50 protein-coding genes, 1 riboswitch and 1 other annotated feature (1 of these 52 cut by a window edge) are annotated in these 53,592 nt (G+C 39.6%); of the genes, 35 read left to right on the top strand and 15 right to left on the bottom strand.

Going from position 1 to position 53,592, the window contains the following annotated elements; translation table 11 throughout:
• Positions 1-181 precede the first annotated feature (181 nt).
• The 3 genes from J2S05_RS14955 (at position 182) to J2S05_RS14945 (ending at position 2,798) form a co-directional block, all read left to right on the top strand.
• Positions 182-1,213 carry a class F sortase gene (locus J2S05_RS14955; RefSeq protein WP_306984147.1) on the top strand — a complete coding sequence of 344 codons (1,032 nt, stop codon included), beginning with the start codon at positions 182-184 and terminating at the stop codon, positions 1,211-1,213.
• Positions 1,214-1,413: 200 nt separating this feature from the next.
• The gene (locus J2S05_RS14950) at positions 1,414-1,989 is read left to right on the top strand and encodes a GNAT family N-acetyltransferase (RefSeq protein WP_306984145.1); all 576 of its coding nucleotides are present in this window, start codon (positions 1,414-1,416) and stop codon (positions 1,987-1,989) included.
• A 26-nt stretch (positions 1,990-2,015) separates the two neighbouring features.
• On the top strand, positions 2,016-2,798 hold the full coding sequence (locus J2S05_RS14945) for a class I SAM-dependent methyltransferase (RefSeq protein WP_306984143.1): 783 nt from the start codon (positions 2,016-2,018) through the stop codon (positions 2,796-2,798).
• A gap of 35 nt (positions 2,799-2,833) precedes the next feature.
• Here the strand turns inward: J2S05_RS14945 and J2S05_RS14940 are convergent, their stop codons facing one another.
• The gene (locus tag J2S05_RS14940; protein WP_306984141.1) at positions 2,834-2,992 is read right to left on the bottom strand and encodes a Fur-regulated basic protein FbpA; all 159 of its coding nucleotides are present in this window, start codon (positions 2,990-2,992) and stop codon (positions 2,834-2,836) included.
• Positions 2,993-3,174: 182 nt separating this feature from the next.
• Here J2S05_RS14940 and J2S05_RS14935 point away from each other — a divergent pair, with 182 nt between their 5' ends.
• The gene (locus tag J2S05_RS14935; protein WP_306984140.1) at positions 3,175-4,356 is read left to right on the top strand and encodes a M20 metallopeptidase family protein; all 1,182 of its coding nucleotides are present in this window, start codon (positions 3,175-3,177) and stop codon (positions 4,354-4,356) included.
• Between the two features lie 59 nt (positions 4,357-4,415).
• On the opposite strand, the gene J2S05_RS14930 is transcribed toward J2S05_RS14935, so the two are convergent.
• Complete coding sequence (locus tag J2S05_RS14930) at positions 4,416-5,060, bottom strand: class I SAM-dependent DNA methyltransferase (protein ID WP_306984138.1); 645 nt, start codon at positions 5,058-5,060, stop codon at positions 4,416-4,418.
• 114 nt (positions 5,061-5,174) lie between these two features.
• Here J2S05_RS14930 and J2S05_RS14925 point away from each other — a divergent pair, with 114 nt between their 5' ends.
• The 12 genes from J2S05_RS14925 to J2S05_RS14870 all read left to right on the top strand — a co-directional run bounded on the left by J2S05_RS14925 (position 5,175) and on the right by J2S05_RS14870 (position 17,846).
• Positions 5,175-6,110, top strand: a complete 936-nt coding sequence (locus J2S05_RS14925; RefSeq protein WP_306984182.1) for a PLP-dependent cysteine synthase family protein — start codon at positions 5,175-5,177, stop codon at positions 6,108-6,110.
• Positions 6,094-7,227: a bifunctional cystathionine gamma-lyase/homocysteine desulfhydrase gene (locus J2S05_RS14920; protein WP_306984136.1), complete on the top strand. Its 1,134-nt coding sequence runs from the start codon at positions 6,094-6,096 to the stop codon at positions 7,225-7,227. The genes J2S05_RS14925 and J2S05_RS14920 overlap by 17 nt, the downstream gene beginning before the upstream one ends.
• A gap of 126 nt (positions 7,228-7,353) precedes the next feature.
• Positions 7,354-8,328 carry a 2-hydroxyacid dehydrogenase gene (locus J2S05_RS14915; protein ID WP_306984134.1) on the top strand — a complete coding sequence of 325 codons (975 nt, stop codon included), beginning with the start codon at positions 7,354-7,356 and terminating at the stop codon, positions 8,326-8,328.
• Positions 8,329-8,641: 313 nt separating this feature from the next.
• Positions 8,642-9,583, top strand: coding sequence for a heme o synthase (gene cyoE / locus J2S05_RS14910; RefSeq protein ID WP_306984132.1), 942 nt, complete (start codon positions 8,642-8,644; stop codon positions 9,581-9,583).
• 111 nt (positions 9,584-9,694) lie between these two features.
• On the top strand, positions 9,695-10,210 hold the full coding sequence (locus J2S05_RS14905) for a CcdC family protein (protein WP_306984180.1): 516 nt from the start codon (positions 9,695-9,697) through the stop codon (positions 10,208-10,210).
• An 85-nt stretch (positions 10,211-10,295) separates the two neighbouring features.
• Positions 10,296-10,679: a DUF1516 family protein gene (locus J2S05_RS14900; protein ID WP_306984131.1), complete on the top strand. Its 384-nt coding sequence runs from the start codon at positions 10,296-10,298 to the stop codon at positions 10,677-10,679.
• 186 nt (positions 10,680-10,865) lie between these two features.
• Positions 10,866-12,473: a DcuS/MalK family sensor histidine kinase gene (gene dcuS, locus J2S05_RS14895; RefSeq protein ID WP_306984129.1), complete on the top strand. Its 1,608-nt coding sequence runs from the start codon at positions 10,866-10,868 to the stop codon at positions 12,471-12,473.
• Complete coding sequence (locus J2S05_RS14890; RefSeq protein ID WP_306984126.1) at positions 12,473-13,180, top strand: response regulator; 708 nt, start codon at positions 12,473-12,475, stop codon at positions 13,178-13,180. Before dcuS ends, J2S05_RS14890 begins: the two co-directional genes overlap by 1 nt.
• Positions 13,181-13,208: 28 nt before the next feature.
• On the top strand, positions 13,209-13,937 hold the full coding sequence (pxpB, locus tag J2S05_RS14885) for a 5-oxoprolinase subunit PxpB (protein WP_306984125.1): 729 nt from the start codon (positions 13,209-13,211) through the stop codon (positions 13,935-13,937).
• Complete coding sequence (locus J2S05_RS14880) at positions 13,938-14,936, top strand: 5-oxoprolinase subunit C family protein (protein WP_306984123.1); 999 nt, start codon at positions 13,938-13,940, stop codon at positions 14,934-14,936.
• A gap of 16 nt (positions 14,937-14,952) precedes the next feature.
• Positions 14,953-15,711 (top strand): 5-oxoprolinase subunit PxpA, encoded by a 759-nt coding sequence (locus tag J2S05_RS14875; RefSeq protein ID WP_306984120.1) that lies wholly within the window; start codon positions 14,953-14,955, stop codon positions 15,709-15,711.
• Positions 15,712-16,502: 791 nt separating this feature from the next.
• A complete protein-coding gene (locus J2S05_RS14870) occupies positions 16,503-17,846 on the top strand; it encodes a 2-hydroxycarboxylate transporter family protein (RefSeq protein WP_370873651.1) in 1,344 nt (447 codons plus the stop codon).
• Between the two features lie 47 nt (positions 17,847-17,893).
• Here the strand turns inward: J2S05_RS14870 and J2S05_RS14865 are convergent, their stop codons facing one another.
• Together J2S05_RS14865 and J2S05_RS14860 are read right to left on the bottom strand one after the other, a co-directional pair.
• On the bottom strand, positions 17,894-18,058 hold the full coding sequence (locus tag J2S05_RS14865) for a Fur-regulated basic protein FbpA (protein WP_306984119.1): 165 nt from the start codon (positions 18,056-18,058) through the stop codon (positions 17,894-17,896).
• Between the two features lie 3 nt (positions 18,059-18,061).
• Positions 18,062-19,624, bottom strand: a complete 1,563-nt coding sequence (locus J2S05_RS14860) for a glycerophosphodiester phosphodiesterase (protein ID WP_306984118.1) — start codon at positions 19,622-19,624, stop codon at positions 18,062-18,064.
• A gap of 158 nt (positions 19,625-19,782) precedes the next feature.
• Between J2S05_RS14860 and J2S05_RS14855 the strand changes: the two genes are divergently transcribed.
• On the top strand, positions 19,783-20,433 hold the full coding sequence (locus J2S05_RS14855) for a phosphatase PAP2 family protein (RefSeq protein ID WP_306984116.1): 651 nt from the start codon (positions 19,783-19,785) through the stop codon (positions 20,431-20,433).
• A gap of 273 nt (positions 20,434-20,706) precedes the next feature.
• Here J2S05_RS14855 and J2S05_RS14850 read toward each other — a convergent pair whose 3' ends face one another.
• Positions 20,707-21,255, bottom strand: a complete 549-nt coding sequence (locus J2S05_RS14850) for a GbsR/MarR family transcriptional regulator (protein WP_306984114.1) — start codon at positions 21,253-21,255, stop codon at positions 20,707-20,709.
• Between the two features lie 253 nt (positions 21,256-21,508).
• Between J2S05_RS14850 and J2S05_RS14845 the strand changes: the two genes are divergently transcribed.
• From J2S05_RS14845 to J2S05_RS14830, 4 genes are all read left to right on the top strand, one after another.
• A complete protein-coding gene (locus tag J2S05_RS14845; protein WP_306984112.1) occupies positions 21,509-22,726 on the top strand; it encodes a quaternary amine ABC transporter ATP-binding protein in 1,218 nt (405 codons plus the stop codon).
• Positions 22,695-23,549, top strand: coding sequence for an ABC transporter permease (locus J2S05_RS14840; protein ID WP_306984110.1), 855 nt, complete (start codon positions 22,695-22,697; stop codon positions 23,547-23,549). The genes J2S05_RS14845 and J2S05_RS14840 overlap by 32 nt, the downstream gene beginning before the upstream one ends.
• Before the next feature lie 55 nt (positions 23,550-23,604).
• Complete coding sequence (locus J2S05_RS14835; RefSeq protein WP_306984108.1) at positions 23,605-24,501, top strand: glycine betaine ABC transporter substrate-binding protein; 897 nt, start codon at positions 23,605-23,607, stop codon at positions 24,499-24,501.
• A 66-nt stretch (positions 24,502-24,567) separates the two neighbouring features.
• Positions 24,568-25,185 carry a restriction endonuclease gene (locus tag J2S05_RS14830; protein WP_306984106.1) on the top strand — a complete coding sequence of 206 codons (618 nt, stop codon included), beginning with the start codon at positions 24,568-24,570 and terminating at the stop codon, positions 25,183-25,185.
• A 339-nt stretch (positions 25,186-25,524) separates the two neighbouring features.
• On the opposite strand, the gene J2S05_RS14825 is transcribed toward J2S05_RS14830, so the two are convergent.
• The 4 genes from J2S05_RS14825 to J2S05_RS14810 form a co-directional block, all read right to left on the bottom strand.
• Complete coding sequence (locus J2S05_RS14825) at positions 25,525-26,193, bottom strand: deoxynucleoside kinase (protein ID WP_306984104.1); 669 nt, start codon at positions 26,191-26,193, stop codon at positions 25,525-25,527.
• 16 nt (positions 26,194-26,209) lie between these two features.
• A complete protein-coding gene (locus J2S05_RS14820; protein WP_306984102.1) occupies positions 26,210-26,830 on the bottom strand; it encodes a deoxynucleoside kinase in 621 nt (206 codons plus the stop codon).
• A gap of 31 nt (positions 26,831-26,861) precedes the next feature.
• A complete protein-coding gene (locus tag J2S05_RS14815; RefSeq protein ID WP_306984100.1) occupies positions 26,862-28,415 on the bottom strand; it encodes an ABC-F family ATP-binding cassette domain-containing protein in 1,554 nt (517 codons plus the stop codon).
• 116 nt (positions 28,416-28,531) lie between these two features.
• Positions 28,532-29,977: a phospholipase D-like domain-containing protein gene (locus J2S05_RS14810; RefSeq protein WP_306984098.1), complete on the bottom strand. Its 1,446-nt coding sequence runs from the start codon at positions 29,975-29,977 to the stop codon at positions 28,532-28,534.
• 232 nt (positions 29,978-30,209) lie between these two features.
• Between J2S05_RS14810 and J2S05_RS14805 the strand changes: the two genes are divergently transcribed.
• From J2S05_RS14805 to J2S05_RS14775, 7 genes are all read left to right on the top strand, one after another.
• The gene (locus J2S05_RS14805) at positions 30,210-31,388 is read left to right on the top strand and encodes a MalY/PatB family protein (RefSeq protein ID WP_306984096.1); all 1,179 of its coding nucleotides are present in this window, start codon (positions 30,210-30,212) and stop codon (positions 31,386-31,388) included.
• Between the two features lie 29 nt (positions 31,389-31,417).
• Complete coding sequence (locus tag J2S05_RS14800; RefSeq protein WP_306984094.1) at positions 31,418-31,573, top strand: sporulation histidine kinase inhibitor Sda; 156 nt, start codon at positions 31,418-31,420, stop codon at positions 31,571-31,573.
• A gap of 166 nt (positions 31,574-31,739) precedes the next feature.
• Positions 31,740-31,886 carry a hypothetical protein gene (locus J2S05_RS14795; RefSeq protein WP_306984092.1) on the top strand — a complete coding sequence of 49 codons (147 nt, stop codon included), beginning with the start codon at positions 31,740-31,742 and terminating at the stop codon, positions 31,884-31,886.
• 134 nt (positions 31,887-32,020) lie between these two features.
• The gene (locus J2S05_RS14790; protein ID WP_306984090.1) at positions 32,021-32,512 is read left to right on the top strand and encodes a YwpF-like family protein; all 492 of its coding nucleotides are present in this window, start codon (positions 32,021-32,023) and stop codon (positions 32,510-32,512) included.
• A 125-nt stretch (positions 32,513-32,637) separates the two neighbouring features.
• A complete protein-coding gene (locus tag J2S05_RS14785) occupies positions 32,638-33,849 on the top strand; it encodes an MFS transporter (protein WP_306984087.1) in 1,212 nt (403 codons plus the stop codon).
• Between the two features lie 59 nt (positions 33,850-33,908).
• Positions 33,909-34,376 carry an RNA deprotection pyrophosphohydrolase gene (gene ytkD / locus J2S05_RS14780; RefSeq protein WP_306984085.1) on the top strand — a complete coding sequence of 156 codons (468 nt, stop codon included), beginning with the start codon at positions 33,909-33,911 and terminating at the stop codon, positions 34,374-34,376.
• Positions 34,377-34,392: 16 nt separating this feature from the next.
• Positions 34,393-35,175: an alpha/beta hydrolase family protein gene (locus J2S05_RS14775; protein ID WP_306984083.1), complete on the top strand. Its 783-nt coding sequence runs from the start codon at positions 34,393-34,395 to the stop codon at positions 35,173-35,175.
• Positions 35,176-35,245: 70 nt separating this feature from the next.
• Here J2S05_RS14775 and pckA read toward each other — a convergent pair whose 3' ends face one another.
• Complete coding sequence (gene pckA, locus J2S05_RS14770) at positions 35,246-36,826, bottom strand: phosphoenolpyruvate carboxykinase (ATP) (protein ID WP_306984081.1); 1,581 nt, start codon at positions 36,824-36,826, stop codon at positions 35,246-35,248.
• A gap of 178 nt (positions 36,827-37,004) precedes the next feature.
• A riboswitch (SAM riboswitch) is annotated at positions 37,005-37,112 on the top strand.
• A 132-nt stretch (positions 37,113-37,244) separates the two neighbouring features.
• Between pckA and metK the strand changes: the two genes are divergently transcribed.
• Entirely contained in the window at positions 37,245-38,459 is a 1,215-nt protein-coding gene (metK, locus tag J2S05_RS14765; RefSeq protein WP_306984079.1) for a methionine adenosyltransferase, read from the top strand.
• A gap of 50 nt (positions 38,460-38,509) precedes the next feature.
• Here the strand turns inward: metK and J2S05_RS14760 are convergent, their stop codons facing one another.
• Positions 38,510-39,028, bottom strand: a complete 519-nt coding sequence (locus J2S05_RS14760; protein WP_306984078.1) for a gamma carbonic anhydrase — start codon at positions 39,026-39,028, stop codon at positions 38,510-38,512.
• A gap of 111 nt (positions 39,029-39,139) precedes the next feature.
• On the opposite strand from J2S05_RS14760, the gene J2S05_RS14755 reads away from it, so the two are divergent.
• Positions 39,140-39,922: an alpha/beta hydrolase gene (locus J2S05_RS14755; RefSeq protein WP_306984074.1), complete on the top strand. Its 783-nt coding sequence runs from the start codon at positions 39,140-39,142 to the stop codon at positions 39,920-39,922.
• Between the two features lie 1,087 nt (positions 39,923-41,009).
• On the opposite strand, the gene J2S05_RS14750 is transcribed toward J2S05_RS14755, so the two are convergent.
• The 3 genes from J2S05_RS14750 to J2S05_RS14740 are packed head-to-tail and all read right to left on the bottom strand — an operon-like array spanning position 41,010 to position 43,135.
• On the bottom strand, positions 41,010-41,576 hold the full coding sequence (locus tag J2S05_RS14750) for a beta-class carbonic anhydrase (protein WP_306984176.1): 567 nt from the start codon (positions 41,574-41,576) through the stop codon (positions 41,010-41,012).
• 24 nt (positions 41,577-41,600) lie between these two features.
• Positions 41,601-42,173, bottom strand: a complete 573-nt coding sequence (locus tag J2S05_RS14745; RefSeq protein ID WP_306984072.1) for a class I SAM-dependent methyltransferase — start codon at positions 42,171-42,173, stop codon at positions 41,601-41,603.
• Complete coding sequence (locus J2S05_RS14740; RefSeq protein WP_306984069.1) at positions 42,170-43,135, bottom strand: TIGR01212 family radical SAM protein; 966 nt, start codon at positions 43,133-43,135, stop codon at positions 42,170-42,172. The genes J2S05_RS14745 and J2S05_RS14740 overlap by 4 nt, the downstream gene beginning before the upstream one ends.
• 206 nt (positions 43,136-43,341) lie before the next feature.
• Between J2S05_RS14740 and J2S05_RS14735 the strand changes: the two genes are divergently transcribed.
• Together J2S05_RS14735 and leuS are read left to right on the top strand one after the other, a co-directional pair.
• A complete protein-coding gene (locus J2S05_RS14735) occupies positions 43,342-44,532 on the top strand; it encodes an MDR family MFS transporter (protein ID WP_306984067.1) in 1,191 nt (396 codons plus the stop codon).
• Positions 44,533-44,603: 71 nt separating this feature from the next.
• Positions 44,604-44,835 (top strand) — a binding site (T-box leader).
• A 94-nt stretch (positions 44,836-44,929) separates the two neighbouring features.
• Positions 44,930-47,350 carry a leucine--tRNA ligase gene (leuS, locus tag J2S05_RS14730; protein WP_306984065.1) on the top strand — a complete coding sequence of 807 codons (2,421 nt, stop codon included), beginning with the start codon at positions 44,930-44,932 and terminating at the stop codon, positions 47,348-47,350.
• A gap of 159 nt (positions 47,351-47,509) precedes the next feature.
• On the opposite strand, the gene J2S05_RS14725 is transcribed toward leuS, so the two are convergent.
• Positions 47,510-48,775, bottom strand: a complete 1,266-nt coding sequence (locus tag J2S05_RS14725) for a BaiN/RdsA family NAD(P)/FAD-dependent oxidoreductase (RefSeq protein WP_306984064.1) — start codon at positions 48,773-48,775, stop codon at positions 47,510-47,512.
• 213 nt (positions 48,776-48,988) lie between these two features.
• On the opposite strand from J2S05_RS14725, the gene J2S05_RS14720 reads away from it, so the two are divergent.
• The 3 genes from J2S05_RS14720 to J2S05_RS14710 all read left to right on the top strand — a co-directional run.
• Entirely contained in the window at positions 48,989-50,710 is a 1,722-nt protein-coding gene (locus tag J2S05_RS14720; protein WP_306984061.1) for a sensor histidine kinase, read from the top strand.
• Positions 50,711-50,716: 6 nt separating this feature from the next.
• Complete coding sequence (locus J2S05_RS14715; RefSeq protein WP_306984060.1) at positions 50,717-52,315, top strand: response regulator; 1,599 nt, start codon at positions 50,717-50,719, stop codon at positions 52,313-52,315.
• A 100-nt stretch (positions 52,316-52,415) separates the two neighbouring features.
• A protein-coding gene (locus J2S05_RS14710) for an ABC transporter substrate-binding protein (protein ID WP_306984058.1) crosses the window boundary here: on the top strand, positions 52,416-53,592 show its 5' portion. 140 nt of this gene lie beyond the right edge of the window; the window shows 1,177 of its 1,317 coding nt (coding positions 1-1,177); the start codon lies at positions 52,416-52,418; the stop codon falls past the right edge of the window.

Below are 53,592 nucleotides of genomic sequence, written 5' to 3'. Positions count from 1 at the left end.
TCTATGCCAGAAGAAATGCCTCAAACAGGATTTGGTGGCGCAAGTAACGATTCTTCCATGATGGTTTGGTTAAGCGGATTGGCAGCAGCTGCACTAGCTGGACTGTTTGTATTCCGTCGTAAAACGAATCAAGATCAAGCATAACGTTTAAAATAGATTCTGGTAAAGTGAGTTGATTGAGATGAAGTGGTTATCTACTTTTCTAACAATAGCTATTCTGCTTACAGGGCTTGTAGCCTTTAGTACGGCATCGACACCTAGCCCGGGTCAAGGCACAAATATGCCAGAAGTTGCTCATCAGGATGAGTCTGAACAAACAGGTTCAGAGGACTCTAGTGAGCAAGCTGATCAAGAGACTGATGTTGAGCAGGCATTAAATATTCCTGGAGAAGGTGATTCAGAATTCACCTTTGTAGATACGGCTATTTTAGAAGAAGTAGAAGCCATTCAATCTCAGATTAAAGATCACGAGCAAGAAAAGAATCAAGGAGTGGACCCAGTAGAAATACGTATACCCTCAATTAACGTAGAAGCAACGATAGAAGACGTAGGGATACTAGATAATGGGCAAATGGGAGTACCAGAGGATGTCGATGGTGTTGGGTGGTTTGAGCCTGGTACCAATCCAGGGGCGATTGGTAATTCGGTCATGGCTGGACACGTGGATAGTAAAACAGGTCCAGCTGTATTCTTTGAACTTGAAGATCTAGTTGAAGGTGACGAGATTATTGTTTTAGACAGTGATGGAAATGAGCTTACATTTGAAGTGAAAAGCAAAGAGAGCTACGATCGCAATGATGCGCCGATGAATGATATTTTTGGAGCAACCGATACTCGAAGTCTTAATTTGATTACTTGTTCTGGAACATTTAATCGTGAAGCAGGAACGCACGATGAACGATTGGTTGTCTACACAGAACTTGTAGAAGAAGATTTTGAATTAGATGTAGATGTTCCTCAAGCACCAGACAATGTAAAGGTTCAAGGGGCTTTCCTGACATGGCATGCTGTGAGAGACGATCTTATTGCTGGATACCGTATCTACCAAGAAACGGATACAGATCAATTTGAGCATATTGAAAGTCTTTCTGCACATGAAAGAAAAAGCTTCACATTGCCTGAGGATCAGAGAGAAAACGGATATTATATCACGTCTGTAGATCTATATGGTCAAGAATCAGAGCGATCAGAACTAGTGAATACAGATGAATAAAAGTAAAGATCAAGCCTTAGAGATCATATAGGGCTTGGTCTTTTTTTTCATTCTCCTCATATAGTAAGGGGAAATAGTAGTCAAGACCTTTGATTTTTCATATAATAACTGAAATGCCTCTGTGGCTTTTGAGACAGAAAACGTACTCAAGTTTTGCCAGAGGCACAATAGTACACATTAAATCACTATGGAGGCTCATCATGATACGGTTCGCAACCGAGAATGAGAACGAAGAAGATATACGACAGATTAATGAATTGACCTATTCTATTCTGGAAACACTTGATCTTAAAACTATTCGTGAAACACCAAAAGAGAGCTACCTAGACTTCCTTGCACATCTATTTGCAAATGAAGGGAATCGCTTCAGTTATCATAACTTCTTGATAAGTGAGCTGGAGGGACGAATTGCTGCTATAGCCATTGTGTATCATCACGATGATGCACATTATTATGACAAGAAACTAAGTCAAGAGATGGGAGAATATTTCTCTGTTTCACCCCCATCTATTCAACCTGAAACAAAAAACGATGAATATTATATTGACTCCATTGCTGTGGCTGAAGATTTCCGAAATCAAAGAATTGGTTCGATGCTACTGGAAGCGATTGAAGAAGAAGCCTATGATAAAGGATACACATATCTTTCGCTCAATGTAGATGAATCGAATGAACATGCCATGCGTTTGTACAAGCGATTTGATTTTACCGTGCATGAAACGTTTGAATTATATGGTCACCCATATTATCATATGATAAAAAACTTAATCGGCTAAATGAGTCGATAGATTAGGTGGACATTTTGAACCAGGAACGTTTTACATCAACTGAGAACAAAAATGCTTGGAATGAGCAATCCTATCAAGCTTGGATTACTCGCTTTGGTCCTCCTGAGGAAGCGGCTGCGAAAATAGTGGACCAACCGAAGAAACCACTGCTCACCTTGTTAGATCATTTTGGAGACGTGAAGACTAAAAAAATCATGAATCTTATGGGGTCGAACGGAACAAAGGCTGTTCCCCTAGCCTTATTAGGAGCAGACGTGACTGTGGCTGATTTCTCTGAAGGAAATCAACGCTATGCACTAGAGCTTGCTCAAGCGGCAGATGTTACGATTACTTATCTCCTTTGCGATGTTTTGGATCTTCCAGATAAGGATCTTGATTGCTTTGATATCGTATTTGCCGAGATGGGAATTCTTCATTACTTTAATGATCTTGTGCCATTTTTTAAGATGATTCATTCCATACTTACGAAGCGTGGAAAGTGTATCATTCGGGACTTTCATCCGGTCTCAACAAAGCTTATTACGTCAAAAGGAAGTACGGCAAAAGTTCGTAAACATAAGGTGACAGGAGATTACTTTGAAACCGCCTTAATCGAGCAAGATGTTTCTTTTTCAAAGTATGATTCAAAAGAAGCCTCCTCCGTCATGCTTAGACAATGGACTCTTGGTGAAATTGTTACGGCAGCAGCCAGTGCTGGGTTGGTGATTAGCCGATTGCAAGAAGAGCCTAATTTATCAAGTGATGTGTATGACAAAGGCATTCCAAAGACATTTGTGTTAGAAGCACATAAACCATAAGAAAAGCGAGGTGGCTAATGCCAACCTCGCTTTTTTTATGAAGACTTTCTATATAATGCGGAATGGACTCTTTCAATCTCAGAAAGAGTTAATTCATACAGTTGCTGACCATCTTTCTTATAGATGTGATGCTTAAGTAACTTATGAATCAACTGTTGTTTTCGTATTTCTACAGCATCTTCAAGTCTCCCCACTTAGCACCCTCCTTTTCTTATATATTATTCCTTTCGGTTGTCCGGTAAGTTTGGTATACTCACTATAAACAATCTATTCCTATCAGTCAAGTGCGAATTAAAATATGTGGACTTTTCTGGGTGAATTACGTAACCTAGAAAGAATCAATGGGAGAGAGTTTAGAGGAGAAGGAGAGATACATATGTCGACATTGTTAGTGAAAAAGCTTGAGGATGAGAAAGAACAGGTTATTAGCTGGAGAAGGTTTTTACATCAAAATCCGGAGCTTTCCTTTCAAGAAACCAAAACCGCGGCTTATATTGCTGAGACGTTAAGGAGTTTTGATCTTGAGGTGAAAACAAATGTTGGCGGTAATGGAATCCTTGCCTATGTTAAAGGAGATCAAGAAGGACCAACTATTGCATTGCGTGCTGATTTTGATGCCTTGCCGATCCATGAACTTAACGACGTTCCTTATCGTTCAACTGTGGATGGAGTGATGCATGCTTGCGGACATGACGGGCATACATCTGCATTACTTGGAGTGGCAAAAGTTCTTGCATCTGAAAAAAAGCGATTAAAAGGTACGGTTGTCCTAATCTTTCAACATGCTGAAGAATTGTTACCAGGTGGAGCTAAATCAATGATTGAAGCAGGAGCGCTTCAAGGCGTAGATAAAGTATTTGGTGCTCATGTCTCCTCTGATATTCCTTTGGGGAAAGTAGCGATAAGAGAAGGGGCGGTTATGGCTGCTGCCGATTCTTTTTCCATTACGATTCAAGGAAAAGGTGGGCATGGAGCAAAGCCTCATACAACAGTTGATTCAATTGTAGTCGGAAGCCAGCTCGTCAATTACCTGCAACAAATTGTCAGCAGACGTGTCAATCCAATTGATCCAGCTGTGGTCACAGTTGGTGTGTTTCAAGCGGGCACGGCATTTAATGTCATTGCTGATACGGCAAAAATCGAAGGAACTGTACGCACATATAACCCAGATACAAGAGTGTTTATTGAACAAGAAATGAATGATATAGTCAGCGGATTATGCCAAGCATCGCACGCAGAATACACAATGAATTATACAAAAGGGTATCCTGCGGTTGTGAATGATGCAGCAGAAACAGCAACCGTTCGTGAAATCGCAAGCACACATCTTGGAGCTGATGTACCAATCATTGTGAACCCGTCACTTGGTGGCGAGGACTTTGCTTACTATTTAGAGCAGAGACCCGGTGTGTTTTTCCATGTTGGCGGAAGAACAGAGGATAGTAGTACCCAATTCCCTCACCACCATCCGCGTTTTGATTTTAATGAAGAAGCTCTTCATAACATAGGAAAAATGTTTTTGGCGATCGTTGATGAGTATGTTGGTTTTACAGAATAAAAAGAATGAGAAGTTCCAAAGCTATATGGCTTTGGAGCTTCTTTTGTACTATTCCCCCTCTATTCTAATCCCTTCACTGCAACAAACAACCAAACATAAGCATTAAGCGGTTTAACTGTAACGGAGAAACCAGCTTCTTCCGCCATCGCTCGAATTGTAGGCAATGTCGTATAAAATTCACTACGTAAATCAGCGGCTAGCCGGTCATAGCCTTTTTCTTCTGCAGTATCAATTTTTTTCTGCTTTGCTTCTTCTGATTCAAAGATTGTATCAGCAAATACAATACGACCTTTCTCTGATAAGAGAGCCGCATAACGCTTAAAAGCAATGGCTTTTTCTGTGTCGGTTAAATGATGAAAAGCATACGTGCTAACAATACTGTCTATTTGATGTGCTAAAGGAGGAAAGTTTAGAAAATCTCCTTCAAGTAATGAAAGTGTAGGTAGTTTGTTAGTTGCCTCCTCTCGCATCTTACTAGAGGGTTCAATTCCAGTTAGTTTACATCCTTTTTCAAGTAGCTTCTTACTTAAGTTTCCTGTTCCGACTCCAAATTCAAGAATATGTCCTTTCGCCTCTCCTACAACTGCATCAAGTATTGCCGCGTACCCTTGAAAGACCTCTTCGTATTGAGTGTCTGATCCTGCAACGGTTTGATCATATGAAGGTGCCCATTGATTAAATAGCTCAGTAAAATCAGTTCCCACTTTATGTTCACACCCATCTCTAAAGTTGATATTGATAACGTATGTATAAAACAAAAAAAGGGAACAAAACCGATTGGAATGTATATATATGTGAAGTAAAGGGGGGCGTTTCAACTGGTTCATAAAAGTGTTCATACATTGATTGGTTGGACTCCTATAGTTGAGATTAGGTATGTCCCGTTACCAAATCGAGTGAGGGTACTTGCAAAGCTTGAATATTTAAATCCAGGCGGGAGTGTGAAAGACCGTTTGGGCGCCTACTTACTTAAGCATGCACTAAACGAAAAGCACATCTCTCCGAAAGGAAATATCATTGAGCCAACTGCAGGCAACACAGGGATTGGGTTAGCTCTTGCAGCTGTAGGTACGGATATTACTGTGTATTGTATTGTTCCGGAAGGCTTTAGTCTCGAAAAGCAACAAATGATGAGGGCATTGGGTGCCAAAGTGATTCAGACACCACGGTCTTTAGGGATGCAAGGAGCCATTGATTATGCACATTCATTATCACAAAAGCTTCCGGATAGTTATTGTCCCGAGCAGTTTAGCAATACAGCCAATCCACTAACGTATTATGAAACGTTAGCGCCAGAGCTTTGGAGTCAAGTAGATGGAGAAATCGATATTTTTGTTGCTGGGGCAGGAACTGGAGGAACATTTACAGGCACAGCTAAGTATCTGAAGGAAAAAAATGCCGCCATTCGAACTGTGATTGTGGAGCCTGAGGGATCGATATTAAATGGCGGGAAACCTGGACCTCACAGGACAGAAGGTATTGGTATGGATCGAGTTTCACCGATTATTCAGACAGATTTGTTTGATGGAATTCACACCATTCAAGATAAAGACGCATTCCAAATTGTGCGTGAGTTAGCTCGGAAAGAAGGTCTGTTAGTAGGTAGCTCATCTGGAGCAGCCTTTCAAGCTGCTGTACGCGAGGCGAAATCCGCTCCGGAAGGAACAACGGTGGTAACGATTTTTCCTGATGGGAGTGAACGTTATTTAAGTACAGGTATTTATGAGGAGGAGAAAGATGAGAAAGAAAACTAAGTTAATTCATGGCGGGATTCCTCAAGATGAGCAGACAGGTGGAGTCAGTTTTCCTATACATTTATCTAGTACATTTAAACAAGAGAAAGTTGGCCAATTTTCCTATGAGTATGCGAGAACAGCTAACCCAACAAGGACAGCTCTAGAGCAACTTATTGCTGATTTGGAAGAAGGAAAGGCGGGGTTTGCGTTTGCTTCTGGCATGGCTGCGATTACTACAGTCCTCAAGCTGTTTTCTAGTGGAGATCATCTTCTTTTATCAGAAGATGTGTATGGTGGAACATATCGACTAATCGTGAAGGTCTTATCTAGAGAAGGTATTACTGCGGATTTTATTGATACCACTGATTTAGACAAGGTCGCTTCAGCTATTCAGCCAAAAACAAAAGCTATCTTTCTAGAAACACCGACAAATCCTTTATTGTCTATTACAGACATAAAGAAAATTAGCCAGCTAGCAAAAGATAAAGGATTACTAACCATTGTGGATAATACCTTTTCGACTCCTTATTGGCAAAATCCACTTACACTTGGCGCAGATATAGTCCTTCATAGTGCAACTAAGTATCTTGGAGGACACAGTGATGTGTTAGCAGGGCTAGTCGTGACGAATTCAAAGGAACTGGCTGAGGAATTAGCATATCTCCAAAATGCCATTGGGGCAGTATTAGGTGCTCAAGACAGCTGGTTGTTAATTAGAGGCATCCGAACATTAGGGATACGCATGGAGGAAATTGAAAAGAGCGCCAATGAAATTGCTCGTTTTCTAGAGGCACACTCAACTGTTTCAAAGGTATATTATCCGGGGCTCCTTTCGCATCAAGGTCATTCTCTCCACAAAAGTCAAGCGGGAGGATTTAGTGGCATTCTTTCATTTGAGACTGGAAGTGAGCAGCGAGCCGAAAAATTGATAGGAGCAACCACATTTTTTACTTTAGCAGAAAGTCTTGGAGCAATTGAAAGTCTAATCTCACTACCGGCTAGAATGACTCATGCTTCAATCCCAGCTGATCGTCGTAAAAAGTTAGGAATCACAGACGGCTTAGTTCGCTTATCAATCGGATTAGAAGACACAGCTGATTTATTAGAAGACTTAGATCACTCTCTAAAACAATAGATAAAAGGTGGAGGGAGTGGTTCTATAGAAAAAAGACTCCCTCCATTTAAAAAAAGGCGCAAATTCCTTTGCCTGATCTCAGGCTCTGTTATACTAGAGATAAAGAAGAATTTTGGAGGGATTTGCGTGTTACCAAAAGTTATTGTTTACAGTCGTATACCTGAAGATGTACTTGCTCGTATTCAGGAGAGTTGTGAAGTTACATATTATGAAAAGTTAAATGAAGAAAATCATTCTTCATTTATGAAAGAGCTTACAAATGCGGAAGCGGTTCTTGGATCTGGTTTGAAAGTGGATAAAGACCTTTTAGCCAAAGCTCCTAAATTATCTGTAGTGAGCAATATTACAGTGGGCTATGATAATCTCAACATTGATGATTTAACAGAGCGTGGCGTATTGGCTACCAACACACCTACTGTTCTAGATGATACAGTGGCTGACACAATGATGTCACTTATCTTGGCGACCAGAAGAAGGATTGTTGAATTAGATCAGCTTGTGAAAAGTGGGAACTGGAAAGCAAATATCTCAAAAGAGCATTTCGGTCTTGATGTTCACCATAAAAAGCTAGGTATTATTGGGATGGGACGAGTAGGACAAACTGTGGCCAAACGTGCAGAAGCCGGCTTTGATATGGAGATTATATATCATAATCGTTCGAGAAACGAATGGGCAGAACAAAATCATCATGCAACCTATTGTTCGTTAGAAGAATTATTAAAGGAATCAGATGTGGTATGTCTTTTAACACCTTTAACCAAAGAAACGTATGAATTAATGGGCAAAGAAGAATTTCAGCTTATGAAAAAAACGGCTGTGTTTATTAATGGCTCTAGAGGAGCAACAGTAGATGAAGATGCACTAGTCCAAGCGCTTGAGACAGGGGAGATTTATGCAGCTGGCCTAGATGTTTTTAAAGAAGAGCCTGTTCCGGTTGATCATCCTTTATTAACAATGAAAAATGTTGTAACTCTTCCTCATATTGGTTCTGCTACTCATGAAACTCGCCACAAGATGGCCGAGCTTGCTGCAGATAATATGCTTGCTGCGCTTGGAGGCGCCTGTCCACCAACCCCAATTAATGGGGAGGTCCGTTCATAATTCGCTCCTTATAGTTAGGAAAACGAAACTCTTGCAATCAATAAAAAAGAGCGTATAATACACTTGGCAAGTGAATCTTTTCACAACTTCTGGATAGCATCTTGTCAAAAAGTATTCACAAAGGTTTGACAGGTTTTTGGAATGTCTAATGTGAATCTAGCAATTGTGAAGGATTATGATAGACTAAATAAGTGAGCCAAACGGTTTTAAAAAGTGTCATTTAGCCAAGAACAAGAAAGACTCTTTTTTGAATAAATCAGTGGCTTGACTTTGCTGTGGCGGGCAAGTCTTTATACTGAGAGAGGAGTCCCAAATGAAAAGTGTGAAGTTAGAGAAAACAGTTGAACAAACAACTTCAGTTTCAAATATATCCTATTATGCGGGTATTCTCTTTGAAACCATAAAAACAGGAATCATAAAATCAAATGTACTTGCTATGTTTGCGGGACTTTGCTTAGCATTGTTTATCCATGGTGGTTCTTTGTTTGATCATATGGGTTCAATTATATTAGCGTTACTTGGTAGCTCCTTAGTGATTGGTGCTGCGGGTACATTTAACAATTTATATGACCGTGATATCGATGCAAAAATGGAACGGACCAAAAAACGTCCAACTGTGACCGGATCCGTCTCCACTAAAAACGGCCTTATACTTGGTATTTCATTTGCAGTAGTGGGTATGATTTTGCTAGCATTTGCAAGTCCATTAGCTGCTTTATTAGGTTTCTTGGGATTGTTTTTATACACCGTCCCCTATACGATTTGGACTAAACGAAGTACGATTTATAATACAGAGGTAGGAAGCTTGTCTGGTGCGGTGCCTCCACTAATTGGTTGGGCTGCTGTATCATCTGATATCTATCATCCCGCATCAATCGGTCTATTTGTCCTTATGTTAATTTGGCAAATGCCGCATTTCTATGCCATTGCCATTCGCAAGCTTGATGATTATCGGGCAGCAGGTGTACCTATGCTTCCAGTTGTAAAAGGAATTCGTCGGACAAAAATTCAAACACTGGTTTATCTTGTCGTTTTACTGGCATCATCTGTGTTATTTCTTCCCTTTAGTAAAACAATTGCAATCACTTCTTTTGTGCTGACACTTGGATGGATGATTCTAGGTATTGCTGGTTACAAAAAAATGAGTGATTACAAATGGGCAACAGCTATGTTTATCTACTCTTTAAATCACATTACGATTCTTTTTGCATTAATTATTGGTTATTCGCTTATCCTAATGTATATAAATGGCTAATGTGAGCATTCCTGTTCTGCAGACAATTTTGTTTGCGGGACAGGCTTTTATGTTTCACTACACTTCATTTAAGTGAATTTAAATTGAAAAGGGGACGCCAAGTTGGATAATATGTTACTCCTCATTCCAATTGTTCTTGCTATCGTGATGGGTGGAATAGCGCTTCTTGTTCGAATGAAAGCGTCTAAAAAACCAGCCTCACTAAAAAAAATTATTCTTCCTCCAATCTTTATGTCTACTGGATTTTTGATGTTTTTGTATGAACCAACAAGACCTGCTTCTTTACAAATTGCGGAAGCGCTTGCAGTTGGAATGATTTTTTCTATTTTTCTAATTGCCACCTCGAAGTTTGAAATAAGAGATGGTCAGATTTTTCTACAACGCTCAAAAGCATTTATGTTTATATTGATGGGTCTATTAATTATTCGTGTCGCCTTTCGTGCCTTTCTTGGTAAAGACATTAACCCAGAGGAATTATCAGGTATGTTTTTCCTTTTAGCATATGGCATGATTTTACCTTGGAGAATTTCCATGTATTTTTCCTATCGTAAAATTGAAAAGCAATTGCACAATTCAGGTGGACCAACGGTTATCTCAACGAATCGTGAACCTGCACCGTACAAATAAGATCGGATCTTTCTTTAGGGTGTAGTTTAATAAAAAAACCTCTATAATAAGAAGAGGATTAAATTAATAAAAGGAGGTGGACTAAATGGATACATTGTTAAATATCTTCTATCAGTCGCATGCGGGTTCGTGGGCTTTTCTGATTCTATTTTTTCTAGTTGCGTATTTCTTATATCGCTGGGGTAAACCTAAAGCCTCAAAAATTGTTTATATGATCGTACGTTTATTCTACATAATTATGCTTGCTTCTGGTATAGGTATGCTTGTCATTTATCTAAACCTTAGCCCAAGTCTAGGTAGCTTTGTGAGTGCTTACATTCTTTATCTTGTTAAAGGCTTACTTGCTATTATGCTAATCGGAATGATGGAAGTGATCATGGGCAGAACCAAAAGAAAAGATACTACCGGTTCGTTCTGGATTATCTTGATTATTCTTATCGTTACTGTTGTTACATTAGGATTCATTTAATGACAAAAAGTGCTGCGGAGAGTGAATTTCCGCAGTACTTTTTTTATTGTTGTGGAGAAGGTATGATCTAGTAGAACAGATAGATGTTGAAATAGCAGATTACGAATATCTATTTGTTGGCGTAAACTCTGAGTGGTATACTTATTTTCATGAAAAAAGCCCATGTGTAATAGGAAGAGGAATGAAATGAAAAGAAAATGGACATTACAGCGACGACTTGCAATTTTTGTCACATTAATTGTGTTAGTTTCACTGGCTGTTACATTTTATATGATAAGCTTGGAAACCACTCAAACCATTCAAGAGCAAGAAGAAGAAATTGCACTGAATACAGCACGTATGGTTGCAGGTACAAGCATGGTGCATGACGCATTAGAGCAAGAACTAGAGCTGAACGAAGAACTACAAAACTATACAAATTACGTAATTGAGGCAACAAATACTGATTTTGTTGTTGTGCTTGATCGCGAGGGCATAAGGCGCTCTCATCCTAATCCTGATTTAGTGGGGCTTCCTTTTGAGGGTGGAGACGAGAAAAAAACATTAGAGCGACAGGAAGAATATGTATCGACAGCTAGAGGAACGTTAGGTGAATCCTTACGAGCCTTTAGTCCTGTCTATAATGCTGATGGTGATTTCATAGGGGCTGTTGCTGTTGGGATCACCTTAAATCAGATTGAGGATATTATTGGAACGATGCTACGTCCGCTTTATATGGGAATGATCTTAAGTATAATAGTTGGGGTAATCGGAGCGGTTCTTCTCGCTAGACGGGTAAAGAAGCTAATGTACAACCTTGAACCTGAGGAAATCGCTACTCTTCTTGAAGAAAGAAGTGCTATGCTTGAATCGACAAAAGAAGGTATTGTTGCGATTGATAAAAATGGATTAGTACGACTAACAAATGCAGAGGCAAATGAAGTCTTTAGGAAGATGGGGTTAAACAAAAACCTCATTGGACAAGACGTAGAGCAAGTATTGCCTGGAACAAAGTTAAAGGATGTCTTAAACACAAACACACCAATTCTCGATCGGAAAATTAAGATGGAAGGCTTTGAACTGTTAATTAATGAAGTACCCGTGCGCATCAAAAATCAGACGGTTGGAGCCATTGCAACGTTTAAGGATAAAACGGATGTAGCCATGCTTGCTGAACAGCTGACTGGAGTTAAGCTTTATGCCAATGCATTAAGGGCTCAAACCCATGAATTTATGAATACAGTCCATGTCCTCCAAGGCTTGATTCACCTTAAACAATTCGATCAGGCAGCTCATTATTTAGCTCGATTTACAGAAGTAAGTGGGCATGAAACCGAACAAATTATGGGAAATGTAAAAGATACAGTTTTGGCAGGCTTCTTAATAGGGAAACAAAGTTATATACGGGAACAAGGCGTAGACTTCAACCTAGAAATTCAGGAAAGTATTCCTAAATATCGAGATCCCGATGTCGTTTATGAACTCGTCACAATCATCGGAAATTTATTAACGAATGCTGTAGAGGCTGTAAGCCGTTCGGACGAAAAATTGGTAGAACTTTCGCTTAAAGTGAAGCAAGGTCAATTGAGGATTGAAGTGAGTGACTCAGGACAAGGAATGAATCAAGAGCAACAGGAGAAAGTATTTAAAAAAGGGTATTCAACTAAAGGAGAGGACCGTGGATTTGGATTAGCACTAATTGAACAAAGTGTGACGAATCTAAAGGGGGATCTCCTCATGACTAGTGATGTAGGTATAGGAACAATTTTCACGATTTATATACCATTCAAAGAGCAAGGAGACAGCGAAGAATAATGATACATGTATTAATTGTAGAAGATGACCCAATGGTAGCAGATCTGAATAAAAGGTACATTGAAATGAGCGAGGGATTTTCATTGGTTGGAATCGCACCCGGTGTTGAAAAAGCATGGGATGTCATTGAGGCTGAGAAAGTAGATTTAGTTCTTTTAGATATCTACATGCCAGGAAAAAACGGAATCGATCTTTTGAAACGAATTAGGAGGAAAGATCTAGCTGTTGATGTCATGATGATTTCTGCAGCTTCAGAATCTGATACGATTTCAAAAGTGCTACGTCATGGGGCAGTCGATTATTTAATAAAACCCTTTACCTTTGACCGATTCCAACATGCTTTGCACATGTATAAAAGTCGTATGAGCAGAACATCACAATCAGAAGTATTGAGCCAGCAAGAATTAGATAAGTTAATGCAGAATACGTCTACACATATTGAAAAGCCAACATTACCTAAAGGATTAACTCGCTCTACTTTACATGTTGTATGGAAAGCCATTCAGAACAGAGGAGATTCGGCTTTTTCAACTGAAGACATCGCAAACGATACAAATATATCTCAGGTCTCTATTAGAAAATACCTAAAACTACTCGAGGATTCGGAAGTACTGCTTGTGAACATGGTGTATGGATCTGTAGGCCGACCGGTTTTTCGTTATACATGTAGTTCTCGCTGTGATGAGTTGATCGAACCTTATCTTTAAGATTTACTAAATAAAGGGGGAGTACAAAATGGGAGAGACGTCTTTTCCACTTATTTATTCATTAAATGAAACAACAATGGTTGTTCAATTTGATAACAAAATTGATTCAGACACACACAAAAACATCCTTGCGCTGATTGATCTCCTTGAAGCATCTCCCTTTCCAGGTTTTGTTGAGTGTTTACCAAGTTATACAGGTGTAGCTGTTTTTTATAATCCTGCCCTTGTATTATCAGCAAACCCGGCTTCCTTGCTTAGTCCGAGTGATACAGTACGCCAATTACTGGACGAGTTTATTGAGACTAGTAAAGATACTTACACAAATAAAGATTCAGAAACTGTTGAAATTCCAGTCTGCTATGATTCATCTTTAGGTCCTGACCTTGAAGAAGTAGCTGCTCATAATCAGCTAACAGTGGAGGAAGTGATCTCCATTCATTCTAGTGGCAGTTACCAGGTGTATATGATTGGTTTCGCGCCAGGCTTCCCGTTTTTGGGAGGCATGTCAGAATCCATTGCTACCCCCCGTAAGCAACAGCCACGATTAGAAATTCCGGCTGGTTCAGTTGGGATCGCTGGTAAACAAACCGGTGTATATCCAATGGTTACACCTGGAGGCTGGCAGTTGATTGGTCGGACACCAATAAATATGTTTGACTTAACCAGAGATGAACCAAGCTTGTTAAAGCCAGGTCATACTGTCATGTTTAAACCAATCTCCTTAGAGGAATATCATAGCTTAAAGGAGCGTGTCTAAATGAATATACAAGTTGTGAAACCTGGGTTGCAAACAACTATTCAAGATTTAGGACGTATCGGATATATGAGCCAAGGTGTATCTGTAACTGGAGCAATGGATACTCGGTCTTTACGAATTGCGAATATGCTTGTTGGTAATGCAGAACATGAGGCCGTCCTCGAAATGACAATGACGGGACCTTCTTTAAAGTTTGATGAAGAGCAACTTATTGCCGTAACAGGTGGAGGCATGCTTCCGGTTATGAATGGAAAGAGGCTTCATCTAAATACACCTCTATTCATCCCAGCAGGGTCACTTCTTCATTTTGAACCATTAAAAAAAGGTTGTCGTGCTTATCTTTCAATTGCAGGAGGATACGATGTGCCCGTTGTCATGGGAAGCAAAAGCACCTATTTACGTGCAGGAATAGGTGGATATAAGGGTAGAGCCTTAAAAAAAGGTGATACATTAACGGTCCATCCGATGTCAAAGGATGCAAAGCAATATATGAACCAGTTATCAAATCAGCAATTATTTCCTAAATGGCGTGTGTCTAATTCATTTGTTCCAAATCGTGAACAAACCACTATTCGCGTATTAAAAGGAACACATTTTGATCGATTTACAGAAGAGAGTCAAAATACGTTTTTTGACACAGCCTTTCAAATTTCTTCTCAATCCGATCGAATGGGGTATCGACTCGATACAGATCAACACATTGAATTGTCTGAACCATTTGAATTATTATCGGAAGCTGTAACCTTAGGAACTGTTCAACTTCCACCAGGTGGGAAGCCCATAATACTGCTTGCTGATCGACAGTCCACAGGAGGCTATCCACGGATTGCTCAGGTCATGATTGTTGATATTCCAAAGCTCGCCCAACTAAAGCCAGGTGAGTCCGTGCTTTTTGAAGAGGTATCTCTTCAGGAGGCAGAACAGATATATATTCAAGCTGAACGAGACATTGCAGAGATTAAAGCGGCGATTTCATTAAAAGGTGTAAAAGTAGGTTAATGTAGGGGGAACGAATATGACACAAATTGATTTAAACTGTGATTTAGGTGAGAGCTATGGTGTATTTAAAGTGGGTAATGACGAAGAGATTCTACCACTTGTTACTTCGGTAAATGTGGCTTGCGGATACCACGCTGGTGACCATAATACAATGGCCAAAACGGTGTTATCAGCTAAGGAACATGGAGCAAGAATTGGCGCACACCCTGGTTTTAGTGACTTATTTGGGTTTGGAAGAAGACCCATTCAAACAACACCTGAAGACATTTATAACTTTGTTTTTTATCAGATTAGTGCTCTTGAAGGCTTTTGTCGTCTAAATGAGCAAACGATGCAACATGTTAAACCACATGGAGCTTTATTTAATATGGCGGTTGTTGATCCAATTATGTCTGAGGCAATTGCCAAGGCAGTAAAAGATGCTAACCCGGATCTAGTTTTGTTTGGTTTATCGGGAAGTGAACTGATAAAAGCCGGTCAAAAACATGGATTAAAGGTAGCGAATGAGGTATTTGCCGATCGAACGTATCAACCGGACGGCACGTTAACACCACGAACCTCTGAGAATGCATTAATTACCGATCACGAACAAGCTGTCAAACAAGTATTACAGATGGTCACGACATCAACAGTCACAGCCGTAGATGGAAGTATCATCCCAATGAAAGCTGACACAGTGTGTGTTCACGGTGACGGCGAGCATGCCTTGTTATTTGTAAAAGAACTCAGAAACCACTTAACCAAACAAGGCATCGAAATTACCTCCATACTCTAATTAATATCCATAATACCTAAGCCCTTCTCACATCGAGAAGGGCTTAACTGCGGTGAAAGAGATTTTAGGATAAGAGGACAATCAATAACTAGTGTTCAGAATCCGCTACCGGGATTGGGGCACGCTTTCCGCAGGCGGGCGTGGAACTAACCGGCTACGCCGGTGGATTTCCACCTGCCCTCTCCTCCTGCAGGAGTCGGCCTCCCATCCCGTCCGCTAGGATAGAGTACAATACATGCAAATTTATAGTGCATAGTAAATGAATCTCAAAGAGCAGTGAAGAAACTTTTCGATGACTTATTTATAAATGTACTCGTGTACCGAATTGAAGTTAATGAATGTAATTCGCTAATAAATTCCTCTGTCTAGTTTAAGCTACAAAAGAATCATCAAATGAAGTTAAATTCATGGTTAACTACACTTTTTTTATGTACTTATTTTTAATAGCAATTTTAATTATTAATAAACTTCTTCCCTCTTATTTAGCGGACGGGACGGGTGGCCGACTCCGAAGGGAGAAAAAGGGCAGGGTTGAAATACACTGGCATAGCCAGGTTAGTTCAACGCCCTCCCTCGGAAAGCGTGCCGCCCGTCCCGAGAGCGACTTATATCCACCCAAAAGTTTCTTATTAATTTTAAGCCTTTCTCCAAGTGAGAAGGGCTTTTGGTTAATTTTAACTGTCGAATTCTTAATTAAATTATTTATTAAAAGGTTAAAATACTAAGAAAAAACGACAAACTAACTGGTGGCGCTTACACTGAAACTATATTAACCGGAGGTGTTTAGTAACATGGCTATGCCGAGTGAAAACGTGAGTAATATGAACAACCAAGATCCTAACAACAACGGCATCTGGGCAAAAATTATGGAGATTAAGGTAGGAGTTCTACCATTACCTTTGTATATTTTTATTGCTGCAGCCGTATTTTTAGCTGCTTATTTTAATGAGCTTCCAAGCGATATGATTGGTGGATTCGCCGTCATTATGGTTATTGGAATGCTGCTTGGAGATATAGGACTAAAAACGCCTATTCTTAAAGATATCGGTGGACCGGCTATCTTATCCTTACTATTGCCTTCAGTCGCAGTATTTTTAGGATGGTTTAACGCACCTGCTATTGATGCAGTTGATACATTAATGAGTACATCCAACTTCTTATATGCCTACATTGCTGTTCTTGTAGTAGGTAGTATCTTAGGTATGAGTCGTGTGGTTCTTCTTCAAGGCTTTGCCAGAATGTTTATTCCACTTGTAGCAGGTACACTTAGTGCAATTGCTGCCGGACTTATTGTAGGTTCACTATTTGGATATGAGTTATATCATACATTCTTCTTTATTATTGTACCCATCATTTCAGGTGGAATTGGCGAAGGAATTCTTCCGCTTTCTATCTCATATGCAACGATGATTGATCAACCTTCAACAGAACTTCTTGCTCAATTAGTGCCAGCAGCTATTATTGGGAACATTGTTGCGATCATTTGTGCAGGAATGATGAAAAAGCTTGGGGAAAAACGCCCTGACCTTAATGGTAATGGCGTACTAGTTCGTGCAAAAGGTGCGAATGATGTCTTTACAGAAAAACAAAAAGAGGCTCCTGTAGATTTCCGTCTGATGGGTGCCGGTGTGCTAGTAGCATGTACATTCTTTATCTTTGGTGGGGTTCTTGAAGGCTGGGTAGGAATCTCTGGTGCTGTTCTTATGATTGTATTGGCCGCACTTGTAAAAGTCCTTAACATTATGCCAGCTCAAATGGAGCTTGGTTCACATCAGCTTTATAAGTTCGTTTCATCATCATTTACTTGGCCATTAATGGTTGGACTAGGAATTATGTTTATTCCATTGGAAAGTGTAGCAGCTGTATTCTCTATTTCTTACGTTATTATCTGTGCGTCCGTTGTCCTTGCAATGGTTGGTTGTGGTTTCTTTGTAGGTAAGCTTATGAACATGTACCCAATTGAAGCCGCTATTGTAACGGGTTGTCACAGTGGTTTAGGTGGAACTGGTGATGTTGCCATTCTTTCAGCATCAAATCGCATGGGTCTTATGCCATTTGCTCAAATCTCAACACGTCTTGGTGGAGCTGCAACCGTTATTGGTGCCACACTCCTTATGAGATTTTTTGTAGGATAAGTATGAAAAGAAAAAAGAGATCAATGACATTGTCATTGATCTCTTTTTTAGGTTTGTTGTTTCTTATCATTCATTAAACTGTGATATAAGTGATCAATCTCAGCCATACTTAGTTCAAACAGATGGCGATTTTTTAATTTGAAGACACCTAATTCAATGATTCGAGAGATTAGGTGATCTCTGCGATCTGGTTCAGAAGAAAACTTGTTCATAAGTCACCTCTCTATTTTATTTTTGTCATGTATTGTGGTCAGATCTGATAGAATACTTCGTTTTTTTCCGTTAAAGTTAAACTGGTGAATGCAACATACATCCACACTTTCCTGTTGTTTAAACTCATCCGTAAGATTAATCAATTGATTCTCATACTGAACCAACCAGCTGACTTCTACCAATCTTTTTGATCCGTCTGCATAGCAAGCAACTGCTTGATTGGGCAAGTGTAGTGGATTCTTGTTCAGTATCGGCAAATCCTGAGCCTCAAGTTCTAGTGGAACGTTTTTAATATGCTGAATGCAATCCGTAATTAAGCCAGAAAAACCTAAGGACCAATACATGTATAGCTCTTTCTTGGTGGTTAAAGTCCAGGTAAACATTCGCAAATGAACACTTGAGTCATTCATGTTAAGGCGTCTTGGTACTCTGCGCATTTTTACATTCAAGGAGGCTTGTGTGTGTTTCAGGGTTTGTTTTACTTTAGCCTGGGATAACTGATTCTTAGACCATTTATTGTGTGTATAAAGTAGGCTAATACCGATGGATCGATTCAAGGTTTGAACGTTTGTTAGAGATACTGGATCAAAGCTTTGTATATGTACTCGTTGCTCCATTTGTAGAGATTCAACCATTCGCACAATTGGCAGTACGGTGTGTCTTTCTTTAATCTCAATCAACAAAAGCTGCGGTGAGTGTTGATAGTGCTTAAGAAAGGTCTCTAACTCAACAACAGGATGAATATCCTTTAACTGATTAAGTGTATAGGATGACACGAATCCTTTTTTTGAGGTGGTTCGGTTAATATCTGGGTCATGAAAAAGGATCAGCTTCTTATCCTTGGTTTCACGTATGTCGGTTTCTAAAACGTCTGCCCCAAGTTCCACCGCTTTCTCGAAAGCAGCTAACGTATTTTCTGCATCAAGCTGAGGGGCCCCACGATGTGCTACAAAAACCGGTCGTTCCAGTAGATGAAGACGTTGGTAGGCATCAAACAATTGAGCACTATCATGTTCAATTGGACATGTGATAGCATCAACACCTGCAACATGTAACCGGTGCATATCTCGAGCATTCTCTCCATGGCTCCACACAGAAATAGCATGTTTGTGTAATCGTTTCGAGAGCGCTACAGCATGATCTGGTTGAAGCCACACCGTTCGAATACCTTCAACGTTTACATAGGCAATGAATTCATTTGTATTCCAACTATATTCATTTATTTGTAGGATAGGCTCGCACAAAGGGAGTTGGTTACGTGCTTCTCTTAAGATCAAGCGATCGGATGAAATAATGGCTATTTTAGAGTATTGATGAGAAATCAAGCTTTCATGGATGAACCGAAAGCGTTCTTCATTCTCTATATGAAAGACAATGGTGCAAGTAGTAGTCATCAATTGGTGTATATGTTCAAGAGTTAATTCTTGAACTATATCCCAAGACAGTAAGATTCCTGAGGACAGAGCTTTTGTGGATGGAAGTTTCTCAATTTCATTGAGTTGAATAATGGGGCGTGGCTTATTTTCTTCAAAACGCGAGATTTTTGCCCTCTTCTTCTGAAACATTTTTATTACCCCAGCTTCCGTTGATGTTCATACTTCACTTATTATTACCCTAATTATTTGTATAAGAAACATAATTAATTTTACTAATAAAAAGGTTTGTCAAACGCGGTCAAACTATGTAGAATTAGCTCATTGTATTGAATGAAGAGGGGATAAGAATGAATCACAAAAGAAACTGGTTATGGCTAAGTTTAAGTACATTTTGTCTTTTTATATTTCTTTCTTTTACATATAATTCGTATTACTTACAAGCGATTGATGTATATGTTGTTGAGGGGGTTCCGTCTCTTCGAAATGATTGGATGACAGAGTTTATGCTTTTATTAGCCTGGGTCGGTGGAACTCGTGTCATGGCTGTTCTCACATTGTGTCTGATGCTCTTTTTAGTGTACAAAGAAAAAAGGATAAAGGCTGCGCTTTTACCCGCTTTAGTTATGGGAGGCACAGCTATTTTAAATGTTGTGGCTAAACAACTCATTAACAGATCAAGGCCTGATATAAACTATCTATTAGATCAACCAGGGTTCAGCTTTCCAAGTGGCCACACGATGGCTGCTGTCTCTCTATGTGGCTTATGTATCTATTTACTTTGCAAAAATATGAGAGCAGGTGCAGCACGTTTGAGTCTGATAGTCGCTGCAAGTATCTTAGTGATCCTGATGGGTATTAGCAGAATGTATTTAGGGGTACACTTCTTTACAGATATCGTCGGTGGAGTATTGTTCAGTTTTACCTGGGTAGTGGTTGCAATCGTAATAAATGATAAAATATTGGGTCAAATGAATAAGGGAGAGACAGGTTCTACTTAATCTTTTGTTTATAGATAAAATTTCCAATTAACTAAACGTATCTACCTAATCATTTATTCATTTACTGAGTGTCGACATGTTGATAACGGATAGGCTATCAGTAGAGGGTATCTCGGAGGTACATCAACGGTTAGATCATTTAGTAAGATTCCTATATTCAAAAAAAACAACGCGATTTCGACAAATTTGAAATCGTGTTGTTTATTTTTTTTGTGAGAGGGTATATTAACTGAGTAATTTGACTCATGTTGTAGAACGTTCTTATGTCTTAGGTTATTTCTTTGGAATTAAGTCAAAGATTTTGCCGCTCTCGAATATTTCAGTGACCTCAGCTAACCAATTATAGTAGTTCTCGGCATGTTGAAGTTTTTCTAAATCTCCTGCTAGTGTATCCAAGCTATCTTGGTCTTCTGATTCATTCACTTGTTCTATTTCATGAAGAGCAGCCCTCATCTGATGCACGGCTTGAAGATTATTCTCTACAGATGTTTTCCATCTCTTCACAAACACAGTTGAGAATGATTTGTACCAATCATCAACCGGTTGATAAAGGTCTTTACGAACGCCCTTTTGCCATGCTTTATCTACCATATTTGCTTCCATAAGTACTCTGATTCCAGTGCTCATGCTGGTTTTGCTCATACCAAGCGACTGGCTCATTTCATCTAATGTCATTGGATGATCAGCAAACAAGACTGTACCATATAAACGGCCGATGGATTCAGATATACCGTATAGGTGCATGTTCTGTGAAAGCTCATGGATGAAATTCTCACGTGTTTGTTTAATCTGATCACATGTTTCTGACGGACGTTTTACCATGTTTCGTGCCCCCCTTATCTTACTCATACTAAAGTGTAGCAGATAATATGAGGCGGAAGAACTGATTAATGTAAGACGATAACAGAGGAATAAGGAGGATATGAAAGGATTACCAACTTTTATTGCGTACAGTTTAAACTGTACATAAAATACAATCAATACGTCCAATATATCAAAATTGCTCTATATAAATTAAAAATGTATAGTTAGAGAGTTGAATATTACAGGACGATGACAAAGAGGTGAATAGTCTGTGGCGAAGATTAAAGTTGAAGGACTGACAAAAGTCTTTGGAAAGAAGCCAAAACGTGCCTTGGACTTACTTGCAGAGAAGAAAAGTAAGGATGACATACTGAAAGAAACAGGAATGACAGTCGGTGTTAACCAAGCAAGCTTTGAAGTACAAGACGGTGAAATATTTGTAATCATGGGCCTATCAGGTAGTGGGAAGTCAACGATCGTTCGTTTATTGAATCGATTGATTGAGCCAACTACAGGTAGTGTCATGATTGATGGGGACGATCTTGCAACAATGGATGATAAGAAACTCCGTGAAGCAAGACGTAAGAAAATGAGTATGGTGTTCCAAAAGTTCGGTTTATTCCCGAACCGCACCATTCTTGAAAATGTAGAGTACGGTCTTGAAATTCAAGGTGTACCTAAAGGAAAAAGAAGAGAGACAGCTACAACATCTTTAAATTTAGTTGGACTTAAAGGGTATGAAGCCAGTTACCCAAGTCAACTTTCTGGTGGGATGCAGCAGCGTGTTGGATTAGCAAGAGCACTAGCTAATGACCCGGATGTTCTATTGATGGATGAAGCATTCTCAGCACTTGATCCATTAATTCGTAAAGATATGCAAGATGAACTTCTTGATCTTCAAGAAACCATGAAGAAAACCATCATCTTTATTACACATGATTTAGATGAAGCGTTACGCATTGGTGATCGCATTATGATTATGAAGGATGGAGCGGTTGTTCAAATCGGTTCACCTGAAGATATACTTACAAATCCAGAGAATGATTACGTAGAGAAATTCGTTGAGGACGTCGATCGCTCTAAAGTATTTACAGCGGAGAATGTGATGATTCGCCCAGAGACTGTGAACTTTGAGAAGGACGGACCACGTGTTGCCTTGCAGCGTATGAAGGATGCTGGAATTTCAAGTATCTTTGTTACAAGACGTAACAAAGAACTAGTAGGAATTGTTCATGCGAAAGAAGTGGCAGATCTTATTAAAACAGGTGAAACTTCAATTGAATCGATTGTTAAAAACGATATTGCTAGGGTGACACCAGAAACCACGCTTTCTGATCTATTTGAGCAGGTATCAACAAGCCCTGTGCCACTCGCAGTTGTAAGTGATAATAAATTACGCGGAATTATTGTTAGAGGAGCTGTCCTAGGAGCTCTGTCTGGAAGTGAGGTTGATTTTGATGGATATACTACCACGTCTACCCCTGTCTGATTGGATTGATTGGATCGTTGATTGGATTAAAGGAAATGGTGTTTTTAATGCTATTTTTACTGGAATCCGTAACTTAATTGGGATGACTGTAGATGGAATTGGCTGGTTATTAGCCTTACCTCCATCTTGGCTACTTATTATTCTTATTACAGTAGGTACATTTTTGCTTCATAAGAAAAAATGGGGTCTCGCATTATTTGTATTAATTGGATTACTGTTAATAGATAATCTTCAATATTGGAGTCAAATGATTGATACGTTATCACTTGTATTAACAGCTGGACTTATATCAATTATTGTAGGAATTCCCGTAGGTATTTGGATGGCAAAAAGTTCAATTGTCGAAAGTATTTTCAAGCCGATCCTTGATTTTATGCAGACGATGCCTGCATTTGTATACTTAATTCCTGCTGTTGCTTTCTTCGGAGTTGGAATGGTACCAGGGGTTGTTGCATCCGTTATTTTTGCAATGCCACCAACGGTTCGTCTTACTAATTTAGGAATTCGCCAAGTATCAACTGAATTAGTTGAAGCAGCAGATGCGTTTGGATCTACTGGTTCACAAAAACTATTTAAGGTTGAATTACCGATGGCTCGAGGCACGATTATGGCTGGTGTAAACCAAAGTATAATGCTTGCTCTATCAATGGTCGTTATTGCTGCTATGATTGGAGCACGTGGTCTTGGTCAGTCTGTGTATACAGCTGTTGGACAAAATAATGTCGGTATTGGTTTTGAAACAGGTCTTGCCATTGTTATCGTAGCTATCGTTCTTGACCGTTTAACTCAGGTGTTTAACAACAATGGTAATCAAGGACATTAATTTATTCTTCGGAATTGATTAAAATATATATAAAGATAAAAGGAGAGGTACAATTATGAAAATGGACCCTAAAAAGTTAGGACTTGCAATTGGTTTAACGTCTGTTCTAGCACTTGCAGCTTGTGGAGACAGTAACGATGGAGATGCAGAAGGTGGTAGTGCTGCTGATGTGTCTGATCTAAATGAAATCACTGGTATTGATGGTGGAGCAGGTATCATGGCTGCAACTGAAAGAGCAATCGAAGCTTACGATTTAGATCTTCCGCTACAAGTAAGCTCAGGTGCTGCTATGACTGAAGCTCTAGCTAATGCTATCGCTAACGAAGAGGCAATTGTAGTAACTGGTTGGACACCACATTGGAAATTTGGTACGTATGATTTGAAGTATTTAGATGATCCAGAAGGTATTTATGGAGATGCTGAGAATATTCATACATTCACGCGTGAAGGATTAGAAGACGATGCTCCAGAAGCTAACATGGTTTTAGATAACTTCTACTGGACAGAAGATGATATGAATGAAGTAATGGTTGCTATCCAAGATGGTACGGATCCTGAAGAAGCCGCTGCTGATTGGGTCGATGGTCATTCGGACGTTGTTTCTGAGTGGACTGATGGAGTCGATCAAGTGAATGGTGAGAGTGTCTCTCTTGCATATGTTTCATGGGACTCTGAAATTGCTTCGACAAACGTTGTGAAAACAGTACTTGAGTCAATCGGATATGAAGTAGAAATTTCTCCAATGGAAAGTGCGTACATGTGGACTGCTATTGCCGAGGGTGAGCAAGATGCAATGGTTGCTGGTTGGTTGCCACTAACACATGAAGCGTTCTATGAAGATTATAAAGATCAAATCGTAGATCTTGGAGTTAACTTTGAAGGTGCAAAAACCGGATTAGTTGTTCCAGAATATATGGATATTGATTCAATCGAAGATTTGAAATCAGAATAAAAAGCTTTATACTAAAGAGTGCTAGCCATCAGGCTATGCACTCTTTTTTAAGGAAGGAAATAGGTTATGCTGTTTGGTGAAGGCAATGGAGCTTGGATTTTTATCGTAAGTATACTAGTAGTGGGCGGTCTTGTCTGGCTGGTTCTACGTCTAAAAAAGAAAAAAAGATACGATGTTGCAAAGATTACGTTAAAGGATATAGATGCTATGTCAGGTCATGACTTTGAAGACTATTTGCAGGTTTTGTTCACTGCCATAGGGTATGAAACCTATCTAACGAAGAAAAGCCGTGACTATGGAGCAGATTTGTTATTCATAAACGAGCAGGGGAGTAAGATCATAGTACAAGCCAAACGATACCAAGCAAAATTAGGTTTGACTTCTGTTCAGGAAATATTCGCTGCTAAATCTTACTATCAAGCAGACGCAGCGCTAATTATTACCTCCGCTGAAGACGTCACAGACTCTTGTTGGAAACTGGCAGGAGCAACAGATGTAAGCTTTCTTATGAGAGAAGAACTTGAGGAAATCCTGAAGTTTTGTAAGCATGGAAAAATGGAAAAAGCACGCGACGTTGTTGACAACCCTCAATTACCAGAGATGACAAAACAAGAAGGAATGCTTGAAGCAGTGCACACCTCAAGGAGCAGAATTGAAGCCGGAGAGTATTTCTATAAAAAATAAAAAGTACATATAATGAAGAAAGTAGGAGCATAAACATTCAACTTGTTCATAAAAATCAATTGATCAAAAAAACCCCACCTTTTAAACACACAGAAAGCCACTAAAGATTAATACTGTAGTGGCTCTCTAAACGTTTGAAGGTGTTTTTTCTATTCCAATGTCTTCTAACTATGCTCTATCTCAGCGGACGGGATGGGAGTCCGACTCCAGCAGGAGGAAAGGGCAGGTGGAAATCCACCGGCATAGCCGGTTAGTTCCACGCCCGCCTGCGGAAAGCGTGCCCCCATACCGGTAGCGAGGCCAGAACACTTATTACTGGCTACAAACTACACATTGCTCTTAATTAGACAAAGCTCCAGGACGACTAATCTTATCGCCAATTTTCGCGATAATAGGTTCCAATGACTGTTGATCCTGTAAAAGGTCATACTCATTGATGTTTATCTTTAGAACCGGACAGGCATCAAACTCAGCAATCCATTTCTGGTAGCGTCCGTACATCTCTTCCCAATAGGAAAGTGGGGTCTGCTTTTCCATTTCCCGTCCTCGAAGTTGAATTCGACTCAAGATATCTTCTAGGCTACCATCTAAGTATATTAACAAATTTGGATGTGGGAAATAGGGAGTCATGACCATCGCGTCAAACAGACTCTTATACGTAGCATAATCGACCCCAGACATTGTGCCTTTATCTGCATGCATCTTGGCAAAAATACCTGTGTCTTCATAAATAGAGCGATCTTGAATAAAGTTTCCACCAGCTTCAAACATAAGCTTCTGCTCTTTAAATCGTTCCGCTAAAAAATAGATTTGTAGATGAAAGCTCCAGCGTTCAAAATCAGCATAGAACTTGTCCAAATATGGGTTATTATCCACTTGCTCATAGGAAGTGCGAAACCCTAATTCAGAAGCCAATGCTTTGGTTAATGTAGATTTACCGACTCCAACGGTACCAGCAACGGTGATTAATGCATGATCAGGGATGTTATATTTCTCTCGTAAGTTCAATGTGGTGAGCTCCTTATTATGAAATCTCTCGAATTAAATGATATATGTACTCAAGATCCTCAGTTTTTTCAACATAATCGTATTGATCTCCATCTATTTTAACAATCGGTACATGAGGATACATTGCAGCCATGGAAGAGATGGCATCTTCATAATCAAAAATAAGCTGTTGTAGATATTCAGGATCAATATGCTGTTCAATACTTCGCCCACGTTGATTAATACGTTTTAATAAAGTAGAAAGACTAGCATGAATATAAACAATGACTGTAGGTTCAGGCACTTCCTCCGTTAAAATATTATAGATTCGGATATACTTATCCAACTGCTCAGCCGGCAACGTACGTCGAGCAAAAATTAAGTTTTTAAAAATATGATAATCGGCTACAACGGGTACACCAACCTGTAGTTTTTTGGCGGTATCCTCCAGCTGTTTATAGCGATTACAGAGGAAGAACATTTCAGTTTGAAAGCTCCATTCCTCGATGTTTTCATAAAACTTGCCGAGGAATGGATTCTCTTCCACAATCTCAGTGAGACTGGCAAAGCCAAACTCAGCAGCAAGTAATTTTGTTAGGGTGGTTTTACCCACCCCAATGGGTCCTTCAACTACGATAAACGGTGTATGTTCAGACATCTTATTTCCCCTTATAACTTGGTATATAATCTTAGATGACTTTTGTGGTCCAATCTTCACAGTTCCATATGTCTGTGACCAATCCTTCATAAAACTCAGGTTCGTGGCAGATTAATAAAACCGTTCCTTTGTACTCTTGTAGGGCTCTTTTTAATTCTGCTTTTGCATCAACATCAAGGTGATTGGTTGGCTCATCCAATATAAGAATGTTCGTTTGACTGTTCATTAGCTTGCAAAGACGTACTTTTGCTTTCTCTCCACCACTCAACACCATAATTTTGCTCTCGATATGTTTAGTCGTGAGGCCACATCTAGCTAATGCAGAACGTACTTCTTGCTGAGTAAATGATGGGAATGTGTCCCATATTTCCTCGATACATGTCTTATTTGAATCCTTTACCTCTTGTTCAAAGTAACCGACTTCTTGGTAATCACCTCTAATGACATTTCCAGAAAGAGGCTCAATTAATCTTAGTAGACTCTTTAATAAGGTTGTTTTACCAATACCATTCGCACCTGTTAAGGCAATCTTTGAATTGCGTATTAACTCGAGATCTAAGGGTCTTGTTAATGGTTCGTCATAACCAATAACTAAGTCTTTTGCCTCAAATATATATTTAGAAGGTGTACGTGCAGTATGGAAATGAAAATCTGGTTTTGGTTTTTCTTTCGCAAGTTCAATGACGTCCATCTTATCTAGCTTTTTCTGACGGGACATGGCCATATTTCGAGTAGATACACGAGCTTTGTTTCGTGCTACAAAATCTTTTAGTTGAGAAATCTCTTGTTGCTGTCTTTTAAAGGCAGACTCGAGTTGTTGTTTTTTCATCTCATGTACTTCAAGAAAATGTTCATAATCCCCTACATAGCGGTTTAGTTCCTGGTTTTCCATATGATAGATCAAATTAACAACACGATTTAAGAAAGGTATATCATGAGAAATAAGAATAAAGGCATTTTCATAGTCCTGCAAATATCTTGTTAGCCAGTTAATATGTTGTTCATCAAGATAGTTTGTTGGCTCATCGAGAAGTAGGATATCTGGTTTCTCAAGTAGGAGCTTAGCTAATAAAACCTTTGTTCGTTGTCCTCCACTTAAATCTGTTACATCTTTGTCGAGTCCAATTTCTTCCAATCCAAGTCCGCGGGCAATCTCGTCCACTTTTGTATCGACAATATAAAAGTCGTTATTTGTCAGTGTATCTTGGATGACACCAACTTCTTCTAATAGCTTTTCGAGTTGTTCAGCATCGACCTCACCCATTTTTTCATATAGGGCGTTCATATCAGCTTCCATATCAAAAAGATACTTAAATGCGCCTTTCAGCACATCTCTCATGGTTTGTCCTTTTTGTAAATTGGTATGTTGATCTAAATAGCCGATACGAACATTTTTGGACCATTCAACCTTACCTTCATCTGGCATCAGTTTGCCGGTAATAATATTCATGAAGGATGATTTTCCTTCACCATTCGCACCAATTAAACCAATATGCTCTCCTTTTAATAATCGAAAAGAAACGTCTTGAAAAATAGCACGATCACCAAACCCATGGCTTAGTTTACTAACAGATAAAACACTCATCTTTAACACCCTTCTTTGCTACAATCTTTACATCCTAGTTTATCACACTCATTACTAGATGTCAGAGAGCAGCAAAAAAGCAGAATACAGTGTTTCTGCATCCTGCTTACATGAGGTTAAAATGTTGAAAGCTTCGTAAGTTTTTGTACCGTAAAGATAGCTCTTAGCCATAAAGATTCATCCTTATGTGTCTCATAATCGGCTGTGTAAATGCCATCTTCATTTGACCAGATTCGTTCAAAATACGTTCGAATGTCGTTAGCGATTTCTGCATCTGGTTCTGCTGATAGGTAAATGTTTGTTTCCAAATTAAGATCTTCAAGATTTCGACGTGTAAAATTGGCAGATCCGCTTAGAATCTGAGCTGAATCATCAGAATCAAGAAAAAGTAACTTCGGGTGATACTGTTCCTTATCTGATTCATACCAACGAATTTGAAGATTATCGTCTGTTTGATCTAATAATTGATAAGCGACAGGTTTATTAGGTAGACCAATCTTTTTGTTGCCAAATGATTCTATGTTTTGATCTAGGATGATTTGTACAGATACATTGCGATTGGCTGCGTAAACTAAGGCGTCACAAATGTTCGATTCAGACAAATACAGTAGACCGATCCAAATGGTATCTCCTTCTGCTGCTTCATTAATCATGGATAAAGCTCGCTCATGAATCTTACTTTCCGTTAAAATTTGCCCATATACGTCCGACTCTTCATCTGAAGGTTCAGAGGATGGATCATTTGTGGTGATAGACTGATTGGCTGAATAATTCGCAACGGCTTCTTCAGTGATCAATAAATCATCAACCAAACCACCTTTAAAAGCAATGGCTGTATTATTATGATAAGCACTCGCATCATGCGGGTTACCAGAGCTAATTAACCCCTCGCCATCGCTAATGATCACTTTACGATGATTAGCTTTTCCATTTAACGAGGTGAGATAGGAATGTAATGTGACGTCCTCGCCGTTTGAGCCTAATGGATTAGGTAATCCGCCCACCCATTCTAACGTACCCCATTGAAAAAACATTCTATAGATCCCTGAATAAAGCGGGTTAGAGTCTCGAAGTGTATCTAGATCACTAATGATCACTGGAATATCAGCATCGGTTAGGTTTTGAAGATGTTCTGGAAAGATCGCACTATACATTGTATTAACAGGGTCAGTGATTACGGTAATGTTAACATGTGGGTCATTTTGTTTCTTGTTGATTAGTTCGTCCGACATTTCTTTAGCTAATGCGGGGAAATTGTCTTCTTCTGCATATAGATTGTTAAACAGAAACATATCAAATAAGACAAAGTCATCAGCGCTTTGAATCATCTCTTTGATATACGTGAATATTTCCTCATCAAACATTCGCTCCTGATCTTGCTCATAAGCTAAGTCTTTTAGAAAAGTTGGTTCTATAACTGGTTTTAGTTCACTTTGGTAGGATAGATCTTCGTGAGGAAGAGGTCGATTTACACCATAAATAATAGTGCCTACATAAATAAGTACAAATAAGATTGGAATGATGACTAGTAGATGTCTTTTGCTAAAGAAATGTTTGCTCATGACCTGCTCCTTTTCGTTTATCTGACCTTACCATTCCTTTATTAAACAAGTCCTAAACAATTGATTTTTGATTACAAGCATGTGTAGAATGAACATAATCTAACCGAATACCGAAATTCGTCGAACGAAAGCTTTGAAGAAATGAAAGGAATTGCAAGTGTTTTATCGAATTAAAGAGATGGATGGCTCTAACAATGGATGAATGTGTTAGACAGAATGAAGGAGTGTCGAGATGTATCGTTTTGATGAAGTAATTGATAGAAAAGGAACAAATTCGTTGAAATGGGACGGTGTTGAAACACGTTATGGTGCAAGTGATTTGCTTCCATTATGGGTGGCAGATATGGATTTCAAAGCGCCTCAACCTGTTCTTGATGCACTAACCAAAAGAGTACAGCAAGGAGTATTTGGATATATAACACCTTCTTCTTCTGTGAACGAATCCATTGTCAACTGGGCAAGCCGTAGATATGATTGGGAAATTCATTCAAATTCAATTGTTCACACTGTTGGTATTGTGCCAACTATTAGTAATCTTGTGAAGGCTTTTATCAACCCTGGAGACGAAGTCATCATCCAAACACCGGTGTATTATCCCTTTTATGACGTAATTAAACAGAATGATCGAACAATTTTAAGAAATCCCCTTCTTCAAGATGAAAATGGTCAATTCAAAATGGATCTTACTCAGCTTGAAGAATCGATTTCAGAAAAAACAAAAATGCTTGTATTTTGTCATCCGCATAATCCCGGTGGACGTGTTTGGACAATACAAGAACTTGAGGATTTGGCTGCGATCTGTAAGAAATATGATTTGTTAGTGGTTTCTGATGAGATTCATGCAGACCTATTATTTGATGGATACAAGCATGTCCCATTTGCTTCTATTAATGAGGATATGGCAGATCGCACATTTACATGCCTAGCTCCAACAAAAACATTTAATCTTGCAGGGATTATTGCCTCTTACATTGTGGTTGAAAATAAGAAGCTTCGTCTTGATCTAAGAAGGTATTTGGAGAGTACATTTATGAACAGTCCAAATGCTTTTGCAGGAATTGCGACAGAAGTTGCTTACAATGAAGGCGAAGAATGGCTCCAAGAGTTAATGCAATATGTCCAACACAATTATCAGTTTACAGTAGATTTTATCCAGACACATATGCCTAAGGTGAAAGTAGTTAAACCTCAAGGAACCTATCTGCTTTGGCTTGATTTTAGTGAAATTCCGTTAACTGCAGATGAACGAAAGCAATGGTTGGTTGAAGAGGCAAAGGTTGCACTAAATCATGGTGCAATGTTTGGTGATGAAGGAGAGAATTTTGAGCGTTTGAATTTGGCGTGTCCACGAGAGACTTTACAAAAAGGTCTTGATCAAATCAAACATGCATATGACAATCATCAATTCTAAAAAATAGGAGTGTGTGGTGTGGAGGGCAAATGAAAAATTTAAATAATGAGATGTTGGTGGAGGCGTTTGTAAAAGCAAAAGAACTTAGCTTGAGTGAAGATTTTATTATGCTTCTACATCAAGAGCTTGAACAACGTAATTTACAGCATAAGCTAGATTCACATTTTGCAGCTTCAACCACTTAAAAACATAAGTATGACGTTGAGACAGGAAGTTGAATGCGGAATGAAAAGATCCATGTTCATTAAAAAGTCATATCGTCCACATTTGTGAATAAGTTGATGGAGAGGATGGCGCACTTTAGTCGCGATGCTTAGCTGTTAAGTTCTTGTAGAAATGGGGCATTTACTAATGACATGTAACAATTTATATGAAGAGTTGGTCGATGAATGTACGTCTAAGCTGGATAGAGAGTTAACAGTAGCAGAGAAAGACTTTATCAAGTGGATTGAGCAAAAGCAAATCGAGAATTTCTTTAAAGGAGCAAAAAGCTCGTAACAATCAAAAAAGGATAAAGAGTTCCTGTTATAGGAGCCTTTGTCCTTTTTTTATGTATACAGGTAACAGATTTACTTAAGATGCCTACTGTGTTTAAATAAGAGTATATGAGGTTTGTAATGGGAGGTGTCAATATGAAGACATTTAAGCTCTATGCGCTTTATCTATTAGCTGGAGACAATGAAACAATCAGGCAGGAAGCAATTCCATTAACAGATGGGCTCATCATTAATATGGAGAATAGCGAACGCACTTGGTTTATTGATGCGGTTGTACCAAAAGAGTATATGCATTTCTTTGAAGGTGAACAAAAAGCAAATCGTCATGTTTTCTTAAATGTAATTATTACGAGTAAAGATAACCATCCTGCTGCTATGATCACAAGTATTGAGACAATTACTGAGTTAAGTGACGGGTACAGTATTGTGTTTAAAGGTCGTATCGTTCTTGGACGAGATGACGTATTAGAGGATGTGCTCGAAGAACTTCTTACAGACGCTCATTCTAATGAGAATTTGCTCGAACGATTTAAGGAACGTACAGAAAATCTTGATTCATACTCTGAAAAGACTTTAAATGAAGTTTATAAGGATTTGAAAGAAAGTGGAAAGTACGTATTATTATAGAATTTTTGATCAAGAAGCTGTTGAAGGGGCATTTCCCTGAACAGCTTCTTTTTTTCTGGATGTATAGTTAAGGGTAATTTTTAAATACTAACAAGATAGAGATGATAAAAAAGGGGGAGTGGTCCGTGCAGCAAAAAAGTATCTGGGGAATCGTGTCCATTTCATCCATTCCCCTCGTCATGACGCTTGGAAACTCAATGTTAATTCCTGTTCTTCCTACGATTGAAAAAGAGTTAGGTATTAGTTCACTTCAGGTCAGTTTGTTAATTACGGTGTATTCAATTGTTGCGATCTTATGTATTCCTGTTGCGGGTTATTTATCAGATCATATCGGTCGAAAACAAGTGATTATTCCAAGCTTATTGCTTGCTGCAGCTGGTGGTGCACTTGCTGGATTAGCTGCGTGGAAATTTGATTCGCCATACTATTGGTTAATCGCAGGACGGTTGTTGCAAGGAGTCGGTGCAGCAGGCGCAGCTCCTATTGCCTTCCCACTTGTTGGGGACTTGTTTACGACAGAAAAAGAAGTCAGTGCAGGGCTTGGCCTTGTTGAAACATCTAACACCTTTGGTAAGGTTATTAGCCCGATTTTAGGAGCTTTATTAGCTTCCTTTGTATGGTTTCTACCGTTTTTTTCGTTCCCTATATTTTGCTTGATATCAATCGTCATGCTTTTAGTATTTGTGAAGCTGCCTAAACGAAAGGACAAGCCGAAAAAATTTAAGGCTTTTGTCAAAATGATCCGAGAAACATTTAAGCGCGAAGGACGTTGGCTGTCTATTGTCTTTTTTATTGGTGGTTTAAGTATGTATTTAATCTTTGGTTTGTTATTTTATTTATCGACAAGCCTTGAAAAAGAATACGGTATACATGGTGTGAAGAAAGGGGTTGTCCTTGCTTTCCCCTTAGCTGCCTTATGTTTGTCTTCCTACGTAACAGGAAAGTTAATTGGCCAAGATAAAATGAAAATGAAATGGTATACAGTAGGAGGTTTAGCACTTCTGACCTTATCCATTCTGTGGATATCTTTATCTGAAGATATCTACGTCTTGTTAACGGCTTTATTTTCAGCTGGTCTAGGTATTGGGGCCGCATTACCAAGTCTTGATGCGTTTGTAACGGAAGGTATAGATCAAGAACAAAGAGGATCGATTACATCTTTATACAGCAGCATGCGTTTTGTTGGAGTCGCACTAGGGCCACCTGTTTTTGCTGCACTTATGAACTTTAATCATTTTATGATTTTCTTTTCGCATGCCATTTTTTGTGCGTTATCGCTTCTGTTAACTTTAGTAATGATTAAACCAGAAAAGCCTGTGAAGAGCACCTGGAGTTGAAGATGGACGTAAGAAAGGTAGAAAGGGTATACTGCTAAAAAAAGCAGGGGGTTTAGGACGTGGAAACATTTTTGGATTTTTACCAACGTGAAGTTCACCTCGCTTTTCGGGAAGATCCATTCTCTAAAGCACCAATGCATGTTTGGGTCATTTGCCGACATCAGGGACAATGGCTGCTAACCAAACATAAAAAACGCGGTTTGGAGTTTCCTGGAGGGAAAGTTGAAGAGGGAGAGCAACCGCTTGATGCTGCTTGTCGAGAAGTATTTGAAGAGACGGGAGCAAAGGTTAAAACGATTCATTATATTGGTCAGTACACAATCCCGACAGAGAAAATTTGTAAAAATATTTATTTAGCTGAAATTGATTTCATTGAAGCGCAGCCCAACTATTTAGAAACGGACGGTCCGGTTCTAGTTTCCGAACTTCCAGATCAGGTCGAAGAAGACGAGCATTACAGTTTTATCATGAAAGATGGCGTGTTGCGTTATTGTTTACAATACATAAATAAAACCAATATAGAGTAGAAAGGAAGGGTGCGCCATGATTATAGATAAACAGCGCATCCCGTCTCCTCACCCTGGCATTCGTTTATACCTCATCACTCATTTGAGTGGAGGGTTAAGAGTGAAGGGGTATCTAGCAGAACCTCTTTGGAGCAGATCTTTACCTGGATTGATTTATCTCCGCGGAGGGATTAAAAATGTTGGAATGGTTCGCATCCAACGACTGATTCAATGGGCATCAGAGGGTTTTGTCGTATTTGCCCCCTTTTATCGAGGGAATCGAGGTGGCGAGGGAAATGAAGACTTTGGCGGCCATGATCGCGAGGATGCGGTGAGTGCGGTAGAGGTTTTAAAGGAAAATGAGCGCTACGATCAGAAACAAGGAATTCATGTGATTGGTTTCTCTAGAGGAGGCGTCATGGCTTTGTGGGCAGCCATTGCTAAAGATGAAGTCAAAAGCCTCATTAGTTGGAATGGCGTCACAGATATGTTTCTCACATATGAAGAACGGGTTGATTTAAGAAGAATGATGAAACGTGTGATTGGTGGTACACCCACCAAATATCCTGAACGTTATCATTGGCGCACGCCTCAAGAGGAACTAGAGACGATGCAAGCCTCCGTTCTCCTTATACACGGAGTGAAAGATGAGCATGTATCCATCGAACATGCGTATAAGTTAGAATGCTTACTTAAACATAATAAGAAACCGATTGAAACATGGTACTTCCCAGATTATACTCATCAATTTCCTCTTAAAGATCAGCAGCGCATTTTACATGAGGCGGCTGATTGGATGAAAAATCAGGTAGAGAAGTAGTAGTAGTAGTAGATTCTTCACATGAAAAAAAGAAGCCTCATTAATTAATGAGACTTCTTTTTTTATCTTCTTATTTTGGTCCAGCTTCCACGATATCTTTTGATAGACCAGTGAATTTGGTGAAATTTTGTTTAAAATTATCAGCTAGTTCTTTAGCTTTTAGCTCATAAGCCTCAGGGTTTGGCCAAGTAGACTTTGGCTGAAGAACAATGTCTGGTACACCTGGGCAGTGTTCTGGAATGTGTAAACCAAAAACAGGATCCTCAGTTGTAGCAACATTCGATAATTCTCCCTGTAATGCCGCTTGGACCATAGAACGAGTATGAGCGAGCTTCATACGCTCTCCTACTCCGTATGGACCTCCTGACCAACCAGTGTTAACAAGAAACACATCTACATTATGCTTAGAGATGAGGTCACCTAGCATTGATGCATAACGATGGGCTGGTAGTGGCAAAAATGGAGCACCAAAGCAAGTAGAGAAGGTTACCTCAGGCTCAGTTATGCCGCGTTCTGTTCCTGCTAGCTTACTCGTATAACCAGACAAAAAGTGGTACATCGCCTGTTCAGGTGTTAACTTACTGATTGGTGGAAGTACACCAAATGCATCAGCTGTTAAAAAGATAATGGTACTAGGGTGTCCTGCAACGCTCGGCTCAAGTGCATTCGGAATATAATCAATTGGATAAGCTGCTCTAGTATTTTCTGTTAGAGAGATGTCGTCATAATTAGGTTCACCCGTTACGTCTGAGACGACAACATTTTCGAGCACCGTACCGAATTTGATTGCATTCCAAATTTGAGGCTCTTTTTCCTGTGAAAGGTTCACACACTTTGCATAGCAGCCACCTTCAATGTTAAATACACCATTTTCAGACCAGGCATGCTCATCATCGCCGATTAATAAACGGTCTGGTGATGCAGAAAGTGTTGTTTTACCAGTACCTGAAAGCCCAAAGAATAAGGCTACATCGCCTTCTGCACCTGTATTAGCAGAGCAGTGCATAGACAGGACACCTTCTTCAGGAAGAAGATAGTTCATAATAGAAAAAATAGATTTTTTCATTTCGCCTGCATATTCTGTTCCGCCGATCAGAATCACTCGTTCTTCAAAAGAGATCATCACAAAAGCTTCTGAATGGGTACCATCAATTTCAGGCACAGCTTTAAAGGTTGGAGCTGACACAATGGTAAATGGCTCTCGTTCTAATTTTTCGTCTGTAGAGCTTGGGCGAATAAAAAGCTGGCGAGCAAAAATTTGATGCCAAGCAAATTCATTAATGACTTGAATAGGTAATCGATAATTCGTGTCTGCTCCTGCAAAACCTTGAGAGGCAAAAAGCTCTTCTTTTTCTCCTAGGTGAGTCAGGACTTTATGGTATAAAGCTGTAAAGATATCTTTGCTTAAAGGTTGATTAACGGGACCCCAATCAATCGTATGCTCTACTAGACTTTCTCTCACAACAAACTTATCTTTAGGTGAACGACCAGTATAGGCACCTGTCTCTACACTAAGTGCTCCAGTTGATGTTAGGGTTCCTTCTCCGCGTTCAATGGATTGTTCGACCAGACGAGAAACAGACAAATCGTGCTTCATTTGTGGACTGGATAAAAGCTGCTCCAGTTTTATAGGCATATTCATGGTTTTCATATCGCATTCCCCTCTCGAATGATCATCTTATATTGTAACTTAATGCTAATTAGTATAACACATTGATATGATTAGTCTATACTTTTTAGCGTGATTTTTATGGAGTTTACTTTATAAGCGTAAAACCGTGGTGTAATTGACTTTTTACTATAGTTGTTATATAATTTTTCGCGAACGGATCTTATCGGAGAGCCGGCGGAGGGACAGGCCCAGCGAAGCCCAGCAACCACCATTTAACAAAATGGAAAGGTGCTAACCTGCAAGGCATTGCCTTGAACGATAAGAGGTTAAAGGACAACATTTCAACCCTTTTCCTCAGTACGGAGGATTTGGGTTTTTTATTGTGTATATTTAATCTCAACCTGGTTGATCAGGCAGATAAGAGAAGATTTAGATTGAGTTGGAAGGGTGATAAGAGATGACAGAAAGTAGAAGTAGACAACTTTTTACATCAGAATCGGTGACAGAGGGACATCCAGATAAGATGTGTGACCAAATTTCAGATGCTATTTTAGATGAAATTCTTAAGAAAGACCCTAACGCACGAGTGGCCTGCGAAACATCTGTTACAACAGGACTTGTGTTAGTTGCTGGAGAAATCACAACTAGTACATATGTGGATATTCCACGTGTTGTTCGTGATACGATAAAAGGCATTGGTTATACACGTGCAAAATATGGTTTTGACGCAGAAACATGCGCCGTTCTCGTTTCAATAGATGAGCAGTCAGCTGATATTGCACAAGGAGTGGACCAGGCTCTTGAAGCACGTGAAGGACAAATGACAGAAGAGGAAATTGAATCGATCGGAGCAGGTGACCAAGGATTAATGTTTGGTTTTGCGACGAATGAAACAAAAGAACTTATGCCTCTTCCGATCTCATTAAGTCATAAGCTTGCTCGCCGTTTAGCTGAAGTTCGTAAAGAGGAAATCGTTGATTACCTTCGTCCAGATGCAAAAACACAAGTAACAGTTGAGTACGATGAGCAAGGTAAGCCTGCTCGCGTGGACACCATTGTTATTTCTACACAACATCATCCTGATACGACACTTGAGCAAATTCAGCATGATATGAAAACTCATGTAATTAATAAAGTGGTTCCAACTGAGTTAATTGATGAACAAACAAAATACTTCATTAATCCAACGGGTCGTTTCGTAATTGGAGGACCTCAAGGAGATGCAGGGTTAACAGGACGGAAAATTATTGTCGATACGTACGGAGGATATGCGCGCCATGGTGGTGGAGCTTTCTCTGGTAAGGATGCTACGAAAGTAGACCGATCTGGCGCTTATGCAGCACGTTATGTAGCTAAGAATATCGTGGCCGCTGGTCTTGCTGACAAAGCTGAAGTACAGCTAGCTTATGCGATTGGTGTTGCACAACCGGTTTCTATTGCTGTTGATACATTCGGCACAGGTAAAGTATCAGAGGAGGAGCTAGTTACGCTTATCCGTAAGAACTTTGACCTTCGTCCAGCGGGCATTATTCGTATGCTTGATTTGCGTCGTCCAATCTATAAGCAGACGGCTGCTTACGGACATTTTGGACGCACAGATGTGAGTCTGCCTTGGGAAGAAACAGACAAGGCTGCTACTTTAAAAGAGCAAGCTAGTATTAAAATCAGCTAATTCATATAAAACGCGTCAACTATCGATCATAGTTGACGCGTTTTTTGCGTTCATTTATTTTGCTGTATTTGTTTATAGATCTGGCCTTTCTCTACATATTCAGTTCGAATACGCTCCATATCCGCTCGATCCGCTTCGTTCAGATCACGTATAACTTTAGCTGGGCGACCAAAAGCAAGAGTGTTAGGTGGAATCACTTTACCTGGAGGGACCAAGCTACCTGCACCTATGAAGGCACCTTCACCAATTATAGCTCCATCAAGTATCGTAGAGCCCATACCAATAAGTGCATTCTTTTCAATGGTGCAACTATGCAGCATCGCTTGGTGTCCAACTGTCACATCATCTTTAATCAAAAGTGGGTGATCTGGACTCTGATGGAGCATAGACTGATCTTGTATATTGACCCGTTTTCCAATGCGTGTAGGTGATACATCTCCACGAATAACCGTTTGAAACCAAATACTCGATTCGTCCCCTATTTCTACATCTCCTGTTATGGTTACGTAATCAGCAATAAAGGCACTTTCAGCAATTTGTGGTTTTTTGTTAAGATATGAATAAATCATAAGCCTCATCCTTTCAGTCTCTTTAAAAAAACGCTATACTTAATCATAACGTAAATCAGTTAGAAGGTAAAAATCATCGAGATTCTACTGTGGAACAAGGAGATGGTCATCATGTGGAAATGGGAAGTATCAGAGCCTAGAGGTGTGGTAGTCATCGTTCATGGAGCAGGAGAGCACCACGAACGGTACCGATGGTTGGCTGAAAAATGGAATGAACACGGATTTGATGTCATTATGGGAGATTTGCCTGGCCAAGGAAAAACACGAGGCCGGCGCGGTCACATCCAATCCTTTCAGCAGTACCTAGATAGTGTGGAAGACTGGCTGACTGAGGCAAGGCTAAAACAACTTCCAGTTCTCCTCCTTGGACACAGTATGGGTGGTTTGATTGCAATTCGTACCGTGATGGAAAGAGATAACTCTCAAATTCATGGATTAATCTTATCCTCACCTTGTCTAGACCTAAGCCACCCTCTACCTAAAGTAAAAAAAGCAGCATCTAAAGTTTTACAACATGTTGCTCCTACCTTTAGTGTGAACTCAGGCATTCGGTCAGATCGGGCAACCCGAAACCAAGAAGTGATTGAAGCCTATCTGACAGATCCATTAAAAGTCAGTAAAGTATCTGCACGCTGGTATCAGGAATTAGAAAAAACAATGCGCCTGACCAGACGCTATCCAGAGAAATTTCCTAATATCCCTTTATTAGTTCTTCAAGCTGGAGAAGACCACTTAGTTGATAAACATGCGACGCAAGAGTGGTTTAACCATCTCATTTTGACTCAAAAGTCTTATAAGGAATGGGAAGGCTTGTATCATGAACTATTTAACGAACCAGAAAGAGATGACGTTTTCCGTCATGCAATTGGATTTGTAAATTTAATGTTTCCATAAGTTTGAAACTTTTTGAAAAGCAGTGAGCATGTACGTGTGCTCGCTGTTTTTTTGTGGGGAGGATTAAAATGATTTTGAAGGGTTATCAAGAGGAACAGGTGTTGAGTCAAGGCGGATTGAGGTTAATCAAGATGTGAGGGGAGATACCAAGAGAGACCAGGTTGAGATCAAGAAAGAGAAGCTATTACCAAGAGGGGAAGGGCGATACCACGAGCGAAGCAGGATTTAGTAAGGGCGAAGAGGACTATACTAAGCCGGAGATGCGAAACAAAGGCAAGGTCAAAGGACGTAAGGAATAAAAATATTCATTTTTATTGATCTTATCGGGTTTTGGGATTTATCAAGAAGGATGGGCGTGAAATCAAAACGGATAGAGATCTACCAAGATGCGAGAGGTGATAGCAAGAGAGGTCGGGCTGAAATTAAGAGAGATAAGCTATTACCAAGAGGGAAAGAGCGATACCACGAACGAAGCGGGATTTAGTAAAGGCGAAGTGGACTTTACTAAGCCGGAGACGCAAAACAAAGGCACGTTCAAAGGATATAAGGAATAAAAATATTCATTTTTATTGATCGTATGGGGTTTTGAGGTTTATCAAGAAGGATGGGCGTGAAATCAACACGGATAGAGATCTACCAAGATGCGAGTGACGATACCAAGAGAGACCGGGTTGAAATTAAGAGAGAGGAGCTTTTACCAAGAGGGGAAGGGCGATACCACGAGCGAAGCAGGATTTAGTAAGGTCAAGGTCGACTTTACTAAGCCGAAGTCGCAAAACAAAGGCAAGGTCAAAGGACGTAAGGAATAAAAATATTCATTTTTATTGATCTTATCTGGTTTTGGGATTTATCAAGAAGAATGGACGTGAAACCAAGACACATAGAGATCTACCAAGATGCGAGTGACGATACCAAGAGAGACCGGGTTGAAATCAAGAGAGAGTAAATTTTACCAAGAACAGAAGTACGACACCAAGAGCAAAGCGCACTTTACTAAGAGAATCCCCCCACTTACCAAGCTCCATAAGAAATCTTGAACCACATAAAAAAACGAAGGGGACAGTGTCCTCTTCGTTTTTCTTGTATGTTACGATCTAGCTTCGCCTCTTATTAATAGTTCAAGCTCTCCGGTTTCTGGGTGGATGACTAATCCGTGAACTGGAATTTCTTTTGGCATAAGTGGATGGTTTTCGACGATATCGACGCTGTTCGTAACGCTCTCTTCTACGTTTGCAAATCCAGTTAAAAATTGTTTAACATCTACTCCAGCATATTCGAGTGGTTCGATGACTTTCATATCAATGCCTCGTGCTTCTGCTTTTTTGAGAAAGGCTTCAGACTCAAGTCCGGCCATTCCGCAACCATGATGGCCAATGATCAAAACTTCTTCTGCTTGAAGTTCAAAAACAGCTAGTAGGATACTTCTCATGATACTTCCGAAAGGGTGAGAAATGACAGCTCCTGCATTACGAATAATCTTTGCATCCCCTTGTCCAATATTCATGGAACGAGGAAGAAGCTCTGCCAAACGTGCATCCATACATGTTAGAATGACTAGTTTTTTGTTAGGGAATTTGTTGGTTTGATAGTTCTCGTATTCTTTTTTTTCAACAAAATGCTTATTATATTCAAGAATGTTATCTAAGTTGGGCACGTTCATCACTGCCTTTCAAATGTTTTAGCGTTTTTCGATCGCTACTATAAATGGTGGAGCGTTTTTTTGATTAACAAAACCATATTGGAGCACATGTGCTTTTTCCTGAGGCAATTGTCGTACATAGTCGAGAATGGCTTCTTTTTCAATGGCCCCTTCTGCATGACCGTGATAAACGACAAGGACAATGATTCCTTCTGCCGTCATGGCATGAAATAAACCACTGATCGCTTTAATGGTCGTCTCGGCATGAGTTGTAATGCTTTTATCACTGCCTGGCAGATAACCAAGATTAAAGATGGCTGCTTTAAGTGTTGGAAGATGTTCAGGTTGAATCATCTCAACGGCATGTTCATGACCAGTATGATGCAGATCTACACGTTCTAGTAGTTCTTCTTTGTGCAGGCGGGCTTTTGTGGCTTCGACCGCAGCTTCCTGAACATCAAAGCTGTAGACTCGTCCTTTTTGACCGACTAGTTTCGCTAAGTAACACGTATCATGGCCATTTCCCGCGGTAGCGTCAACAGCTGTATCACCCTCAGTTATGGCGTGGTCAAGCAGTTCACGAGCAAAAGGAAGGATTCCTTTTAGCTTCATGATGATGGTTCCTCAGCTCGATAGTGAATGCCCTGCCAAGTGCCGCGATCTTTTAATTCGTTTTCAATTCCATTTAATACGTCCCATTTGTTCATACTCCACATTGGGCCTATTAGGAGTTCAGGAGGTCCATCCCCCGTGAGACGATGGACAATCATGTCTTCTGGAATGACTTCGAGTTGATCAGCGACTAATTTCATGTATTCCTCCATATCCATTAAATCAACAAGGCCCTTTTCGTATTGTTTTACCATGCCTGTTTTCTTTAGTAGATGTAGTAGGTGAATCTTAATTCCTTGAACATCAAGCTTAGCAACTTCTTTTGCTGTCTCAAGCATCATCTCAGGTGTTTCGAGTGGTAAGCCGTTAATAATATGAGAACAAACACGAATGCCATGCTTACGTAGTTTCGCTACGCCTTCTTTGTAGCATTCATAGTCATGAGCACGATTAATGATGTTAGCTGTGCGTTCATGTACGGTTTGCAAGCCAAGCTCAACCCACAAGTATGTGCGCTCATTCAACTCAGCTAAGTATTCGACGACATCATCAGGTAAACAGTCCGGACGAGTCGCAATCGACAATCCTACAACGCCTTCTTGCTTAAGAATCACCTCAAAATAATTACGTAGTGTTTCTACAGGAGCGTAGGTGTTTGTATAGGCTTGAAAATAACCGATGTATTTTCCGGTTTTCCACTTTTTGTGCATACGTTCTTTGATGGAGTGAAACTGTGTGACAAGATCATCTGTGCGGTCACCTGCAAAGTCCCCAGAACCTCTGACACTACAAAATGTACAGCCACCATGTGCAACGTTTCCATCTCGGTTTGGACAGTCAAAGCCAGCATCTAAGGGAACTTTAAAAACCTTTGTCCCAAAATGATCACGAAGATGAGAACTCCATGTGTAGTACCGTTTATCTTCAAAGTGAGCTGGTTTCGCATTTACTGCTGAATTCATTTAAATCTACCTTCCTGTGTCACTCGATTTGAATCTTTTAGTAATTCATTAATTTTATCCTTCATTTTATCATGCAGGGATACGAAGAGCTACTGTATTTAAATAGAATCAGTTCCTTACTCGAAATAAATTGCTTTTCTCGACCGTCTACCATAGGATTACATCTGGGGTTTATTTAAACAGGATACTAGAGGAGTACAAAAAGAATGCCGAAGTCTATCTGGATATTATTAATTGCTATGACAATGAGTATAACGGGAGCATCTTTTTTGTGGCCGTTAAATGCTATTATTATACATGATGAGCTTGGAAAATCTCTTACGACAGCTGGTTTCATCTTACTGCTGAATTCGGCGGCTGGAGCTTTTGGGAATTTACTTGGTGGAAGGTTGTTTGATGGAATTGGCGCTTATCGAACACTCGTATTCGGGGTAAGTGTTGCCTCAATCAGCGCTTGTTTACTCGCTTTTTATCACAGCTATTATTTTTATATGTTCTTATTAATGGGTATTGGTTTTGGATCAGGTATCATGGCGCCAGCTCTTTATGCACTGGCAGGAACATTATGGCCAGAAGGAGGAAGGCGTCCATTTAATGCGATTTATGTAGCTCAGAATGTAGGAGTAGCTCTAGGCACGGCACTTATTGGTGTGATTGCGATGAACGAACTCACAGCTGTTTTTCGTGCAAGTGCGTTTATGCATGTAGCTTTGTTTCTGTTTGTTCTTATAGCTTTTCGAAAGCTTGAAGCAAAACCAACTGGTAAAGCAATCATGAAGCAAACGGAGAAGATCCCGTTCAAAACACATTATCGAGCTCACTCTTTAATTCTCATTAGTATTGCCTTTGTTATTTGCTGGATGGGATACACACAGTGGCAAGCAAACGTTTCGGTGCATACACAGAATCTAGGGATGTCACTTGGGTCTTACAGTTTATTTTGGACGGTAAATGGATTAATGATTGTTTGTGCCCAACCGCTTTTATCATGGGTTATCAAAAAATGGATCCATGGAATTAAAGCTCAAATGATTACCGGTGTGATATTGTTTATCCTTTCATTTCTTGTATTATCACAAGCAGGGCAGTTTGCAGGGTTTATGACAGCAATGATTATATTAACGATCGGTGAAATGTTTATTTGGCCAGCTGTACCAACCGTTGCAAGCCAGTTAGCACCTCCAGGCAAAGAAGGATTTTATCAAGGACTTGTGAATAGCGTTGCTATGGTGGGGAGAATGTTTGGACCTTTACTAGGGGGTTTTATCGTGGATATCTCTTCTATCTACGTATTATTCTATGTGCTCGTGGCTATGCTAGTTCTATCCTTACCATTTTTGTATGTGTATGATTTTCCATTAAAGAAACTTAATGCTGCATCTAGGCAGGAGCCTTAATTTTGATAATTCTGAGCGCCCGCTTGACAGAGCGGTTTCTACTACATACAATACTAGTAAGTTCATACGACATGTTGATGTTAACGAGGACTAGTAGATCTATCTGGGAATGCAGAGAGTTGGCGGAAGGTGCAAGCCAGCCGAACAGGTAAATTGAACTCCCCTTCGAGTCTTGATGGTGAAAAGTGAAGTAGCCTTCAACGGGTCACATCCGTTATTTGTGTAAAGAGTGAACAGATAAGTGTATCTGTTAATCTGGGTGGTACCGCGGGATAAGCATAAATGCTAACTCTCGTCCCTGATAATTAATTTTATTAGGGGCGGGAGTTTTTTGTATGCAAACGGACTCATAGGCAAACAACTTACTGGACCATAATAGAAAACAGGAGGAAACGCAATGTCTTTTTCACATAATAAAATTGAAACAAAATGGCAAGCGTACTGGGAACAAAATAAGACGTTCCGTACAAATACATCTAGCGACAAACCGAAGTTTTATGCTTTAGACATGTTCCCATATCCATCAGGAGCAGGGCTACATGTTGGTCACCCTGAAGGAATGACAGCAACCGATATTCTTTCGAGAATGAAGAGAATGCAGGGGTATGAAGTGATGCATCCTATGGGCTGGGACGCGTTTGGCCTTCCTGCTGAGCAATATGCCATTGATACAGGCAATGCTCCTGCAGCTTTTACCCAGTTAAATATCAATACTTTCCGTAGACAAATAAAAGAGCTAGGGTTTTCATATGACTGGGATCGTGAAGTAGATACAACGGATCCAAATTATTATAAATGGACACAGTGGATTTTTATTAAGCTTTATGAAAAAGGCCTTGCTTATGTAGATGAGGTTGCTGTGAACTGGTGCCCGGCACTAGGAACTGTATTAGCTAATGAAGAAATCATTGATGGGTTAAGTGAACGTGGTGGTCATCCAGTAGAGCGTCGCCCAATGAGACAGTGGGTATTACGTATTACAAAGTATGCGGATCGTTTGCTTGAAGACTTAGAAGATCTTGATTGGCCTGAGAGCTTAAAAGATATGCAGCGAAACTGGATTGGTCGTTCAGAAGGTGCACAGGTTGAATTTCAACTTGATGGTTTCGATGATGTAATCTCTGTATTCACCACTCGTCCAGACACGTTATTTGGAGCAACCTATATGGTTCTTGCGCCAGAGCATAAACTAGTGTCAACGATCACATCAGATGAGCAAAAAGAAGCAATTGAAGCCTACCAAAAGAAAGTAGCAACTAAAAGTGATCTTGAGCGTACAGAGCTTTCGAAGGAAAAATCAGGAGCGTTTACTGGTGCATACGCGATTAATCCGATTAATGGAGAGCGTGTGCCAGTCTGGATTGCCGATTACGTGCTAGTCAGTTATGGAACAGGTGCTATTATGGCGGTTCCGGCACATGATGAGCGTGATTACGAATTTGCGACAGCTTTTTCATTGCCAATTCGTGAAGTCGTTGCAGGCGGAAATGTTGAGAAAGAAGCCTATACTGGAGACGGCGAGCATGTAAATTCTGATTTCCTTAATGGGTTAGGCAAGGAAGAAGCAATTACGACCGCCATTACGTGGCTTGAAGAAAAATCAGTCGGTACTAAAAAGGTAACGTATCGTTTACGTGACTGGTTGTTTAGCCGTCAACGTTACTGGGGTGAGCCTATTCCTGTGATTCACTGGGAAGATGGAACATCAACAACCGTACCTGAAGAGCAATTGCCTTTGATCTTGCCTGAAATGGAAGAGATCAAGCCATCTGGAGTAGGAGAATCTCCACTTGCTAATGCGAAGGAATGGTTAGAGGTTACGGATCCAGCTACAGGAATGAAAGGACGCAGAGAAACGAATACAATGCCACAGTGGGCAGGAAGCTGCTGGTACTACCTTCGTTACCTTGATCCTGATAATTCAGAAGCCTTGGCTGATCCTGAAATCTTAAAGGAATGGCTGCCTGTTGATATGTATATTGGAGGACAAGAGCACGCAGTTCTACATTTATTATACGCTCGTTTCTGGCATAAATTCTTGTATGACATCGGTGTGGTTCCAACAAAAGAACCGTTCCAACGCTTGTACAATCAAGGTATGATCTTGGGTGAAAACAATGAGAAGATGAGTAAGTCAAAAGGTAATGTAGTGAATCCAGACGATGTCATCAAATCACACGGTGCTGACACATTGCGCTTATATGAAATGTTTATGGGACCACTTGATGGAACCATTGCCTGGTCCACAAATGGTCTAGACGGATCACGTCGTTTCCTTGAGAGAATTTGGAGATTATTTATTGAGGAAGTATCTGGTGATTTGAGTCCTTCTATTAAAGACGGAGCAGGATCAGAGTCACTTACTCGTGTCTATCACCAAACGATCAAAAAGGTAACAGAGGACTTTAAGGAATTGCGTTTTAATGTCGGCATCTCACAGATGATGGTCTACATTAACGAAGCGTATAAGCAAGAGACACTGCCTAAAGAGCAGATGGAAGGCTTTGTGAAAATTCTTTCACCTATCGCTCCTCACTTGGCAGAAGAATTATGGTCTAAGCTAGGTCATACGGATACAATCACTTACGCCACATGGCCTGAGTATGACGAAGCGATGCTTGTAGAAAACGAAGTCGAAGTCGTTGTACAAATTAACGGCAAACTGAAAGCGAAACTCGTAATCCCAGCCGATTCTTCTCGTGAGCAAATGGAAGAGCTTGCTCGTGCAGATGAAACCGTACAAGAAGCAATTGCTGATAAAACAATACGCAAAGTAATTGCCGTACCAGGGAAGTTAGTGAATATCGTTGTAGGATAATAGGAAAAACTCATCAGTCCTCTATAAGGCTTGATGAGTTTTTTTTGCGTTAGATATGTGTGAGGATCTGCACTAATCCTGGAGAGAGAGGGGGAAACATCTAATAATCCGAAAACATACCTCTAAAAAAGAACGAACGCTGATCGCGTTCGTTCTTTTTTATGATTCACTAGGTCTTAACGCTGCTGATTTTCCAGCTGTGTATCCAGTAGAGAAGGCACATGTAATATTATACCCGCCCGTGTAGCCATGGATATCTAGTACTTCTCCGCAAAAGTAAAGTCCTTCTGCTTTTCTTGAGTGCATCGTTTTTGGTTCGATTTCTTTAACGGACACACCGCCTCCAGTAACAAAGGCTTTTTCAATGGAAAGTGTACCAGTGGCTTGAATGATAAATTGTTTCATTGATTTCGCCAATTGACGTAAGACATCGTGCGATATGTTGGCACAAGTTGATTCAGCGTTTATGGAATGGATGTCGTATAGATATGCTTGCATTCGCTCTTGAGTTGTTCCCTTTAGCACGTTCTTCAGTTGTTTCTTTGGCTCTGCTTTTACAAGCTTCCAAAGCTCTTGGAATAGATCTTCTTCTGATTTTGTAGGAAATAAATCTAGTCGTAACTGAATCGATGGGACATCAAATTTCTTTAGTGCTTTTACGACATATTGACTGCAACGCAATGCCGCTGGACCTGATACACCAAAGTGGGTAAAAATCATATCGCCTTCGTGTGTTTTGATGATCTTACCTTTTGGATTGATCACTGATAATTCTATGTCGCGTACAGAGAGACCTTGTAGAACTTTTTTCTTAACAAATGAATCGACGGAAGTGATGGGTACCTCGGTAGGATAGAGCTCGGTAATGGTATGACCTGCTTTTTTTGCCCAAGGGTATCCATCACCTGTTGAACCTGTGTGAGGAACGGATTTTCCTCCTGTAGCTACAATAACGGATCGGGTGTTAAGCACTTGACCATCCAATAACTTTACAGCCGCCACTTGTCCATTCTCATAGTCGATCGTTTTCACAGCTGAGTCAGTCCAGATTGTTACGTTTAATTCGCGTATTCTCCGAAGTAACGTATCAACAACTGTTTGAGCTTTGTCATTTACTGGGAACATACGTCCGCGGTCTTCTTGTTTCAGTTCAATGCCTAAATCTTCGAAGAAACGTATAATATCCTCATTATCAAACGTCGCAAATGGACTGTGCATGAACTTTCCATTACCAGGAATGTGTTCAATCAATTCCTTTCGTTCCATGCGGTTGGTTACATTACATCGTCCACCACCAGATATGGCTAACTTACGACCAAGTTTATTACCTTTATCTATTAAAAGCACACGTGCTCCGTTTTCTGCGGCAGCAACAGATGCCATTAGACCAGAGGGGCCGCCTCCAATCACGATTACATCATACATAGGGAATCTCCTTTATAAACCATGCTATGGCTTTTATTGCTGTTCCTATACTACCATATTAAAAGGATTTTGGATAAATAGCTTGAACAAACATATAGTATGTCACTTTTCTTCATAAATGATAGCCTTGTTTTGGATTAATCTGTTAGAATAATAAACATGGTATGTAAACGCTTTAATTTGAATGATCCTTTATGAGAGTGGTGGCGAAGGATGATTAAGTGGGGTCGTAGAAAAGGGAAGGGTATAAAAAATAAAATCATAACAATTGCTATCTTGCAGTTAGTGTTCTTTTGTTTGATGGGAACAATTAGCTTTCATTTCATAACCGCTGTCTATGAAAAACAAGTCTATGATGAATCAGCAAATACATTAAGCCTCACATCTACTGTTCTTGATGAGGAACTTAGGAAAATAGAACAGATATCATTCCAAATTAACACGGATTCCGTGATTCAAAACTATATGGAAGGCATCAATTATGAATACTTTGGATATGATGTGTACCGGACAAAACGACTGCTTATTGACCGATTGAATGCCTATTATTCTCAAGAGAAGTATATTTCGTCTATACATGTAGTAGATACGTTTGGGGAGATATACGTGGTTGGTGACAACCGAATTGGTCAAGAAATTGATCGAGAGTGGACAGAAGATATGAAAGAAGCAGGTGGGGCAAATACCTGGCAGTCTATTACAGATGAAGGGGTACTGGTTTCTACTAGAGAGATGAGAAAAATGAGTGATTTGAGTCTTGTCTATTTGGGTGCGGTTATTATCACTATAGATATGGGGGATTTTATATCAGGTTCTCTTAATTTTTCACCAGATAAGAGCTTTGTGATTATGAAAGACGAAGAAATCATGTATACAAATAATATGGAGGAAGGATCAGAAAGTCAGTTAGAGCCGACTGAGAGCTCAGGTTATCAGGTAATGGATCTAAGTGGAAGTGAGTATTTTATAACTTCACAAAGGTCTAGGCACTCTGAACTCTTTTATTATAATATTCTGCCCTTTGATCAAGTTACAGGACAGACTAAATGGTTAAATGGTCTAATGATTTTTTCATTCATCTTATTTTTAGCAATTATTCTTCTAATTAGTAGGAGTTTAGCAAGAGCGATTTCAAAGCCGTTAGAAGAATTAACAAGTAAGATGAAGCATGTGCAAGAAGGGAAATTTGAGAGCTTAGGGACAACTGACAAGCATTCTCCTTATGATGAGATAGGACAGCTTCATACAAATTTTGATTTGATGATTGAGAAAATTAACACGTTAATAAGAGAAAATTATACAAAGCAGCTCATAATTAAAGAAACGGAATATCGTGCGCTTCAGGCACAGATAAATCCGCATTTTCTTTATAATACACTGGATTCAATTAACTGGCTTGCCAAGATGAATAAGCAGTCAGATATCTCCCAAATAGCTGAAGCATTAGGTAATATGATGAGGAATATTATTAGTAAAAAGGAACCTCTCATAACAATTGATGAAGAACTCGATATTGTCCGAGCCTATATGGTTATTCAGAAATATCGTTATAAGGAGCGATTGCAATTTACCTTGGAGCACCCTGAGAATATGAGTGCGTATCGTATTCCTAAGTTAACGATTCAACCGATTATTGAAAATGCGATCCAGCACAGTCTTGAAGAAGTCATTTCAGTTTGCACAATTGACGTCAACATTCGGTGCACTGAGAGTAAAGTCACGATATCCATTCGTGATAACGGAGTGGGTATGGATGAAGCAACCATCCAGTCTATTTATGCAGGTAACGTAAAGCCTAAACGCTCAGGTATTGGTTTGTACAACATTATAGAACGAATTCATTTGATGTTTGGTGAGGCCTATGGTTTATCCATCGAAAGTGAATTGGATAAAGGAACAACGGTTTTCATAACCCTTCCTAATGTTGAGGAGTGATATGACATGTATAAGGTTCTTCTAGTGGACGATGAGATTAATATTCTAGAGGGAATTGCTGCTGTAGTGGATTGGAAAGCCTGTGAAGTGAAGTTGATGGCTAAAGCAAGTAATGGTGTGGAAGCATTTGAACTAATTGAAAAAGATATGCCTGATATTGTTATTACTGATATCAAGATGCCAGGTATGAACGGGGTAGAACTAATTAAGAAAGCTCATGCAGCCTATCCAAGTATTAAGTGGATGATTCTGTCTGGGCATGATGAGTTCGAATTTGCAAAATCTGCAATGGAGCACAATGTAAGACACTATTTGCTTAAACCTTCTAATGAAAAGAAAATTGAAGCTGCTCTGACGGATATCGTATCAGAGTTAAATGATCAGAATGCCAATGATTTATTTGTTCAGAACATGAAAAAGCGACTTCAGCAGATTATGCCAAAAGCAAAGGCGCAAATTTTGAAAGAGGTTCTTTCTGATAATTCGTTTGGAACTCTAGAGTGGGATCATTTTCAGCAATTGTTTGGCTCAGATTATACCTCAGAACCGCTCAAGTTATTAGTCCTGCAAATTGATGACTTGGTTGATAAGAAAAAGGTAGCTGGACCGGCAGAATTTGAGCACTTTTTTGCACTGAAAGAAATAGTCACTGAAAAAATGGAGCAAACACAGACCATTCTTTTATCGACAACGATTGGTGAGAAAGTCGTGCTAGTCATTGAAAGTGAATCCGATCAGGTACTAATTAAGACATTAAAAGAAGTAAAAGAGGATTTTTTATACTTTTATCAATTGACATTTACGAGTGCAATAAGTAGCGAAGAAAATGTCACGCAGCTTAGGAGAATGTATAGAGAAGCTCTTCAAGGGCTGGCGCAGCGTTTCTATGTAGGGAGTGGAGGAATTATTTCCACTGGTGAAATAGCCGAGCAAGGCTTTCGTTTTGATGAACTTCAGTTTAATCATGAAGACTTGCTGATGTACCTTCGAAGTGGAAACCTTGAAGAAACAAAAGAGTATTTGGATGAGTATTTTGCCTACGTGTCTCGGATGAAGTATGATGTGAGCATTGTCAAAGCACATAGCCTTGAGTTATTTATGTCCATTATTAGACAGACAAAAAAAGAGGTAATGGAATCTTTATTTAAACAGGTCATTCATTTTCAACAATTTCAAACACTTAAGCAGGTTGAAGAGTTTATTTATGAAGCAGCGATAAGCGTAGCACAAGAGAACTATACATCAACTAAACAACGCCTAAGTTCAACCATCCATCAAGTATGTGAATATGTTGATAGTCATTATTCGGATAGTGATCTGTCTCTCTTACAGTTATCAAATGATATTTTCTACATGAATTCAGATTATCTTGGGAAGTTATTCAAAAAGGAAGTAGGAGAGAAATTTTCCAATTATCTAGTGAAGTTAAGAATTGATAAAGCCATTGAATCTATACAAAAATCGGAACAACTAAAGATATCTGAGATCGCTGAGCAAGTTGGATTTGGAAATAACCCTCGGTATTTCAGTCAGGTGTTTAAAAAACAAACTGGATTTACTCCAAGCGAATACAAAGAAAATAATTTTAGCACATCAGATCATTAACTTAAAAATATGGAAATATTTGATTGCATCCCAAATTTAGATGGTGTAAGATATTAACTGTTAAAGAAAGCGCTTTCAAAATTATGAGGGGGGTTGCTTCATGAAAAAGAAAATGTTGTTTCTATCAGCTTCTATGTTATCACTTTCGTTAGCTTTAGCTGCATGTGGAGGGTCATCAGATGCAGGGGGAGACGCTAATTCTGGAGGCAGTGAAGGGAACGGAGATGATGAGCAGATCACATTAAGAATGTCATGGTGGGGTTCTCAAGAACGTCATGATATGACCTTCAAGATTATTGAAATGTATGAAGAAGCAAACCCTCATGTAAAAATCGAGCCGGAGTTTACCGGATTTGATGGATACTTTGAAAGAATGGCTGCACAAGCTGCCGGGAACAATCTACCGGACATCATGCAACAGAACTTTGGTGAATATCTAAACCTATATGCGAGTCAAGGGTTGTTGACGGATCTAAATGAATTTGTCGATGATGGAACCATTGATTTAAGTAAGGTGGATGAATCCATCGTTCAATCGGGTATGAAGGATGACCAATTTCTCGGTATGCCTACAGGTACAAACGCATTGACTGTAATGTACAATAAAGAAATGATTGAAGAAGCTGGAGCAGAGTTACCTACTAATGATTGGACATGGGAAGATTTTGATGAGATTGCGACAAAAGTACATGAAGAATTAGACACATATGGCACACGCTCATATGAAGCAGGAAATATCTTTGAGTACTTTTTAAGAGAAAATGGGTATGCTTTATTTAATGACGATGGAACAGACCTTGGATACGAGGATGATCAATTATTAACGGATTATTTAACTAGAGCTAAGACGGCAGTGGATGACGGGGTAGCTCCTGGGTACGATGTAGTCCAACAGATCCAAGGGATTGAAGATGAGATTATCGTTCATAAAAACGTACCATTTGATCTGAGATGGTCTAATCAGGTGAAAATCATGTCACAGGCAGCCGATTATTCATTTGATCTAAATGTACTACCTGGTGATAACATACAACAGGGAATGTACTTAAAACCGGCTATGCTATGGTCCGTTAGTGAGAATTCGGCACATAAACAAGAAGCTGCAAACTTCATAAACTTCTTTACGAACACTGAAGAGGTATTTGAAGCCATTGGATCAGATCGAGGAGTACCAGTCAATAATGAAATCCGTGAGAATATGCGTGCAGATTTGGATGAAGTGGAAACAAAGATCTATGATTATATTGATTTTGTTACAGAGAATAGCTCACCAATTG

This window comes from Alkalicoccobacillus murimartini, from assembly GCF_030813245.1.
Lineage (GTDB): Bacteria > Bacillota > Bacilli > Bacillales > Bacillaceae_D > Alkalicoccobacillus > Alkalicoccobacillus murimartini.
This window is presented reverse-complemented; position numbering and strand designations above follow the sequence as displayed.

What these genes read in the sequence shown, in the direction of transcription:
- J2S05_RS14955 (WP_306984147.1), top strand. Translation starts at nt 182, where the DNA reads ATGAAGTGGTTATCTACTTTTCTAACAATAGCTATTCTGCTTACAGGG.
- J2S05_RS14950 (WP_306984145.1), top strand. Translation starts at nt 1,414, where the DNA reads ATGATACGGTTCGCAACCGAGAATGAGAACGAAGAAGATATACGACAG.
- J2S05_RS14935 (WP_306984140.1), top strand. Translation starts at nt 3,175, where the DNA reads ATGTCGACATTGTTAGTGAAAAAGCTTGAGGATGAGAAAGAACAGGTT.
- J2S05_RS14920 (WP_306984136.1), top strand. Translation starts at nt 6,094, where the DNA reads ATGAGAAAGAAAACTAAGTTAATTCATGGCGGGATTCCTCAAGATGAG.
- cyoE (WP_306984132.1), top strand. Translation starts at nt 8,642, where the DNA reads ATGAAAAGTGTGAAGTTAGAGAAAACAGTTGAACAAACAACTTCAGTT.
- J2S05_RS14905 (WP_306984180.1), top strand. Translation starts at nt 9,695, where the DNA reads ATGTTACTCCTCATTCCAATTGTTCTTGCTATCGTGATGGGTGGAATA.
- J2S05_RS14900 (WP_306984131.1), top strand. Translation starts at nt 10,296, where the DNA reads ATGGATACATTGTTAAATATCTTCTATCAGTCGCATGCGGGTTCGTGG.
- dcuS (WP_306984129.1), top strand. Translation starts at nt 10,866, where the DNA reads ATGAAAAGAAAATGGACATTACAGCGACGACTTGCAATTTTTGTCACA.
- J2S05_RS14890 (WP_306984126.1), top strand. Translation starts at nt 12,473, where the DNA reads ATGATACATGTATTAATTGTAGAAGATGACCCAATGGTAGCAGATCTG.
- pxpB (WP_306984125.1), top strand. Translation starts at nt 13,209, where the DNA reads ATGGGAGAGACGTCTTTTCCACTTATTTATTCATTAAATGAAACAACA.
- J2S05_RS14880 (WP_306984123.1), top strand. Translation starts at nt 13,938, where the DNA reads ATGAATATACAAGTTGTGAAACCTGGGTTGCAAACAACTATTCAAGAT.
- J2S05_RS14875 (WP_306984120.1), top strand. Translation starts at nt 14,953, where the DNA reads ATGACACAAATTGATTTAAACTGTGATTTAGGTGAGAGCTATGGTGTA.
- J2S05_RS14870 (WP_370873651.1), top strand. Translation starts at nt 16,503, where the DNA reads ATGGCTATGCCGAGTGAAAACGTGAGTAATATGAACAACCAAGATCCT.
- J2S05_RS14865 (WP_306984119.1), bottom strand. Translation starts at nt 18,058, where the DNA reads ATGAACAAGTTTTCTTCTGAACCAGATCGCAGAGATCACCTAATCTCT.
- J2S05_RS14860 (WP_306984118.1), bottom strand. Translation starts at nt 19,624, where the DNA reads ATGTTTCAGAAGAAGAGGGCAAAAATCTCGCGTTTTGAAGAAAATAAG.
- J2S05_RS14855 (WP_306984116.1), top strand. Translation starts at nt 19,783, where the DNA reads ATGAATCACAAAAGAAACTGGTTATGGCTAAGTTTAAGTACATTTTGT.
- J2S05_RS14850 (WP_306984114.1), bottom strand. Translation starts at nt 21,255, where the DNA reads ATGGTAAAACGTCCGTCAGAAACATGTGATCAGATTAAACAAACACGT.
- J2S05_RS14840 (WP_306984110.1), top strand. Translation starts at nt 22,695, where the DNA reads ATGGATATACTACCACGTCTACCCCTGTCTGATTGGATTGATTGGATC.
- J2S05_RS14835 (WP_306984108.1), top strand. Translation starts at nt 23,605, where the DNA reads ATGAAAATGGACCCTAAAAAGTTAGGACTTGCAATTGGTTTAACGTCT.
- J2S05_RS14830 (WP_306984106.1), top strand. Translation starts at nt 24,568, where the DNA reads ATGCTGTTTGGTGAAGGCAATGGAGCTTGGATTTTTATCGTAAGTATA.
- J2S05_RS14820 (WP_306984102.1), bottom strand. Translation starts at nt 26,830, where the DNA reads ATGTCTGAACATACACCGTTTATCGTAGTTGAAGGACCCATTGGGGTG.
- J2S05_RS14815 (WP_306984100.1), bottom strand. Translation starts at nt 28,415, where the DNA reads ATGAGTGTTTTATCTGTTAGTAAACTAAGCCATGGGTTTGGTGATCGT.
- J2S05_RS14810 (WP_306984098.1), bottom strand. Translation starts at nt 29,977, where the DNA reads ATGAGCAAACATTTCTTTAGCAAAAGACATCTACTAGTCATCATTCCA.
- J2S05_RS14805 (WP_306984096.1), top strand. Translation starts at nt 30,210, where the DNA reads ATGTATCGTTTTGATGAAGTAATTGATAGAAAAGGAACAAATTCGTTG.
- J2S05_RS14800 (WP_306984094.1), top strand. Translation starts at nt 31,418, where the DNA reads ATGAAAAATTTAAATAATGAGATGTTGGTGGAGGCGTTTGTAAAAGCA.
- J2S05_RS14795 (WP_306984092.1), top strand. Translation starts at nt 31,740, where the DNA reads ATGACATGTAACAATTTATATGAAGAGTTGGTCGATGAATGTACGTCT.
- J2S05_RS14790 (WP_306984090.1), top strand. Translation starts at nt 32,021, where the DNA reads ATGAAGACATTTAAGCTCTATGCGCTTTATCTATTAGCTGGAGACAAT.
- J2S05_RS14775 (WP_306984083.1), top strand. Translation starts at nt 34,393, where the DNA reads ATGATTATAGATAAACAGCGCATCCCGTCTCCTCACCCTGGCATTCGT.
- pckA (WP_306984081.1), bottom strand. Translation starts at nt 36,826, where the DNA reads ATGAAAACCATGAATATGCCTATAAAACTGGAGCAGCTTTTATCCAGT.
- metK (WP_306984079.1), top strand. Translation starts at nt 37,245, where the DNA reads ATGACAGAAAGTAGAAGTAGACAACTTTTTACATCAGAATCGGTGACA.
- J2S05_RS14760 (WP_306984078.1), bottom strand. Translation starts at nt 39,028, where the DNA reads ATGATTTATTCATATCTTAACAAAAAACCACAAATTGCTGAAAGTGCC.
- J2S05_RS14755 (WP_306984074.1), top strand. Translation starts at nt 39,140, where the DNA reads ATGTGGAAATGGGAAGTATCAGAGCCTAGAGGTGTGGTAGTCATCGTT.
- J2S05_RS14745 (WP_306984072.1), bottom strand. Translation starts at nt 42,173, where the DNA reads ATGAAGCTAAAAGGAATCCTTCCTTTTGCTCGTGAACTGCTTGACCAC.
- J2S05_RS14740 (WP_306984069.1), bottom strand. Translation starts at nt 43,135, where the DNA reads ATGAATTCAGCAGTAAATGCGAAACCAGCTCACTTTGAAGATAAACGG.
- J2S05_RS14735 (WP_306984067.1), top strand. Translation starts at nt 43,342, where the DNA reads ATGCCGAAGTCTATCTGGATATTATTAATTGCTATGACAATGAGTATA.
- leuS (WP_306984065.1), top strand. Translation starts at nt 44,930, where the DNA reads ATGTCTTTTTCACATAATAAAATTGAAACAAAATGGCAAGCGTACTGG.
- J2S05_RS14725 (WP_306984064.1), bottom strand. Translation starts at nt 48,775, where the DNA reads ATGTATGATGTAATCGTGATTGGAGGCGGCCCCTCTGGTCTAATGGCA.
- J2S05_RS14720 (WP_306984061.1), top strand. Translation starts at nt 48,989, where the DNA reads ATGATTAAGTGGGGTCGTAGAAAAGGGAAGGGTATAAAAAATAAAATC.
- J2S05_RS14715 (WP_306984060.1), top strand. Translation starts at nt 50,717, where the DNA reads ATGTATAAGGTTCTTCTAGTGGACGATGAGATTAATATTCTAGAGGGA.